Source organism: Rhodococcus sp. 06-221-2 (assembly GCF_002258365.1).
In the GTDB taxonomy this organism is placed as follows: Bacteria; Actinomycetota; Actinomycetes; order Mycobacteriales; family Mycobacteriaceae; genus Rhodococcoides; species Rhodococcoides fascians.
Genome location: NZ_NOYJ01000035.1, coordinates 341,387 through 399,057 on the forward strand (window position 1 = coordinate 341,387; position 57,671 = coordinate 399,057).

42 protein-coding genes (2 of these 42 running past the window's edge) are annotated in these 57,671 nt (G+C 61.8%); 20 read left to right on the top strand and 22 right to left on the bottom strand.

Annotated features, from left to right (window positions below; all coding sequences use genetic code 11):
• Positions 1 to 4,266, bottom strand: the start of a protein-coding gene (locus tag CH281_RS23355) for a non-ribosomal peptide synthetase (protein ID WP_094695623.1). The gene continues 5,595 nt to the left of window position 1, outside the view; 4,266 of the gene's 9,861 nt are visible here — the first part of the coding sequence; it begins with the start codon at positions 4,264 to 4,266; its stop codon lies beyond the left edge, outside the window.
• 186 nt (positions 4,267 to 4,452) lie between these two features.
• Here CH281_RS23355 and CH281_RS23360 point away from each other — a divergent pair, with 186 nt between their 5' ends.
• On the top strand, positions 4,453 to 6,249 hold the full coding sequence (locus CH281_RS23360; RefSeq protein ID WP_256984007.1) for a DUF4012 domain-containing protein: 1,797 nt from the start codon (positions 4,453 to 4,455) through the stop codon (positions 6,247 to 6,249).
• Positions 6,250 to 6,604: 355 nt separating this feature from the next.
• On the opposite strand, the gene CH281_RS23365 is transcribed toward CH281_RS23360, so the two are convergent.
• Positions 6,605 to 8,218, bottom strand: coding sequence for a polysaccharide biosynthesis tyrosine autokinase (locus CH281_RS23365; protein ID WP_094695625.1), 1,614 nt, complete (start codon positions 8,216 to 8,218; stop codon positions 6,605 to 6,607).
• A gap of 777 nt (positions 8,219 to 8,995) precedes the next feature.
• Here CH281_RS23365 and CH281_RS23370 point away from each other — a divergent pair.
• Positions 8,996 to 10,132, top strand: a complete 1,137-nt coding sequence (locus CH281_RS23370; RefSeq protein WP_094695788.1) for a glycosyltransferase — start codon at positions 8,996 to 8,998, stop codon at positions 10,130 to 10,132.
• On the opposite strand, the gene CH281_RS23375 is transcribed toward CH281_RS23370, so the two are convergent.
• Together CH281_RS23375 and CH281_RS23380 are read right to left on the bottom strand one after the other, a co-directional pair.
• Positions 10,060 to 11,040 (bottom strand): glycosyltransferase family 2 protein, encoded by a 981-nt coding sequence (locus tag CH281_RS23375; RefSeq protein WP_094695626.1) that lies wholly within the window; start codon positions 11,038 to 11,040, stop codon positions 10,060 to 10,062. The genes CH281_RS23370 and CH281_RS23375 overlap by 73 nt on opposite strands.
• Positions 11,037 to 11,741, bottom strand: coding sequence for an acyltransferase (locus CH281_RS23380; RefSeq protein WP_032372011.1), 705 nt, complete (start codon positions 11,739 to 11,741; stop codon positions 11,037 to 11,039). Before CH281_RS23380 ends, CH281_RS23375 begins: the two co-directional genes overlap by 4 nt.
• 324 nt (positions 11,742 to 12,065) lie before the next feature.
• On the opposite strand from CH281_RS23380, the gene CH281_RS23385 reads away from it, so the two are divergent.
• The 8 genes from CH281_RS23385 to CH281_RS23420 all read left to right on the top strand — a co-directional run bounded on the left by CH281_RS23385 (position 12,066) and on the right by CH281_RS23420 (position 22,275).
• A complete protein-coding gene (locus CH281_RS23385; protein WP_179274272.1) occupies positions 12,066 to 14,207 on the top strand; it encodes an acyltransferase family protein in 2,142 nt (713 codons plus the stop codon).
• Between the two features lie 66 nt (positions 14,208 to 14,273).
• Positions 14,274 to 15,137, top strand: a complete 864-nt coding sequence (locus CH281_RS23390) for a TylF/MycF/NovP-related O-methyltransferase (RefSeq protein WP_094695628.1) — start codon at positions 14,274 to 14,276, stop codon at positions 15,135 to 15,137.
• A 56-nt stretch (positions 15,138 to 15,193) separates the two neighbouring features.
• The gene (locus CH281_RS23395) at positions 15,194 to 16,594 is read left to right on the top strand and encodes a polysaccharide biosynthesis tyrosine autokinase (RefSeq protein WP_179274273.1); all 1,401 of its coding nucleotides are present in this window, start codon (positions 15,194 to 15,196) and stop codon (positions 16,592 to 16,594) included.
• Positions 16,595 to 16,649: 55 nt separating this feature from the next.
• On the top strand, positions 16,650 to 17,981 hold the full coding sequence (locus CH281_RS23400) for an O-antigen ligase family protein (RefSeq protein WP_179274274.1): 1,332 nt from the start codon (positions 16,650 to 16,652) through the stop codon (positions 17,979 to 17,981).
• A 65-nt stretch (positions 17,982 to 18,046) separates the two neighbouring features.
• Complete coding sequence (locus tag CH281_RS23405) at positions 18,047 to 19,243, top strand: glycosyltransferase family 4 protein (RefSeq protein ID WP_179274275.1); 1,197 nt, start codon at positions 18,047 to 18,049, stop codon at positions 19,241 to 19,243.
• Entirely contained in the window at positions 19,240 to 20,472 is a 1,233-nt protein-coding gene (locus CH281_RS23410; RefSeq protein ID WP_143544854.1) for a hypothetical protein, read from the top strand. Before CH281_RS23405 ends, CH281_RS23410 begins: the two co-directional genes overlap by 4 nt.
• Entirely contained in the window at positions 20,469 to 21,563 is a 1,095-nt protein-coding gene (locus CH281_RS23415) for a glycosyltransferase family 4 protein (RefSeq protein ID WP_094695633.1), read from the top strand. The genes CH281_RS23410 and CH281_RS23415 overlap by 4 nt, the downstream gene beginning before the upstream one ends.
• Positions 21,564 to 21,567: 4 nt before the next feature.
• On the top strand, positions 21,568 to 22,275 hold the full coding sequence (locus CH281_RS23420; protein ID WP_143544855.1) for an SGNH/GDSL hydrolase family protein: 708 nt from the start codon (positions 21,568 to 21,570) through the stop codon (positions 22,273 to 22,275).
• A gap of 525 nt (positions 22,276 to 22,800) precedes the next feature.
• On the opposite strand, the gene CH281_RS23430 is transcribed toward CH281_RS23420, so the two are convergent.
• A complete protein-coding gene (locus CH281_RS23430) occupies positions 22,801 to 23,619 on the bottom strand; it encodes an SGNH/GDSL hydrolase family protein (RefSeq protein ID WP_094695636.1) in 819 nt (272 codons plus the stop codon).
• A 1,019-nt stretch (positions 23,620 to 24,638) separates the two neighbouring features.
• Here CH281_RS23430 and CH281_RS23435 point away from each other — a divergent pair.
• Positions 24,639 to 25,898, top strand: coding sequence for a glycosyltransferase family 4 protein (locus tag CH281_RS23435; protein WP_094695637.1), 1,260 nt, complete (start codon positions 24,639 to 24,641; stop codon positions 25,896 to 25,898).
• 604 nt (positions 25,899 to 26,502) lie between these two features.
• Here CH281_RS23435 and CH281_RS26655 read toward each other — a convergent pair.
• The 17 genes from CH281_RS26655 to CH281_RS23520 all read right to left on the bottom strand — a co-directional run bounded on the left by CH281_RS26655 (position 26,503) and on the right by CH281_RS23520 (position 47,434).
• The gene (locus tag CH281_RS26655; RefSeq protein WP_143544856.1) at positions 26,503 to 27,624 is read right to left on the bottom strand and encodes an oligosaccharide repeat unit polymerase; all 1,122 of its coding nucleotides are present in this window, start codon (positions 27,622 to 27,624) and stop codon (positions 26,503 to 26,505) included.
• Between the two features lie 320 nt (positions 27,625 to 27,944).
• On the bottom strand, positions 27,945 to 28,904 hold the full coding sequence (locus CH281_RS23445; RefSeq protein ID WP_094695639.1) for an NAD-dependent epimerase/dehydratase family protein: 960 nt from the start codon (positions 28,902 to 28,904) through the stop codon (positions 27,945 to 27,947).
• Positions 28,901 to 30,022, bottom strand: coding sequence for a glycosyltransferase (locus CH281_RS23450; RefSeq protein WP_094695640.1), 1,122 nt, complete (start codon positions 30,020 to 30,022; stop codon positions 28,901 to 28,903). The genes CH281_RS23445 and CH281_RS23450 overlap by 4 nt, the downstream gene beginning before the upstream one ends.
• Positions 30,019 to 31,140 (bottom strand): hypothetical protein, encoded by a 1,122-nt coding sequence (locus tag CH281_RS23455; RefSeq protein WP_143544857.1) that lies wholly within the window; start codon positions 31,138 to 31,140, stop codon positions 30,019 to 30,021. Before CH281_RS23455 ends, CH281_RS23450 begins: the two co-directional genes overlap by 4 nt.
• Before the next feature lie 605 nt (positions 31,141 to 31,745).
• Complete coding sequence (locus CH281_RS23460) at positions 31,746 to 32,741, bottom strand: GDP-L-fucose synthase family protein (RefSeq protein WP_094695642.1); 996 nt, start codon at positions 32,739 to 32,741, stop codon at positions 31,746 to 31,748.
• The gene (gmd, locus tag CH281_RS23465) at positions 32,738 to 33,760 is read right to left on the bottom strand and encodes a GDP-mannose 4,6-dehydratase (RefSeq protein WP_094695643.1); all 1,023 of its coding nucleotides are present in this window, start codon (positions 33,758 to 33,760) and stop codon (positions 32,738 to 32,740) included. Before gmd ends, CH281_RS23460 begins: the two co-directional genes overlap by 4 nt.
• A 53-nt stretch (positions 33,761 to 33,813) precedes the next feature.
• Entirely contained in the window at positions 33,814 to 35,559 is a 1,746-nt protein-coding gene (locus CH281_RS23470) for a sugar transferase (protein ID WP_256984010.1), read from the bottom strand.
• Positions 35,560 to 35,815: 256 nt separating this feature from the next.
• Positions 35,816 to 37,135, bottom strand: coding sequence for a UDP-glucose dehydrogenase family protein (locus CH281_RS23475; protein WP_094695644.1), 1,320 nt, complete (start codon positions 37,133 to 37,135; stop codon positions 35,816 to 35,818).
• A 186-nt stretch (positions 37,136 to 37,321) separates the two neighbouring features.
• Positions 37,322 to 37,621 carry a hypothetical protein gene (locus tag CH281_RS23480; protein WP_032366987.1) on the bottom strand — a complete coding sequence of 100 codons (300 nt, stop codon included), beginning with the start codon at positions 37,619 to 37,621 and terminating at the stop codon, positions 37,322 to 37,324.
• A 55-nt stretch (positions 37,622 to 37,676) separates the two neighbouring features.
• A complete protein-coding gene (locus CH281_RS23485) occupies positions 37,677 to 39,161 on the bottom strand; it encodes a sugar transferase (RefSeq protein WP_094695790.1) in 1,485 nt (494 codons plus the stop codon).
• Between the two features lie 288 nt (positions 39,162 to 39,449).
• On the bottom strand, positions 39,450 to 40,301 hold the full coding sequence (locus CH281_RS23490; RefSeq protein WP_094695645.1) for a sialate O-acetylesterase: 852 nt from the start codon (positions 40,299 to 40,301) through the stop codon (positions 39,450 to 39,452).
• 9 nt (positions 40,302 to 40,310) lie between these two features.
• Positions 40,311 to 41,528: a lipase family protein gene (locus CH281_RS23495; RefSeq protein ID WP_256984011.1), complete on the bottom strand. Its 1,218-nt coding sequence runs from the start codon at positions 41,526 to 41,528 to the stop codon at positions 40,311 to 40,313.
• Positions 41,529 to 41,532: 4 nt separating this feature from the next.
• Complete coding sequence (locus CH281_RS23500; protein ID WP_094695647.1) at positions 41,533 to 42,819, bottom strand: acyltransferase family protein; 1,287 nt, start codon at positions 42,817 to 42,819, stop codon at positions 41,533 to 41,535.
• Positions 42,820 to 42,836: 17 nt separating this feature from the next.
• Complete coding sequence (locus tag CH281_RS23505; RefSeq protein WP_256984012.1) at positions 42,837 to 44,075, bottom strand: lipase family protein; 1,239 nt, start codon at positions 44,073 to 44,075, stop codon at positions 42,837 to 42,839.
• Positions 44,072 to 44,749, bottom strand: a complete 678-nt coding sequence (locus tag CH281_RS23510; protein WP_094695648.1) for a YveK family protein — start codon at positions 44,747 to 44,749, stop codon at positions 44,072 to 44,074. The genes CH281_RS23505 and CH281_RS23510 overlap by 4 nt, the downstream gene beginning before the upstream one ends.
• Positions 44,746 to 45,990: a lipase family protein gene (locus CH281_RS23515; protein ID WP_094695649.1), complete on the bottom strand. Its 1,245-nt coding sequence runs from the start codon at positions 45,988 to 45,990 to the stop codon at positions 44,746 to 44,748. The genes CH281_RS23510 and CH281_RS23515 overlap by 4 nt, the downstream gene beginning before the upstream one ends.
• A 4-nt stretch (positions 45,991 to 45,994) precedes the next feature.
• Entirely contained in the window at positions 45,995 to 47,434 is a 1,440-nt protein-coding gene (locus CH281_RS23520) for a polysaccharide biosynthesis tyrosine autokinase (protein WP_094695650.1), read from the bottom strand.
• A gap of 109 nt (positions 47,435 to 47,543) precedes the next feature.
• Between CH281_RS23520 and CH281_RS23525 the strand changes: the two genes are divergently transcribed.
• The 9 genes from CH281_RS23525 to CH281_RS23565 form a co-directional block, all read left to right on the top strand.
• Positions 47,544 to 48,965 carry an O-antigen ligase family protein gene (locus CH281_RS23525; protein ID WP_256984013.1) on the top strand — a complete coding sequence of 474 codons (1,422 nt, stop codon included), beginning with the start codon at positions 47,544 to 47,546 and terminating at the stop codon, positions 48,963 to 48,965.
• Between the two features lie 109 nt (positions 48,966 to 49,074).
• On the top strand, positions 49,075 to 50,601 hold the full coding sequence (locus tag CH281_RS23530) for a cellulase family glycosylhydrolase (protein ID WP_094695651.1): 1,527 nt from the start codon (positions 49,075 to 49,077) through the stop codon (positions 50,599 to 50,601).
• Between the two features lie 428 nt (positions 50,602 to 51,029).
• The gene (locus CH281_RS23535) at positions 51,030 to 52,166 is read left to right on the top strand and encodes a glycosyltransferase (RefSeq protein ID WP_094695652.1); all 1,137 of its coding nucleotides are present in this window, start codon (positions 51,030 to 51,032) and stop codon (positions 52,164 to 52,166) included.
• Positions 52,163 to 53,158, top strand: a complete 996-nt coding sequence (locus CH281_RS23540) for a GDP-mannose 4,6-dehydratase (RefSeq protein WP_032392185.1) — start codon at positions 52,163 to 52,165, stop codon at positions 53,156 to 53,158. The genes CH281_RS23535 and CH281_RS23540 overlap by 4 nt, the downstream gene beginning before the upstream one ends.
• Entirely contained in the window at positions 53,155 to 54,129 is a 975-nt protein-coding gene (locus tag CH281_RS23545; RefSeq protein WP_256984014.1) for a GDP-mannose 4,6-dehydratase, read from the top strand. The genes CH281_RS23540 and CH281_RS23545 overlap by 4 nt, the downstream gene beginning before the upstream one ends.
• Entirely contained in the window at positions 54,126 to 54,740 is a 615-nt protein-coding gene (locus tag CH281_RS23550; protein ID WP_032366996.1) for an acyltransferase, read from the top strand. Before CH281_RS23545 ends, CH281_RS23550 begins: the two co-directional genes overlap by 4 nt.
• Complete coding sequence (locus CH281_RS23555; RefSeq protein ID WP_256984015.1) at positions 54,740 to 55,807, top strand: glycosyltransferase; 1,068 nt, start codon at positions 54,740 to 54,742, stop codon at positions 55,805 to 55,807. Before CH281_RS23550 ends, CH281_RS23555 begins: the two co-directional genes overlap by 1 nt.
• Positions 55,795 to 56,949 carry a lipopolysaccharide biosynthesis protein gene (locus CH281_RS23560; RefSeq protein WP_256984017.1) on the top strand — a complete coding sequence of 385 codons (1,155 nt, stop codon included), beginning with the start codon at positions 55,795 to 55,797 and terminating at the stop codon, positions 56,947 to 56,949. Before CH281_RS23555 ends, CH281_RS23560 begins: the two co-directional genes overlap by 13 nt.
• Positions 56,946 to 57,671: the 5' portion of a glycosyltransferase gene (locus CH281_RS23565; protein WP_094621402.1), read on the top strand. It continues 390 nt past the right edge of the window; 726 of the gene's 1,116 nt are visible here — the first part of the coding sequence; its start codon is at positions 56,946 to 56,948; its stop codon lies beyond the right edge, outside the window. The genes CH281_RS23560 and CH281_RS23565 overlap by 4 nt, the downstream gene beginning before the upstream one ends.

A 57,671-nucleotide genomic window follows, 5' to 3' on the forward strand; every position in this document is an offset into this window, starting at 1 on the left:
ACCTGCCGACTCGGCATGTCCGGCAGACGATTCCTCCAGCACGAGATTGAGGTCGAACTCGGAGGTGCGAGTGGGTATCTCCAACACCGAGAACGGGAGATCCTCGACCGATCGGTGCGGTGCGTTGTCGAATGCCAGCATCACCTGGAACAGCGGGTGCCGGTCCAGAGATCGGTCGGTAGTCACGGCGTCGACGATGCGCTCGAACGGCACGTCCGAGTGAGAGAAGGCGTCGAGGTCAGCGGAACGGACGGCACCCAGCAGGTCGGCGAAACTACCGGCCGGGTCCACTGTGACTGCGAGAGGGAGTGTTCCGACGAACATTCCGACCATCTCGTCGAGGGCTTCGTGGCCTCGCCCGGCCGTCGGCGATCCGACCACCACGCGGTTCGATGTGCCGAATCGACTCAGGGCCGCAGCCAGGGCGGCGTGGACCACCATGAACGTGGTGGCATTGTTCGACCGCGCCAGCTCACGGATGCCCGCATGCAGGTCCGGCCCGATCTCGAACGGAACCGCATCGGTGGTCATCGATTGCACCGCAGGCCGGGGGAAGTCGGACGGCATCTCCGCCAACGCGGTGTCGCGCTCCCCCAGCACCGACGTCCAGAACGAGAGTTGTTCGTCCGCAACCGCATCCACCGTCGCGCGGTTCCACACCGAGTACTGGCCGTACTGCGCGCGTAGGCGCGGCCACGTCGGTGCATGACCGGCCGTGCGTGATGCGTGGGCGAACGCGAAGTCGCGCACGAGTGGGTCGAGGGACCATCCGTCCATCGAGATGTGGTGCACCACCACGGCGACCACCGTGTCGCCGGACTCCTCCACGCTCAGCAACGCTGCCCGGATGGGGACGTCGGCCGCGACGTCGAACCCCTGCCCGGCAATTGCCGTGACGGCGTCGTCGAGGTAATGCTCGGGCACAGTGCGCGCCGGTACGTCGACCAGGACGGTGTCGGTGGGCCGCACCACCTGCCGCGGACCGTCGCCGTCGTCCGGGTAGTAGGTGCGCAGCGCTTCGTGTCGTTCGGCGACGTCGCGCAGTGCCGTCAGAACCAGTGACGCATCGCTACCCGCTGCGACCCGGATGGCGATGGGCATGTTGTAGGCGGGCGATGTGGGGTCGAACTGATTGAGGAACCACAGGCGCTGCTGCGCGTACGACAGCGGGACATGTTCCGGCAGAACGGTATCGAGTAGGTCGAGCGAGACCTCATGCTCGGCGGACGCGTCGATGGCGGCCGCGACGGCTCGGACGGTGGGGTCGGCGAACAATGCGGTGAGCGAGACTCCCGAGCCGAGGCGAGCGAGAACTCGGGTGGCGCTCAGCGAATCACCGCCGAGCTCGAAGAAGGAGTGCTCGCGTCCCACCTCCTCGACGCCGAGGACATCGGCGAACGCTGCGGCGACAGCGCGTTCGGTCTCGGTCTGCGGCGGCACGTACTCGGTGTCCGTCGGCTCGGTGGGGGCCGGTAGTGCCCGGCGGTCGACCTTGCCGCCTGCCGTCATCGGCAGTGCATCCAGAACGACGATGTGGCGGGGAACCATCCACGCCGGCAGCCGGTTCCGCAGGTGACCGTCGAGCCCGTCGGAGGCACCGGTGACGTACAGGGCCAGTCGGTCGTCGCGAACGACGGCCACGGCCGCGGTCACTCCAGCGAATGAGGTTGCTGCGGCTTCGATCTCACCGAGTTCGAGCCGACGCCCGTGCAGTTGTATTTGCTGGTCGGAACGGCCCAGGTATTCGAGCGAGGACCCGTCGAACGCCCACCGGACGATGTCACCCGTCCGGTACAGCCGCGCTCCGGCCACGCCCGGGTCTGCAACGAACCGCGTCGCCGTCGAACCAGGTTGGCCGTCGTATCCCCGGGCGAGTCCGTCGCCGCCGAGATACAGCTCGCCGACGCCGCCATGGGGTGTGGGCCGCAGGTGCGAATCCAGTACCAGCGCACGAATACCCGGCAGTGGCGCACCGATCGTGACGCGCTCACCCACGACCATCGGGGCAGACAGCGTCGCCAATACCGTTGTCTCGGTGGGGCCGTAGGCGTCGAGCATCGTTCGTTCAGCAGTGGCGAACCGGTCGCGCAATGTGGGTGGGCATTCTTCGCCGCCGACGTCGAAGACTTCGATGGAGTGCAGATCTTCCGGGTCGAGTGTCGCCAGCACCGTCGGTGAGGTGATCAGGTGGGTGATCTTCTCGCTGGCCAAGAACGCGGCGAGGGCAAGCCCGGCGTAGACGTCGGGCGGGGCGATCACCAGGGTGGCACCCGCCGCGAAGGCAGCGAGAATTTCCTGGATGGAGGCGTCGAACACCGGCGAGGCCAGGTGCAGCACTCGTGAGTCGGCGGTGACGGCATACCGATCGACAACGTTGTCGGCCAATTGCGCCAGCCCACGATGAGTGACGCTGACGGCCTTGGGTTTTCCGGTCGAGCCCGAGGTGTGGATGACGTAGGCCTCGTTGTCGACGTGCAGCGCCGGCGGCGCGAGGTCACGCTCGTTCGCGTCGAGCAGATCCTCGATGTCGAACCATTCGATGGTGCTCGGAAGTTGTTCCAGCACATCCTTGGTGGTGATACCGAATTCGATGTCTGCGCCGGCCAGGACCGTGGCCAGCCGCTCGGTGGGCTCGGTGGGGTCGATCGGAACGAACGAGGCCCCGGCCGTGGAGATCGACCACGAGGCGAGCAGAGATTCGTAGGAACGTTCCATCGCCACAGCGACGCGCTTCTCAATGCCCGCACCGAGCGAGACCAGTTGGGCAGCAATGTGTTCTGCCACCCTGGTGAAGTCCTCACTGGACTGATCGACACCCGCGGCACGCACCACCGCACCGCGTCGCAGCAGCGACGACAGCGCTGCCGGCGTCACTGTGCCCGCTGGACGTGCAGTCAGCAACGCTGATTCGGCCGCGGCGTCGAGCACATCGAGTTCCGATACCGCAAGGCCCTCAGGGGCATTGACCACCGCACGCAGCAGAGCCAGGAACCGAAGGTGATGGGCTGCGAGCTCATCGGTGGAGTAGAGGGCCGGATTGCCGAGGAAGTCGACGCGGGTGCTCGTGCCTGCGACTCCGGGGTAGACGTTGACCATCATGTCGTCGATGGGGCCGCTGGAGAGCACGCGGTATTCGCCGATGACATCGCCGAGCCGAATTGTGCTGTTGTACATCATGATGTTGACCGTGGGGCCGAACACTCCGCGTCCCGCGGCGGCGCTGCCGGTGCCGTCGCCGGTCTCGCGCTGCATGTCCTCGACGCGGAATCGCTGGTGGCGCAGCGCGCCGGTGAGTTCCACCTGAATGCGTCGCAGGAGTTCTTCGACCGTCACGCCCTGTTCGACGCCGATGCGCAGGGGCACGACGTTGGACATCATCCCGGAGGATTCACGGAGTTTGGTGGTGGCTCGGCCCGATACCGGCAGGCTGAGCATCACGTCGTCGGTGTCGGTCATGCGCGCGAGGTACAGCGCGAACGTGGCGAGTACGACGGGAACGTCGGAGCTGTTGTACCGATGTGCCACGGCTGCCACGGCTTCGGTGAGGTCTGCGTCCAGGACGGCACCCACACTCACCGTCACGCCGCTCGGTGTCGCGCGCGTGTACGTGTTGCCGGCCAGTCGGGGTGCGTCGAGGTGACCGTCGAGTCGGCCGAGCCAGTACTGGCGGTCGGTGTCGTAGCGAGAGGAGTTGGGGTACGCGGCCTCGTAGTCGTAGATCTCACGGACGCCGATGGCGCGCGTCTTGGGTATCTCGGTGCCCTCGGTCAACGCGGTGTACACCGCGGCGGTGCGTTCCTGGACGGAGATCGCGCCGAGCCCGTCCATGACGATGTGGTGGGCGCGGCTGTACCAGTAGTAGTGCGCCTCACCCACCTGAATGATCTCGGAGGCGATCAACTGGTCGCGAACCAGATCGACGGGGCGACGGTACTGCTCGTCCATGTAGCGCTGAGCATCCTCGACGGGATTCCCGCGGTCTCGGAAATCGCGATAGATCATTGCGTACGGAACCCGGAGGTCTCGCCACTGGTACGGATGACCGTCGTGCAGCCCGATTCGGACTGCCGGGGATTCGAGTTGCCTGCACGCGATGTCCGTGGCTCGGATCAGTACGGCCGGATCGATATCGCCGCGAATTTCGACGTATTGGGCGATGGTGAACGGTACTTCCGGTGCCAGCTGCTGGGCGAGATAGATATTCATCTGCGCAGCGGACAAAGGGAAGCGGCCATCCTCGAACAGCTCACCGACCTCTGGCGACACTCGATGACCTCCTCAACGCATATGCTTCGACGGCGTGAATTTTCGGCTGACGTGCCGCCCAGCAACGTCCATCTACATCGCCCGTGACAAACCTAGTCGACCCATTGTGAATGCTCTACCCGGATCGAACGACAGGTACGCCGGAACCGCCGCTCCCCTTTAGGCTATGCACTCGACCGACTTCCTATGACCGAGAGGCCACCGACAATGGCGACCAGTTCCACCGATATTCGTGGTTCTCGATCCGGCAAGAAGCGGCCGATTCTCCTCACGGTGGGGGTGCTGCTCGTCGTCCTCGTCGCATTTCTGGTGTGGCTGGGCTACGAGGCCTACACCGCGCAGTCCAGCCTGAACGCGACGCGCGACTCCGCCACGCAGGCGAAAGATGCTCTGCTCGACGGTGATGCGGCCGGTGCCGAGGCCGCGGCCGCTCGGGCCTCGGAATCGGCGGACGACGCGGTGTCGGCAACGACGTCCATCCCGTTTTCGATAGCGAAAGCCGTTCCTTACCTTGGTAGTCCGCTGAAATCGGTAGCTCAGATCACCGATGTGGTGCACGGCTTGGCCGTGGACGTCCTCACTCCCGCATCGTCGGTGGGCGAAAGCCTGAATCCGAGCAGCCTCGTCGAAGGCGGCGGCAAGGTCGATACCGCCGCTCTCCGGGACGCACAACCCGTGCTGGAGCAGACCGCCGCCGCAGCCGAGGAATTGAGCCTCCAAGCCCAGCAGGTGGACGAGCCCGCATTCCTCGGCGTCGTCAGCGATGCACGTACGTCGTTGATCGATCAAACACACGACCTCGCAGGCCTACTCACCAACACGCGCATCGCCAGTCAGCTGTTGCCGTCCATGCTCGGCGACAACGGCCCGCGCAGTTATTTTCTCGCGTTCCAGACCAACGCGGAAGCCCGCGGTACCGGCGGCCTGCTCGGTGGCTACGGCATCATTCGCGCCGAGAACGGCACCGCCCGTGTCGACACTCTCGGTGCCAACAACGAACTCGAATTCGCGAAGCAGCCCATCGACCTGGGGCCGGAGTACAACGCGCTGTGGGCTCCACGGAATACGACGATCGACTTCCGAAACTCGAATGCGAGCCCGCACTTTCCGTATGCCGGCCAGATCTGGTCGTCGATGTGGACCGAGCAGACCGGTGAGGTGCTCAACGGTGCCATCGCCACCGATCCGATTGCGTTGAGCTACATCCTCGGTGCCACCGGCCCGGTCACACTGGCCGACGGAGAGCAGATCACCGCAGACAACGTCGTCGAAATCACCCTCAGCACAGCCTATTCGAGGTTCGGCGACGACCAGCTGGCACGCAAGGCGTACCTGCAGCAGATCGCGTCTGCGGTGGTGCAGAAGATGACGACGGGCGCTGCCCCCACCAGATCTTTGCTCGACGCGGTGGGCCGCGCCGGCAGTGAAGGGCGCATTTCGGTGTGGAGCGCAGATCCGACCGAGGAGGCAATTCTGGCCGGAACCAAGGTGGGTCACGTGTTGCCGGACAGCCCGGCTCCCTACGCCAATGTGGTGGTCAACAATGCCGGTGGCAACAAGCTCGATTACTACCTGGCGCGCGATATCAAATATTCGGCCGAATCCTGCACCGCCGGGACGCGTAAGTCGACGGTGACGGCAACGCTGACCAACAACGTCGATCCGGACGGCCTGACGTCGTACGTGGCGAGCACATTTCAGCCCAACGTCCCCTACGGCACCAACGAGTCGATCGTTTACCTGTACGGCACTCAGGGCGCGAAAATCACGTCCATGAAGGTGAACGGCGTTTCCGGATTCTCCATCCAGGCCGGCACCGAATTGGGTCGCCCCGTGCAGGCCGCGTATCTGACGATCCCGCCGGGAAAGTCACAGACGGTCGCCTGGGAGCTCGAGGAGCCCTCGGCTCCGGGTGAGGCGACGGTGCCAGTGCAGCCTCTGGTCGATCAACCGACGGTCAGCATCGACGTTCCGCAGTGCTGATTGCCCGGTGATGATGTCCTGAAGTTGAAAGCATGACCACAGCCCCGCGCGTCTTCGTCACAGTAGACGCGACGGAGCTGCGGTTGTTCTTCGACTGCCTTACAGTTCGGTCCGTGTTCGGAAAACGACGTAGGGACCGAGTCAGGCCACCAGAAGATGCGCATCCATTGGTTTGGATCGCGTTAATAGTTTTGACGCTTGCACTGATCGTGCTTTTCGTGGTCGCGGAATTCGAGGGTCGCGTCTAGCCTTCAACAATCGACAAATGGCCCCGCCACTGTGAATGTGGCGGGGCATTGTCGGTTGCGGCCGTGATAAATCACTACGCGAACTGCCTACGTTTCGGTGGAACCGGCTATTTACGGAAACGGGGGTTGTCGGTGCCGTTCGTCGACGGGTCGGTGTGCACCTCGGGACGGCGTGCCCGTGCGTACGGAGCCGCGCTGGCGGCCGTGCGTGCGGTCTCGGTAGGTGCAGAAGGCACCGACTGCGCCGATCCGGTGTGCGTCGACGCGGGCTGCGGCGGAGTCGTTGCAGCGGCCGGCGTCGGATGCTGGACCGGGCCATGGGGTGCCGGAGCGGGAACCGGCGGCACAACCTGACGGGGCAGGTTGGTATCGGCCGTGTAGTTGTACGAGTAGCTGTACATGTCCCCCTTCTTCGACGGGGTCAACGCCAGCACCACACCGAGAACATGTGCACCGATGGTCTCGAGGTTACTGATGGCTCGCGCCAGTTCGTTGGACTTCGTATGTCCGTAACGCGTGACGAGCAGGGCACCGTCAGCATGGGTGGTGAGGACGGCCGAGTCGGTCACGGGGAGCAGCGGCGCACCGTCGACGATCACGTAGTCGAACCTCGAACGCAGTTCGACCAACAGCGCGCGCGAGGCCTCCGAACCCAATAGCTCGGACGGATTGGGCGGGATGGGACCAGACGCCATGGCCTGAAGGCCCTCGTACTTGGTTGGCTGCAGCACCTCCTCGACCGTTGCTTGGCCCGCGAGAACGGTACTCAGTCCGACCGAGCCGATGAGGCCCATGTATTTCGAGACCCGCGGACGACGCAGATCGCCCTCCACGAGAGCCACGTGGTGGCCTGCTTCGGCAAGGGCCACAGCCAGATTCACTGCGGTGGTCGTCTTACCTTCACTGGGAATAGCACTGGTGACGACGATGACCCGTGGCGGATGGTCGACTTCGAGGAACTGCAGGTTGGTGCGCAGCTCGCGGAACGCCTCGGCACTAGCCGACTGAGTGAGGTCTTGGAAGTCGACAGCCGGATGTGCCTTCCGTTCTTTGTCGAAGGGAATCGTACCGACAAGTGCCTTGCCGGAGATTGACTCGATCTCACGACGATTCTTGATCGTGTTGTCTAAGCGGTCTCGTAAAACCGCCAGCGCGATACCGAGCAGCAGACCCACCGCAGCACCGAGGGCGAGGTTGCGCTTTGTTTTGGGACTCACAGGGGCCGCGGATGCGTCGGCTTGCTGGAAGATCTTGACGCCAGCAGACGGCGTTCCGCCGTCCTCGGGGGTCTCGAGCTCGCGCACCTGGTTGGTCAGCTCTGTCGCCATGGCATTGGCAATGTCCCGGGCTGTCGCGGGCGACGGATCGGTGACGGTGATGTCGAACAGAACGGTATCGGGAGTCGACGACGCCTTCACCTTCGCGGCCAACTGCGACGGCGTCAGACCGAGCGGGAGTACATCCAGTACACGAGCGGCCAGCGCCTCACTACTGACCAGCTCCGAATAGGAGGCCACCCGTTGCTGAGAGAACAGGTTGCCCTGGTAGGTCTCGCTGACTGATGTTCCACCAGAGGTAGAGACGAACATCCTGGCGCTCGACTCGTACAGCGGCGTTGTCAACAGGGACGCGCCCAGCGCACCAAGGATCGCTACGACCACGGTTACGGCGATGATGATCCATCTCGCCTTCAGGATTTTCAGATAATCCTGTATCTCCATGCTTCGAGCTCCTCGTCCGTTCGTACAACCCCGCAACGGGCTACTGTGTGGCTCAATCGTTACATAAGTATTCGATCGCCGTGCACCGGATCAGTATCGCCCCTGGAGCCAGTCACTCATTCGTTTGATTCACGAGACCTACTCGGCGAATTCCCTGTTGTGACGTGTCACGACAATCCGTGTCCCCAATTTCGATTTCAAAATTCACGAACGGGCCAGGAGTGCCGGTAGCGTTCGACCAGCTAGAGCAGGAACCATAAAGAGCTTCGCTGACCCGGCCCAAGTCAGGGTGATTCTCGACACTGGAGTCCTCGCGACCTCTCGTTCGAGCTGCGAGGCAGCCCGGACCTGGCGAGCCGCACCTTACTGCTCCCTGAAGCCTCTGGATCTGCCATCGCCGCGGCGGCCGCCTCCGCAACCGCCAGAGCGATGACGCCAGGCCCCGTAGACCACGCGCTACTGCGCGAACAGCTAGGGCGGACGTCCTTCACCTTCGAGGAACCCCGGCACGCTGGAACAAACCGCGGGTCCCTCGAAAGAACCGCAATGAAACTTCCGGGCTCGCAAAACTGCCCACTAGACAGAATTGATTCTGTTAAGAGTACCTTTAAAAACCGACACCGAGTTCACGAAATCGGTTTGTGCACGCAATGTTTCGTTTTCACAGGTTGTACGGACAAAAGCGTTGCTGCGTGTATAACATCGCTTTCAAATTGCTATGTCGAATGTCAGCGATTCGACGAGCGCACTGGTATGTCGACGCTCAGTGGGAGCACCATGACTCGTACGGTCGCCATCATCGGCACACGGGGATACCCGAGTTTTTACGGCGGTTTCGAGACTTTGGTCCGACATCTGGCCCCCTACCTGGCCGATCACGGCTGGAACGTGGTTGTGTACGGCCGTGAAAAGGCGTTGAGCACCAACCCGATCGACATGGATTCTCGTGTGCGTTCCGTGGTGACCCCTGGCATCGACAGCAAGTCGGCCAGCACCATCACGTACGGGGCCACGTCGTCGATCCATGCGGTGGCGACGAAACCCGATGCGGCACTGGTAATGAACGTGGCAAACGGCTTCTGGTTGCCGTTGCTTCGGCTTCGCAAAATCCCCACGTTGGTCAATGTCGACGGAATCGAGTGGGAACGGGAGAAGTGGGGACGCATAGCCAAGGCGATCTTCGCCATCGGCGGCCGTGCGACAGCGCGGTACGCGACCACTCTCATCTACGACTCCCGGGCGCTGGGTGTTCGATGGGAGGAACTCTCCGGCCGGGTTGGTGTATTCATTCCGTACGGCGGCGATCCTCGAACCGGAGACGATCCGCCCGACGGTCTCGCGCGCCGGAAGTACATTCTGATGGTGGCTCGCTTTGTTCCCGAGAACACCATCGGACCGTTCTTGGACGCGATCGAAACACTCTGCGAGCGTTGGCAAGTGGTGATCGTCGGTTCGTCAGGGTACGGCGGTGCCCTGGAGGAGCGGGTGGCCGACATAGCCGCCCGAGAGACCAACGTGCGGTGGTACGGGCACCTCAGTGACGACGACATGCTGTTCTCATTATGGGAGAACGCCGGTGCGTACTTCCACGGGCACAGCGTGGGAGGAACGAACCCTGCGTTGGTTCAAGCCATGGCCTGCGGTGCGCCGGTGGTCGCACGCGACACCGTCTACAACCGTGAGGTTCTCGGCGACGGAGCGGTGTTCGTCGACCCGGATCCGCGGTGCATCAGCGCCGGACTCGAAACCGTGCTGGACGACAGCGAACTACAACAGGAGTTGAGCACAGAATCGATCCGCCGTGCTCACGACCACTACACCTGGGAACGAGTCTGTGCCGATTACGATCGAGCGCTGCGCGACCACCTGTCGTCGGCGGACGCCGTCAGTGCCCGGAACACCGCGTTGGAGTGACGAGTGAAATCTCCGGCTGCGCCATGTAATTCGGCCGATCGATGCAACAGAGACTGCAACAGGAAGACGACGGCCCGGAACCGTAGACCACATCCCACCACGAGCGCCCACACGATTCGCTGCAGGCGCGACTCGGCAAGGTCTGCGCGGTAGAACTCGTAAAGATTGAGCACCCAGGCGGAGTTGGTGCCTGCCTCCGGCGCACCGTTGCTGCTGCCCACCAGATGTTGCGCATGTGCGAGCGGCTGGATCAACACCACGCCCCCTGCGCGGCCTACGCGCCAGCAGAATTCGATGTCCTCGGCGTACATGAACCACCGCTCGGTCAATCCGCCTACTCGCCACCACGTTTCGGAATCGACCATCAGGCAGGCACCGGTCACCCAGTCGGTGGAGACCACGACCTCCCCGACGTCCGAGGGCAGCAAATAGTGCCCCTGCAACCGCGTCCGGCCCCGCGAGAGCCGGGAGATCCCGAAATAGTGACTGGCCATCGCCCAGATCGTGGGCATTCGGCCGGCTGCCATCACGCGCACGCCGCCGGTATGGATGACGGGCGCGACGATCCCGCCGTGGGTCGACGGCACCGTCCTGGCCAGAACCACTACGTCCTCGACGGCGATGACGGCATCGGGATTGAGCAGCATGATGTTCAGGCCGGTGGCTGCTTCCGCAGCTCTGTTGACACCCTTGGCGAATCCGAGGTTGCGCTCGCCCGCGATCACGCGCACGGCGGGCCAATTCCGCTCGATCAGCGGCACCGTCTCATCCGTCGAGGCGTTGTCGTACACGATGATTTCCATCTCGCCGTCCCGTCCGTGCCCCGCTTCGAGCGCGTCGAGGCATGCGGAGATTACGTGCGCACTGTTGTAGGTGACGATCAGAACCGAGACCTCGGGTCGAGTCATGTGGCGGTGTGTTCGCGGGCCTTGATCAACCGGGCCGGCACGCCTCCCACGATTGTGTAGGGCGCAACGTCTTTGGTGACCACCGAACCGGAGCCGACGATAGCGCCTTCACCGATAGTGACCCCGCGGGTGATCACGCAGCCCGCCCCGATCCACGTGTCCGCTCCGATGACCGTCGGGCTCCGGAGGTAACCCTGCCTGTTCATGGGCACCGACATGTCGGCGAAACCGTGATCCTCACTGAAAATCGACACATGGGGCCCGATCATGGCGTTGTCCCCGATGGTGATCCCGCCCTGACCCCAGATCACGTTGTACATCCCCACCGCGACCCCCTCGCCGATCACGACGCCGACACCGGGTTCCGAGATAACACCCGATCCGTTGATCGACGACCCACGACCCACAGTGGTCCTGTCGCCGAACGTGATTCCATGTGCCGAGTGCGCGTCGATGGCCACGCCGTCGCCGAATACCACGGCGGTGCCCACGCGCAGTTTGGCTGCGTTGCGCACCTTCACGCCGCGGCCCCGAAAGTGCAGTGCCGGTCCCCTCAAATAGGGCAGACCCAGCAGTTGCCCCCGTAGCGCCTGACCGACTCGATCGACCACGAAGGTCAACAAGGCCGTAGAAGGAATGTCGTCGGGCATTCGCCTCCGACGCAGCTTCCAGTAGATGGTGTCGATCAACGCGTGCAGCATCTTGCACTCCTTAGAACGCAATTCGGTGCGCTCACGGTAACCGTCCACGCCAGGATCGGCACCCTGTTCGTACGCTATGAGCTTGGCGAACCATTCTGTCGCACAACATGAACCAGATATGCATCATCAGACGACGGTAAGAAACAACCAACATGAAGGTTAGCGGGCCATTCGCTGGACCACCCTGAAGGCATACTGCCTTCTAACCGCCGTTCGGATCGTTGACGGTTTCCGTGTTCGCTTACCAAAGCTCCGAATCCGGCTAGTATTCGCTTCACCGACCGGGGTTTTCCGGAAGTCACGCACATGCCTCGAGGACTGCAGATGTCACTGCACGAAAGGAAAGCCGGCCGACCTCCGGCGGTTTCGACGCCACCCAGTATTCCCGGCAAGTCCAACGACTTCGGATTCCTGCTCGACATTCAGGGTTTGCGGATGATCGCTGTGACGTTCGCGATTTTGCATCACGTCGTTCGTTGGCCCGAAGGCGGATACGTCGGCGTGGACATGTTCTTCGTCATTTCCGGGTTCCTCATCACGAGCCTGCTACTGCGAGAGGGAATGCGTTACGGCCGGGTGTCCATAGCGAACTTCTATCGCAGACGTGCCCGCCGGATCCTGCCCCTTGCACTACTGGTCCTGGGCGCAACTCTGACCGCGTCGTACGTACTGGTTGTCACCAGCAGGTTCGAGGCGATCGTGGTCGATACGTGGTGGTCGGCTGCGTTCATGATGAATTGGCATTTGATCTCGGTCGAGACGGACTACTTTCAGACGGCGTTGCCGCACTCTCCGTTGCAGCACTACTGGTCTCTCGCCGTCGAGGAACAGTTCTACGTGGTGTGGCCTCTACTCATGGTCGGCCTGCTCTTCATCGCTACGAGATGGCGAAAGAACCTGCCGCTGCGGCCGTTCGTCGGCGGATTCGCTGTGGTCGCGATTGCGGTGTCGTTCCTCTGGGCCATGGACGAGAGCGTCGCCAGCCCCACCGCGGCCTACTTCTCCACCTTCAGCCGGGTGTGGCAACTGGCAGCCGGGGCATTGCTGGCATCCATTGCGCCGATCTTCCACCGGATGCCCGTGTGGCTCCGGTCCGCCATGGCGGTCACCGGCCTAGTCGGAATCTTCTATTCCGAGTTCACCTTCGAGGTCACGTACACCATCCCTGCGCCCTACGGCGTCGTCCCCGTCGTGGCCACGTGTCTGGTAATCGCAGCGGGTATCGGATCCACCGGCCTGGCCGTGACGAAACCGCTTCGGCTAAAACCCGTGGTGTACATCGGTGCCATCTCGTACTCGTTGTATCTGTGGCACTGGCCCCTCGTCGTGCTTCTCCTCACCGTCATGAATGTGGGCATCACGTACTACGTCACCGTCATCGTGTGCACCGTTCTGCTATCCGTGGCGTCCTACCACCTGGTGGAGAAAGCCGTCCTCGACTCGGACTTCCTGGCTCCCCGATCGAGACGCCCCGGGCACCGCTCCGTTGCGAGCGACAGTCACGACGGTCAACGCGTGTTCGTAGCCGCGCTGGGGGCAGTCATGGTCTTTCTCCTGGTCGCCCTGTTCAATCAGCCGTCCGTCGTGCTACCCGCGAGCGGGCCCGCCCCGGTTCTCGCCGCAGCATACGTCGAAGAGGACCGCGACCCGCTCGAGGCCGCCATCGTGGAGTCGCTCGATGCCACGTCCTTTCCGGTCACAACTCCCCCGCTCGACGACGTCGAGAGCGGTAAACCGGTCGAGATGAGCCCGGAGGCCGGGTGCTTGGATCCCCCGGAACTGAGCCTCGATGTGTGCAATTACGGACCTCCCGACGCGCCTCGTTCTGCGATCGTCGTTGGCGACTCCTTCTCGGCTTCCTGGCTGCCCGCCATCGTCGGAGCGTTGGTTCCCAACGGCTTTCGGGTGCACGGCATGGGACTCAACAACTGCCCGTTCGTCGCCTCCGATGTGACCATCGGCGTGGACGAGCAATCCACCGACCGATGCAACTCCAGCCGCGACGAGATGGTCGATCAGATCAACACCGCCCGGCCCAGCATGGTGGTGATGGTGGATATGGAATACGGAATCCAGGCCATGGTGGAGAACAAGGGCTCGGCGCAGGCGTGGACAGCCGCGCGCACCGCGATCATCGAGCGGATCGCGCCCAGCGATGCCGCCGTCGTGATCCTCACCCCGAACCCACTCGGCAAGGCCGCCACGGAATGCGCGGGCAGGCTGGCCGTTCCATCCAATTGCGTCAGCACCATTTCCGAGAACTGGCTGACCAAACGCAGCGCCGACAAGGCAGCCGCACAACAAACGGGAGCCACGTTGATCGACACTCGTTCCTGGTTCTGCTATCGCAACACGTGCCCATTGGTCGTATCCGGCATAGTAATCAGCTGGGATACCGGTCACATCACCCGACAATACGGCGAATACCTGATTCCCAGAATGCAAGAAGCGTTGCTACCGACCTGAATTGTCCCGCCACGAATATCGTTCTTGCACCCGACGAGTCACGTAATGCGTTGCTATGGTTTGCCAATGACGACGGAAGTCACCGATATCGACTCGGTCAGAGGTCTTTATCTGAACACGGTCAAACGCGCTTTGACGGGCGCTCTGGCGGAAGACAACGATTCGGTGCTGGGCGGCGTTCGGTGGCAGGGAAATCCATCGCTACCCAAACGATTGGCGAGCTCCTTCGCCCATGCGGCCGGCCGATTCGGTGTCGAGATTGCGATCAAGAAACCGTACGACGAGCGCGAGCGAGAATCCGGCCTCGACTGGCCGTCCCGGGCAGAGTCCATGATCGGTCTGCGCCGGATGACCAACATCGAGGAGTGCGTCGCAACGATCGTCTCGGACGGGGTCCCCGGTGATCTGATCGAGACCGGCGTATGGCGCGGCGGCGCATCGATTTTCATGAAGGCGAACTTGGTCGCCTGGGGTGACCGGAGTCGGACCGTATGGGTTGCGGATTCGTTCGAGGGACTCCCGCCCCCGGACGCCACCCGGTATCCCGCCGACGCGGGCGATCGCAACCATCAACTCGGCGGCCTCGCGGTGGGCCCCCGCACAGTGCAGCACAACTTCGAGCGATACGGCCTTCTGGACGAGCGAGTGCAATTTCTCGTGGGGTGGTTCAAGGACACGCTTCCGACCGCACCGATCGATGCGCTGGCGCTGATGCGACTCGACGGCGACATGTACGAGTCGACGATTCAAGCTCTGGAGTCGTTGTACCCCAAGCTCTCACCGGGCGGGTTCTGCATCGTGGACGACTATGGAAGTCATTCCTCTCAGGCCGGACAAGCTGTCCGGGACTACCGCCGGACTCACTCGATTCAGGACGAGATCATCGACATCGACGGTTCCGGCGCATTCTGGCGACGCACCGTTCCCTGATCGCTCTGCACACAACACCGAAGTTCGAGGGTCTGCAGTTCGAGGGAGAGATGCGAATGACAGTTCGCCGGTACGCTGCGGCGCTGCGCGCGCGGTGGCTCGTCATCGTTGCCACGACCATCGTCGGCACCCTGATCGCTGTCGTGTTCTCGCTCGTGTCCACACCGATGTATCAATCGACCACGCAATTCTTCGTCACGACGACGGCGGTGTCACCCAGCGACGTTTACCAGAACAACTTGGCATCTCAGCAGCGAGTCGTCTCCTACACCGAGTTGCTCACCGGCCGGGAGTTGGCTCGTCGTGTCGTCGACCAGCTCGGGCTGCCCATGAGCCCGGACGAACTGACCGACCGCATCACCGCCACCGCAAAGCCCAACTCGGTTCTGCTCGACGCGTCCGTGGTCGATTCGTCTCCAGCTCAGGCCCGCGACATCGCCAACGCCATCGGCGAGCTGTTTCCCACCCTGGTGGGCGAACTGGAGAAGCCTGTCGACGGGGGCACGGCCAGCGCTGCGGTGACCGTGGCCGAGACCGCGGAGGCATCGACCACACCGGTCTCGCCCAAAAAGGTCCGCAACGTTGCCCTCGGATTCGTCCTCGGACTTCTGGTCGGCATCGCGGGCGCACTGGTTCGCGACAGGATGGACAACACCGTCAAGGAACCCGACGAACTCCAGGCGCTGACCGACAGCGTGCTCATCGGGTCAATCCCGTTGGACAAGAAGATCCGTGACACCCCTCCCATCGACTTCGGTTCGTCCACCGCGCCCATCGCCGAGGCGTTCCGTCAACTGCGGATGAACCTCAAATTCCTTTCGGTCGACAATCCGCCCCGCATACTGCTGGTCACCAGTTGCATTGCGGGCGAGGGTAAATCGACCACTGCCGTCAACCTTGCCCTCTCGCTCGCGGAATCCGGTAACCGGGTCGTCCTTGTCGATGCCGACCTGCGACGGCCACACATTGCTGACTACCTCGGCATTGTCGGCTCGGTAGGTGTCAGTTCCGTGCTCGCACACGACGCCGGTCTCGACGAGGTGGTGCAGACAACCGGCCACACCGATCTGTGGGCACTGGGTTCGGGCCCGGCCCCGCCCAATCCGAGCGAATTGCTGGGAAGCTCGACCGCCCAATCACTTCTGCGCGATCTGGGGCGGGCCTTCGACTACGTGGTGGTGGATTCGCCTCCCCTGTTGCCGGTCACCGACGCCGCCACTCTCGCCACGCAATGCGACGGCACCATCCTGGTCACGCGGTACGGAGACACCCGCCGCGAGGAGTTGACCCGTGCTGCGGCCAACCTCGAGAACGTGGGTGCCTCGTTGCTCGGTGTGGTCATGTCGATGGTCCCGGCAACGGGACGTGGGCGAGATCAGTACGGCTACGACTTCGAGCCCGGTCGAGTGCCGACACCGCCGACGCAATCGGCACCCGTGCGCACCAACCGGCACTGACTCGATGTTCCTCACCGGGCGAGTAGGCCGCAAAGCAGGCCCATCTTCTGCAGAATTGACAGGACTCGTCTGCGCTGCCTCCGTCGTCGTATACCTGGCGCTGGCCGTTCCCACGATCGCCTCGATCACGCTGGCTGCGGCGATTGCTGCTGTCCTCGCTGTCGGATCCTTGAGAAGCATGGAATGGGCATGGTGCGTCTTCTTCTTCGCGTTGTGCTCCAACGGTGTTCAGGTGACGGTCGCAGGGCTGAGCATTCGTCCCGAGTACTTCGCAACACCGTTGTTCCTGCTCGCCCTGCACGCCCATGTACGGCGGAACCCGTCCGCGAGCGTCGGCAACTCACTCGGTCCGAGTCTCGTCCTCGGCGGGGTCGGGCTCATCGCAGTCGGACTCGCGTCTAGCATGGTCTTCGCTCTCGACCCCGGAGCGAGCCTGCGCATGGCCATCCAGCTGCTCGTCGCGCTCGTCGCGGTGGTTCCACTGGTCACGTCGGCTCTCGACCTGAGGTTCTTGGTCCGTTCCGGCACAACCATTCTCGGGTTCATCTGCGTCGTGAGCATCGCTGCCTTCGTACTCGATCCAAGTACCCGCATCGACGGCCTGGCCTTCGAGTACAACATCATGGGCTGCTTGTGCTTCGGATGGCTGGGCATCGTCTACTACTTCGCCGGTACACCGGCCGTGACGAAAAGCATTCTGGTGATGACTATTCCGATCACCATCGCACTGATACTGACGTCCACCAGATCGGCCTGGATTGCCCTTGCGCTCCTCGCCGTCTGCGTCTTGTTCCGTTGCGTCAAGCGTTATCCCACAGCCGTAGTCTCGGCGGTGGCCGCGTTCACCCTCGTCGCCTTCTACCTGCAGGACGTGTATTACCGCGTGGGTGACGAGGACACGTTTCTGTGGCGCGTGGTCCACGTGATCGACACACAGAGCGGGACCGGTGCCTACCGCGTCCAACTGTGGAACAACGCGATCGATCAAATTGCCGCACGCGGCTGGGGCGCGTCGTCGTTCGGAACCGGACTGAACACGTTCTCGCAGTTCAACCCCGTCGACCCGACCAATACCGGCCCCGCTTATCTCAGCTCGATGTGGCTGTCACTTCTGTACGACGTGGGCTTCGTGGGCTCGGCCTTCTTCGCCGTCTTCGCCGTCTCACTGTTCCTGGCCGCCCGAGACAAAGCGCACGCCCTTCCCCTGTTTCTGGGATTGGCGATCTGCACATCCGTGACCAGCGTGATTTGGTTTGCATTCCCCTGGGTCTTCCTCGCACTGACGGCGACCACACCGATTCGGAACGCAGAGACGCATGCCCGGACGCCGGCGTCCCACGGATCGCCGCGACGGCGCAGACGGCACCGCCTCGCGGGGACGCGATGACCTTCACGGCGTCCGATGGTCGACCGCGTGCAATCGTGTTGTCCTCGTTCACGGTTCACCCGGACATGCCCAGCGAACCGGGGATCGGCTGGCAGTTCTTGATCGCCACCCTCGAGCACGCTCGAACCGTTGATGCAACGGTGGTTCTGGTGACGATGCGCCGTTCTGCCCAAGCCTGCGCCGGGCGGGTTCCGGCCGAGCTCGAGCAGCACCTCGAGATCGTCACCGTCGAGATTCCGCTGGCACCGCCGTTCTTTCGATGGCACTATCCTCGGTTCACCCGGCTCGAGCACGAACTATGGGTTCGACTGGCTGTCAGACACATTCGCGAGATCGAGCGGAGACACTCGGTGGTCTACGCGCATCACGTGACGTTCGCATCGGAGATTCTCTCGACACCGATCACCAGAATGTCACCGAACACCTACAAGGTCTGGGGGCCGGTCGGGGCGGGCGGCGTCGCCGCGGTATTCGCCATTTCGCCCACCTCGCCCGCATCACGTCGACAGAGGATTCTGCAGACGGTTCGGGACCGTGTGGCATCGATTCCGGCGACGCGCATCGCGCGGCAATGCGATCTGGTACTCGCGCAGAACGGAGCGATGGAAGCGACTGTGGGACACATTGATACCCAGTTCCGGCGGTTTCCCAATGTCGTCGTTGATCTTCCCACCGCACGGCCCTCTCGGGCCGACCACGACGGAATCGAGATCCTCGTGGTCGGGCACCTCATCACGCGCAAGCGGCAAGAACTGGCGATCGAGGCGTTGGCGTCGACCATGCTGCAGAACGCCCACCTGCACATCGTGGGCTTCGACAGTACGAGCCACGGCGCGTACCTGCGCAGAAGGGCACAGATTCTGGGCGTGCACGATCGAGTGACCTTCCACGGATCCCTTGACCGCGCAGCGGTATTGGACATGATGGTCCAATCGGATGTGTTGATGCATCCCTCAGGTCGGGAAGGTGCAAGCGGCGTCGTGGGCGAGGCGGCCTCGTGCGGACTACCGGTAGTGTGCTTCGAGCGAACCGGTGCCAGCTCGGTGCTCGAGGATTCGGGAACGTCCGGGGTCGTGCTCGCTGCCGACCCGACGACCACCCGGGACATGTTGGCGGCGGCCATCGTCCGGGCATCCACCATGCCGCGCATCAGCACGACGCAGTGGGCCAAGCAGCGGTTCGTCGACCTCGCCGCGCAGCTCTACGCCGAGGGGCTGGCATTCAGCACAGTGATGTCCGGCCGGGTAGGTCGGCCACGATGACCGGGAGCCCCTCGGTGGAGAACTCGGCCGTCACCCGAGCCAGCATACTGGTCCGCACTCTCGATCAAGGTTTGTGGTCACTCGGCTTCTTCGTCTTCAACGTCACGGCCGGTGTGTCGTTGACTGTCGGCGAATTCGCTTCGCTGTCGGTCGGTGCCGCACTGGGTTTCATCGCCGTCGGGACCTCACGAGCGTGGGGGATCTACGCCCCCATCGTCGACGCAGCACGAATAGGTATCAGCCCCGAGGATTCCATCGACCGGTGGTCGAGTTGGCGCGGAACCCTTTTCTTCGCGACTGTGGTCGGTGTTGCTTCGTTCGCGTGGACAAGCCACGGCGGCGATTGGGGCTATGCCGCCGCGGTGGGAGCTCTGGCAGCGACGATGGTGATCTCCGATCTCCCGCGTCAGGTGCTCATCATCCGTGGCAGCTACTCGCATGCGGCACTGTTGGCGGGGCTCTACGCCGTCGGCGCACTCCTCGCTGCGGGAACGATCGCGCTCGGTGTCGACAACAGTGCGCTGCTGCCGATCTGGTTCTGTACGTTGCTGATCGTGCTCGCGGCCGGGCTCGTCTTCTGCGGCACAGCCACATCCACCAGTAAGTCCGATTCGCACTTCGCCATCGCGTGGCGGATCACCGCAGAGGCCGTCTACCTGGGATTCGGAAGCCAGATCGCCACACTGCTGCTGTATCTGATTCAGGACGACACTGCCACTGCCGGGATCCGGTTCGCCTATTCACTGGTGTTCGCGCCGGCGTTCGTGATCATCCAGAGCATCCAGCCGTTGATCTTCAAACAGTTCGCCACACTCAGCGCGCAGGGAACCCGTGCAGTACTCGCGGTCTCGGTGCGCTGGAACATCGCGGTGGCCCTCGGCCTCGGCGCGTGTGGGGTGGTGGGTTACACGGCGCTTTCGACGCTGTTCTCCGACATCGGTCCCGCCGCTGCGCTGCCGTACGTGGTTCCGGTGGGAATGGCGATCCTGTCTGCGCAGACCTTCGAGGTGGCACTGATGGCCACCCGATTCTTCGTCGGCCCTGTGTTCACACATCGAGCCCGACTGGCCTCGGTGCTCGTCGACGTAGGTAGCCAAACGACCGGCGTATTCGTCGGCGGTGCAGCAGGTTTGGTGTGGACGTTGATAGTCCTGAGCGGACTACGCATCGCGGTGGCGGTGGCGGTGCTCGTCGTACTGCCCCGACGCGACAGAACGGAGACGACATGAGGGTCCTGTTCGATGGGTATTACTGGTTCGACGGTCCCCCCGCCGGCATCGTCATCACACACGAGAAGATCGCGGCGTGGCGACGCGAGTTTCCGGGCGACGTACTGACCGTGGCGCTGCGGCGCAGTCCCACAGCGGCGGAGGCGGCAGACTTGGAACGGCAAGGGGTGCGATGGGTCCGCACATACCTGCCTACGCAGCCACTGAAGAACATGGTGGAGCTGTCGCTTCGGGTACGCCTCGGCCCGTACGACATGGCGTGGGGATCCAATTATTCTCCACTGCTGGGTAAATCGGCCGTCTTCGTACACGATGCGCTGTTCCAATCCAACCCGGAGTGGTTCACTCGCATCGAGCGCATTTACCTGTCGCCGATCATGATTGCCGCCCGTTTCGCGACCGTGCTGTTCGTCAGTAGCAACAACGAGGCTGCCCGCATCGTTCAGCACAACCCTCGCCTGACGCCTACCGCAGTTACCGGCTTCGGCATCTCTCGTGCTTTGCTCGACGCCCATCCGCAACCACCTCCCGCACTCGACCTCCGCCCCGGCTCCTTCATGTTGTCCGTCGGTCGGTTGAATACCCGGAAGAATCTGGCAACAACACTTTCCGCAGCCGTGCGTTCGGGAGCGATCTCACCCAACCGCCCGTTCGTGGTCGTGGGTCCGGCCAACGGAAAGGCCGACCAGCTCGAGCAGGAGGTACTCGCTGCGATCGACGACGGCTCCATTCGTTACACCGGTTTCGTCGAGACCGAGCAGCTGGCGTGGCTGTATCGCAATACCGCACTGTTCGTATACCTCTCACTGAACGAGGGCTACGGTCTGCCTCCACTCGAGGCGCTACGCCTCGGGGCACCGGTGTTGGTGAGCGACCGCCCCATCTTTCGAGAATTGCTCGGTGAGTCGGTGCGGTATTGCGATCCCACCGACACGGAATCGGTAGCGCAGGCCATGGCAGTGAGCCTGTCCAGCGGTCCGCGCCCGCTGCCGTCCGGTTTCGAGTTTCCGTCGTGGGAGCACATGGTCCACACGATGCGGGTCGCGATGACCCATCCGAAAGGCGTGTCCCGACGGCGGTCGATCTCGTGACGCGGTGGCAAGCGGGGGCATCATGACGGCGCGCAGGACAGTGCTCATCTCGATCGCTGTCTCGGTGTTGGTCGTGGCGTTCAGCGGAATCGTTGGATGGCAGATCGGGTCGCGGTCCGAGGCTCCCCAGGCCGCAAAAACCCCACCCGTGTCCATTCCGGATTCCGTACCCGTGGTCGCATTCCTGGGTGACTCCTACAGCAAGGGCATCGGTGCGTCCTCGAATGGACGGCGCTGGACGACGCTCGTGTCGGCGGCGATGGGGTGGTCGGAGCTCAACCTCGCTGAGGGCGGCTCCGGATACACCACGAGCTATCTCGGGCAGAAGACCGACTACGGAATCAAACTGGATGTACTTGCCGCGGCCCAGCCGGACGTCGTCGTCGTGTCCGGTGGCCGCAACGATTACGAGGCCGGCACCGCGAGCGTCACCGGTGCCGTTGCATCATCGCTGTTCGCGGCCATCAAGGCTGCGGCACCGAACACGGAACTTATAGTCACCAGCCCGATCTGGGATTCGACCGAACCTCCGGCGGACTTCCCGACCCTGATCGACGGGGTGAAGGCCGCAACAACAAGCGCAGAGGGCAGATATCTCGATATCGGTGAGCCGCTGGCCGATCATCCCGACATGATCGACCCCGACGGCCTACATCCGAACAACGAGGGTCACCAAATAATCGCCAGCGCGGTCGTCAGTGCATTGGTGTGAGACTTGCCCGAATCAGTTGTTCGGGTTGGACCCACGACATGCGATATCTGGAACCACCATCGACTCGATGGCCATTCGTCAGTCCAACCATGGCGTGCCTGCTGGTAACAACGGCTCCTGTCAGAGCCAGTAACTCCCACAACGCAATCAGTTCGATGTTCGCGATGTGCCAAGATTTCAGATGTGCCAAGATTCCAGCTGCTCGAACGGCCGCGGGCACCCAGGGCGGAACCACGGCAAGAAGAGGCGCAATCCAACGTCCTTGACCTGCAGTTCACTCTCTGCGAGAACGACTTTCAGATCACAGACTTTGCAATCATTTTTTCCGCGGCTGAGGTGTGTGCAGCTGCGCGAGTCGATCCCACTCCCGGGTGTGTGTCCCCGGCAAGCGGGGCCATCTCATTATCAAGGCTCCCTGTCCACGAGCTGGGCGGGTAGTGCCATGGAGAAGGTGGCTGGACGAAGCCACAACCCTGCCGAGGACGTCGTGCGCAAACTGCGCCGTGATGACGAGCGCACTAACCGCTAGCTGACAGGACGGGGCGCTGACGGGCTGGATGCGGTTGGAGGAGTGGGCACCGAGCACCACTGATCGGGCCGTTCGCGATCAGGGAGACTGGCCAGTCCGAGTGTGCGAAGGCTGTCTTCGATTTTCCCGGACAGGTAGACCATTCCTTGATCGGTGGGGTGGAAGCGATCTGTACCGATGAGTGCTCGGTCGGGCCCCGAAAACCATCCCTCGGCAATGGGGTCGACGAACAGGCCGCCATGCTTGACAGTTGCCACCTTGATTCCATCGGCCATAGTGCGGGCCTTGGACATCGAGGAATCGCTGACGACGACCGGGCCGATGACCACCACGGGCACGTCAGGATTTTGTGACCGCAGGTATCCGAGATCTCTGTCCGCAGCAATACCTGCGGCCTGTGCGTCGGACTTCAGGTCGTTGAGTCCGTTGAAAAAGATTATGACGTCGGGTTTGCGGCCAAGCGCCCAGTCGATCCGCTCGCCGAATGTTGCTCGCCCGAGTGTCCATCCGCTGCCTCCGATCGGGTACCCACACTGTTCGTATCCCAGGCTCTCAGCCATCAGGGGCAGCCAGTTCGATCGGCCTCGGCCGCCCATGTCCGACCCGCCGGTGTAACTGTCACCGACAACGGCGACTAGTGGGCGAGCCATATGCTCGGCTGGTTCAGTGTCTATCGCATACGCCGGAAGCTCCTGGGCGGGCGGGGTCCGGCCTTCACGATGTATTGCATACGCACTAATTGCTGCCGTTACAGCAACCAGCGCGACCAGTACGAGGATCTGGTGCGTCCTGGATATTTTCTTCGGCAGGCCCATTCAGAGCATCATGCCGTACCAGATGGTGCGATGTGTCGTTGGTCCGTTGACTTGCCACTCCGCGGTCTATGTCAGACGGACGAAGTGAAATTCAACGTGCTGTTCAAGTCGGAGGTGATCGATGTTGCCGTCGCCTCGGATGATCGTCGACCATTAAGACGTCCGTCGTATGCAGTGATCATCGAACTACACGGGACACCGCAGGACCGTGTCGCATAGCGGGACTTTCCCGCTTGGGTCGGATCTAGCCACACCGAGGGCGTAGGCCTCTCTGGTAGATCACGATCACGAGCGCGGTCAGGTTGCCCGTCCTTCGAAGGTGCAGGTGTAAGGTCGCCAGGGACCGCGCAGGGCTTCGCGCGCAAACTCAAGCAAGATCACTTAGCATGCAAAGGTTAGCGCTGTGCGCGCTGGTCATTCTCGACGACGACGTCACCTACGACGGGCCGGACAACGCAGGGCCATCACGGAGATCTGTGTCGCAACGGAGTTTTACCTCCTATGCTGACCGGTTCGCTGCCACCGATGAGCGAACCGATCCGACCTACGTATGCATCCCCTACATCAATCTCCCGAAAACATCGACGGGCTCGCTGATGTCGTTTCATTACTGTTGTCGTTGGATTGCTGTTGGCGATCGGTGGCGTTTCCGAACGCCGCGACGCAGGTGATACCTGCCACTACGACCACCGCGCGAAACTTAGTCGGGAAAAGCGGCCGGCCGAAACCTCTGACGGTTGAGGTGAATCTGACCAAGTTCTAACGATTCTCTGCAATCGCGGGCTTTCGAAGCCGTCCCTACACGGTTTCGGCCCAAAAACAAGGGTCTACGACCGAGACGAACGCCTTCACTCCACTCTCAGGATTGGCAGACGCCAGTCAAAACCGAAATCGAGCGCTGAGTCCGAAGCTCCTTCGCACGCTAAGCAAGACGACTACTTCTGCCTTTACATTCAGGCCACTCGATGTCAGAAGGCCATGACCAAGCGTAAGACGGCTGAGCAGTTTAGAATCAGAAGGTGAACGAATACAAACTGCGCATACGCTTGGTGTCGCTGAACTACACCCCAGAGCAAACAGGCATAGGCCCATATGTGGCCGACCTGGCTTCGGGGCTCGTCGATCGTGGCCACTGCGTGGAAGTCGTTACAGGCTACCCACACTATCCATCGTGGACTGTCGATCCAAAATTCACAGGGTTCCGTTCTTCGTCCACCCTCCACGGCGTGAAGATACGTCGCGTCAGGCAGTACACACCTAAATCGCCGAGTTACATCCGTAGAGTCGTTATGGAAACCAGCTTTGGCATACAAGCTGTATTCCGATCGTCTGACCGGTGCGATGTAATTCTGTGCACATCGCCAGCCCTGTTCGCAACCGCTGTTGTCATCTTAACTGCGAAGTTAAGCAAGAATCGCCCACGACTAGGTGTATGGGTCCAAGATATATATAGCAGCGGTCTAGCAGAGACTTCTCAGACATCAAAAAGGCTATCCAGTCTGGTCGAAAAACTCGAGGGTTTAACTTTCCGCAGCGCAGACGGCGTAGTGGTCATACACGAACGATTTCGTGAAATCTTGAATAAGCGCCTCAACATACCAAACCAGAACATAACAACAATTAGAAATTGGACACACATCAAGCCGCAGAAAACGAAATCACGTGAAGACACAAGAATGTCGTTGGGGTGGGGACTCAATGAACACGTCGTACTACATGCAGGCAACATGGGTGTAAAACAGGGTTTGGAAAATGTCGTCGAGGCCGCGAGGATGGCCGAGGACCAGGCGCTCAATATTCGGTTTGTCTTACTGGGCGACGGTAATCAGCGTGAAAAACTCGAGAATATTGGTCGCCATATAAAGAAATTGCAGTTTATACGACCACTAGACGACGTCCAATTTCAGTCCGCACTCAACGCTGCTGATATCCTGCTCGTCAATGAATCGATCGGAGTAGTCGAGATGGCAGTGCCAAGCAAGTTGACTACATATTTCTCGATCGCAAAGCCCATTCTGGCCGCAACAGACCAGCGCAGCGCTACGGCCAGTGAAATCAGCCAGTCAGGTGCAGGACTGCGAGTGGACCCCGGTAATCCAGCAGACCTCATCTCAGGGGTCACGCAAATTATGAACGAAAACGATACTGTGAAAAGTTACGGAAAAAATGGAATGAAATATCTCCATTCAAAACTCGACCGATCGCATGCCATAGATCAATTTGAGTCATGGGCGCTAAATATAGGCAAGCAAAACAAAACCAAAAAGGGCAACAGATGACGACAAGCGGTCTTAATAGCGGACAAACTCTGAGAAGTCTAGCAGGATTCACCGGCGCAGGGTACGACAAAGGTCGCCGAGTGCATACGCAGATCATGTGGATGATCCTCAGCAGCACGGTATTCACACGATGGTGGCTACCAAATCGCGCCAGGATAGCTATCCTGCGCCTCATGGGCGCTCAGATTGGGTCAAACGTCCTCATTCGCCAGAACGTCAAGATCCATTGGCCCTGGAAGTTGCAGATCGGCGACAACTCATGGATTGGCGATGGAGCATGGCTTCTGAATCTTGAAAAGATAACCATCGGCCACGATGTATGCATATCGCAGCAGGTGCTCCTCTGCACAGGAAGCCACGATAGAAAGTCACCCACATTTGAGTTCGACAACGGCCCAATTGTAATTTGCGATGGTGTCTGGGTTGCTACGAGAGCGACAATTCTACGTGGAGTAACCCTTCAACAGGGATGTACAGTCGCCGCCGGAACTGTGGTAACCAAAGATGTTCAAGCATGGACAATCGCAACTACTGCGCGCAATCGCGATCTGTAATCAGACCGGAACACCTTACTGCATAAAAAAGCGGATGGTCTGATCACGCATCATGCATCTACCTTCTTGGTGCATAAGAACAAAACTAATCCCAATACAACCAGCCGTGCCATCGCCTGTAGAAGCGACCCACGCAAAATCAGCACTTCATATACAGCCAACGGCGGCAAACAAAATCCAAATCCACTCATTAGCCGAGTGGTTGATGAATCAAATTTAATCAACGATCTTGCGTACAGCCTCCGTAAAAGATATCCGGCAACGACGAATAGACCGACTACGCCCAGTAGTCCAAATGCTAAGTAGGCCTCGCCCCAAAGTGGCGCCGATAGATTCTCGTTCGGATACCGAATATATTGAGCCAGTACCGACCCCGTATCGATTGGCTTGCCTGGCCAGATAGATCGAGGCACAGCAAAAAACAACGCGCCCAAAATATTAAGTCCGAACATATAGCCGTTATCGTTAACGTATGAAACACCATTGGCAATTTGCGCCATGGAGTCGTAGTCGGTCTTATTTAGAATTAGATCGACGATCGTCCTGTTGTCCATTTGTTGACCTGCAACGCGATATGCATCCAGATACGGAAAGAGCACTATGCTCCCGCCCACAAAGCTCAAAATTACAACCCTCACGCCTGTAACTGAATTGCACCAAGGAACAAGAAACAACAAACTGAGAACTACAACCAAGAACCAGAACCGCGACGAGGAAATCGGATTGTTAAGCAGAACATTTGAGCCAACAGTCAATAGCATCAAAATCGTCCAATTGATCGATCGCAAAGAGATCTTTCGTGCGACCACCAAAGCGACCAATGCGTAGAGAGAAACAAAGGGAAGAACCGACGCGACGCTAGTTACAACTGCACCAGACGACTTCGACGCATCCGAATAAAATCCACTATTGACGAGAACTTCCATCCTGGCCTGTCGACTCGTAAACAGTGCGGAAAATCCACCCAACAGGGTCACAAAAACTGGAGTCAGTGCAAGGTTCGTAATACACAAAGCCGCAACCCTTGCCGGACTTACTGACCGAAAAACCCTGATACTGCCAGAAATATTTGTGCCTCTATTTTTATAAAGCGACCAGCCAAAATCATACGCCGCAAGACCGAGAAGGACGATAAGCGATGCAGTTTTTGAATTATCGTAATCCACAAGCATCTTTAGAGGATTACGTCCTACTATCAGGTGCAGTAGCGGGGCAATTCCAAGCCAGGTGTACGCGTATCCAAAGAGAATAATGGAGAACCAATTAGGTCGAGCAAGTTGACACAGCTGCGAGAGCCTGAATGCAGCGTATACCACTACCAGGTACTGCATTGCGACAGCAAACGGCTCCGGAGCGTAACGACTTTCGACAATCCAGAGGAATATCGATGGCAGAGCGACAGCGAGGGATATGAACACAATTCCTGCGAAGTCTCCCCAAGGACGATCGGTCTGGACTAGCCGACCCTGGTCGTAACCACGTGTCGCCACCCTTATCCACCCGTGGAGGTGACGCTCGACTGGTGCTGAAACTGCCTCTGTAAGCCCTCTCTTAGGCTCACGTCAGCTCTCCAACCGAGATCCTCGGCCGCACTGCTACTATCTCCACCAGTTCTCCGCACGTCGCCTGCCTGTTCAGGAACTCGTATCACCTTGAGCGGTTCGGCCACCATTTCTGACAGTAACCCCAGAACCTCGTTAACCGAGGCGTTGGATCCACCCGACAGATTATAGATCCCGCCAGGTTTAGCCTTCTTGGCCGCTAAGCGATTTGCGTTGACGATATCTTCGATAAACGTGAAATCACGAATTTGATTGCCGTCGCCATATACTGTTATTTCACGATTCGAAAGGGCCGCATCAATGAACCGATTGAAGGCCATGTCGGGTCTTTGCCTCGGCCCATACACAGTGAAGTAGCGCAGCGAAACCCCATCAAGACCGAAATTCTCACTGTACAGACTTACGAGATGCTCTGCCGATAGCTTGGTGACGCCGTATGGAGAAAACGGTTGAGGAATGGACCTCTCTGAGCACGGCCATGTTTCGGCGTTGCCATAGATGCTTGAACTTGAAGCGTAGACAAATTTCGTAGCCGGCTTGTTCTCGATTGCCTCGAGGATACGTTGCGTAACAACGATATTCTGCTTTACGTAATCGTCAAAGCCAGACTTCCACGACCCGCGCACCCCCGGTTGTCCGGCTTGATGGAAGATCGTGTCACTACTGTTAAGTGCATCTCTAACATTAGTCGACAAGTCCGCAAGATCTTCCGCAAAGAACTTAAATGATTTATAGTCCAGCAGACGCTCTAGATTTCTTTTCTTCAAATCCGGCGAGTAGTAGTCAGTTAGCGCATCGACGCCAATGACCTCGCCTCCGTCTTTTAGAATCGACTCTGCGAGCGACGATCCGATAAAGCCGGCAACACCAGTCACAAGAGACGGGCTCATTTGACGCTCCTATCATAAGTAGTGATCAGTTTACTCGCGACGCCACTCATCGTGAACAGTTCGGATGCCAGCAGTTGACCCCTTCTGGCCATTTCAATCCGCATGTAAGGGTCGTCGTGTAAAGAACACAACCCACCGGCCAATGATTCTGCTCCAGGTTCCACTACCCACCCTGCTTCCGCCTCTTTAAGATATGGAGCTAAACCGCAACTGCTGGTGATCAAGGTTGGAACCCCGCTTGCCAAACTCTCGAGAACTATGTTCGGGAATGGCTCCTCGACGGATGGAAGAGCCATCACATCGTAAGATGTGAGTGTTCTTCTCACCGCAGAATATTCGAGCGCACCCATGTATCTAACGGAGTCTTCGATTTTCAGCGCCCGTATTTGCTTAATAACATCTCCCAGAGACCCTTCGTCAGGACCGTATATATCGAGGGTTACGTTATGGCCTTTACTTCGCACGGCGGCAACGGCATTGACCAGGTCAACCACTCTCTTACGAGGGTGAACCCTCGATATAAAGACTACTCTGAGTGACTGGTTATCAACCGCGTGCTTCGGAATGGACGCGCCAATATCGTCGACGCCGTTTACCAGGTGCACTGTATTTATCGGGACGTGTACAGCCTCCAGGTCTCGCTGCTCGTATGAAGTAAGGTACATTACTGCTTTCGCGCCCGACAGCGCAGGTCTGGTTAGCAGTGCATCGTAAATTTTATAAAATACGCCGCGCCTCGGTGCCAGCATACCGTGGGTTTGCAAGACATAGGGCTTGCGCGTTAGTCGCAATACGATCATCGCCACCAGGATCCACAGGTCTCGACCGGCGTGCGCATGCACGATGTCATATCGGCTGCGGTTCGCCACCAGCCATCGAATGGCGCTAGGGCTAACAGCAGTCGCGAAGCGGTGCCCGGGCAACCGCCGGAATTTGAACAGTGCTGCGGGCACGTCCATCACCGTCTCTGGTTTGCTCTCCAAGCCCCGCCACAATGCAAGGATCTCGCTTTGGTGACCCATATTCTGCAACGCCAGTGATTGTCGAACTGTTCCACGCACCGGCCCGCCGAAGGCTGCGTCGTCACTAACGAGGGGCACTATGTGTAGAATTCTCATTTTGTTTTCTCCAATAGAACGTTCGGTTCGTCACGGGCATAGGCGCGACTTCTTTGGTGCCATAGCATGCTTACTCCTAGTATCACGCCCGAAACCGTTAGTTCAACTGCCATACCAACTGCCGGTCCCAACCCATATACGGCTGCAGCCACAAGCGCTGCCATTCCAGCCAGGCCGGCTGAGTAGACAGTCTTGCTCCGTGAAAGTATGTGGGCGAGCGCAGCCTGGATCGAAACCAGAACACCAAGCGGAAACAGCGCGATTGCCGTTGTTACATTGAAAGGTGCGCTGCGATCAAAGTCGGGAACATTTATTGCGAACGCGACAGAAGCAAAGACCACAATCGAGGCGGCAACTGCATGTACATGTTTCGGCCTGAGACCAACTACAAGTTCCTCCCGCCGGCTAAACAGTTCATTGATAATCAGAAAACCTGTCAGTGCCTGCACTGTAGCGTAGGCAATAAATGTGTAATGCCACGCCTGGAAGGATTCAATTGGCGCCATCGACCGAGCAACATTTATGTCGTTCCGATAGACCAGGGCTGCGACGGCACCCATCACTGCTGCAAGTTGCGATTTTCCGCTGCAGGTTGTCACCGACCTCAAACTGAGAAGCGTGACAATCCAAGCAAGAGTGGTGCCATAAATTACCCAGTTAGCGTTAAGAGCAGCGAAAACAAGGACCGTGACAACCCAAAATACGTTTCTCTGTAGGATATAGCCCTGATACTTAACGGGTGACCCATCTTGAAGAATCCTGGACGCGTGTTGCCCGCTCTTCAACCCGACTAGTAGTCCTGAAATTCCAAGCAGGATGGACGAGGCACCAGCAATACCGCTGATAGGGCCGCTATCGGAAAGCAACACCGCTGCCGACATCAGCGCAAACAGAACGACGAGCAGTACCCATTTCCGTAGCTTTAGGCTTCCCATTGTTTGAACAGCTGCGGCCTGGCCAGCCTGAACGCTTGCTAGACTCACGGCCAATCCTAGTATCTGCTCCGCGCTGGAACCTATAACAGCCGGCAGGGCAAGCAATGAGATCGCACAGAGCATGTTTCCAGCTGCGAGCAAGACCGCTTGCAATCGTTCTGAACGAATAATGTTGCTAAGCATCTGGCTCCCTGACGGATGTGCCCTTGGGCAAGGCTCCTGGATGCACAACAGAATTTGCTCGTATCTGGGTTCCGATTGCAACTTTTACGCGACCCACGACTACTGCACCGGGAAATACGGTGGCTCCGCGTTCAAGGGTTGGGTAGTAGTGATCCGAATCTCGTCCGAGTGTAACGTTCTGGTATAACGTCACCTCAGGACCCAGCCTTACCCCGCTCCCAACTACGATACCAAGGGGGTGCGGAAGGTATAAGGGAAATCCTACTACTGCTCCCGAAGAGACCTCTGATGAGGCTAAAATCAGAAGGAGGTGCTGCCAAATCAGATGCCGCCAGCCGGTACTGTCTGCGGACTTCCGAAACATCCATGCCGCTCTCAGAGAGGGCGAGAATAACCATCGCAGGAACCACAGTGGCCCGAGCTTCCGCTCACTTTGAGTGAGAAGATAACTGGTGTCACTCCGCGCTTGGTCAATGAATTTCACAACTACCCTTTTTCTCTACTTACATTTGGGTTGGCCAGTTCGGGAAAGATGATCGACTGCATATATCGCCGAAAGATACCGGCACTCCACATTTCGCTAGATCCTACAATCCCCCTCGGGGCTAGGCTCGCAGTTTGCCGGCGTGGTTGCGGTACCACCGAACGGTCGATTCTATTCCTTCCTGAAGACCGATTTGAGGCTTCCACCCGGCCTTTCGAAGCTTGTTCACGTCCAGAAGCTTCTGCGGCGTCCCGTCGGGCTTGGTGGTGTCCCACTCGGTCCTACCCTCGAATCCAACTGCTGAGGCCACCATCTCGGCGATCTCTTGGATCGTCGAGTCCACGCCGGTACCGACGTTCACCTGATCTGGTCCGTCATAGTTCTCAAGCAGGTGAATGCACGCGGCAGCCATGTCATCGACATGCAAGAACTCGCGTCGCGGAGAACCACTACCCCAGTTGGTCACCTTGTCGACACCATCGCGGCGAGCCTCGTCGTAACGACGAATGAGCGCGGGCAGGACGTGCGAGCCCTTAGGAGAGAAGTTGTCACCCGGGCCATACAGATTGGTCGGCATGGCCGAGATCCACGGCAAGCCGTACTGCTTACGTACTGACTGGATCTGCAGGATGCCAGCGATCTTCGCGATGGCATATGCGTCGTTGGTCGGCTCGAGATGCCCTGTAAGGAGGTACTCCTCCTTGATCGGCTGCGGAGCCATCTTCGGATAGATGCACGACGAGCCGAGGAACAGCACCCGCTGCACGTTCTGCGCCAATGCTGCGTCCAGCACGTTCACCTGGATCCGCAGGTTGTCCGAGAGGAAATCGACCGGGTACGTGCTGTTGGCCAAGATGCCGCCTACCTTGGCGGCCGCCAGCACCACCGTTGCCGGCTTGGTTTCCTCGAAGAACGCGAAGACCGCGTCACGGTTCTTGAGATCCAGCTGCTTCGACGATCGTCCGATCAGGTTCGTAAAGCCGCGGCCCTCAAGCTGCCGCCAGATCGCCGAGCCTACGAGCCCGCGATGACCGGCAACGTAGAACGGCGCATCACGATCGAGCGGGCCAGGTGTGTAGTCGGATGCACTCGATACATCCGACCCAGCGGCGCTCATGCCCAATCCGGCAGTGCGGGGCGGTCGATCCACGGGCGACCCTCATGCTCTAGAGCTGCGATATCGGCATCGACCATGATCTTTGCGAGCTCCGGTGTGTGGACGGTTGCCTTCCAACCGAGCTTTGCTTCGGCCTTGCTGGCGTCACCGATGAGAGCGTCCACCTCGGTGGGACGCAGATAGCGCTCGTCGAATTTGACGTGTTTCTCCCAGTCCAAGCCTGCTCGTTCAAAGGCTACGACGAGGAAATCTTTCACCGAGAAGTTGCCGCCGGTGGCGAGAACGAAGTCGTCCGGTTCATCGACCTGCAGCATCCGCCACATTCCCTCGACGTACTCCGGCGCGTAACCCCAGTCGCGGATAGCGTCCAGGTTGCCCATGTACACGTTCTCTTCGATGCCGGCCTTGATGCGGGCGACTGCACGGGTGATCTTTCGGGTAACGAAAGTTTCGCCACGACGGGGAGATTCGTGGTTGAAGAGAATACCGTTGACTGCGAAGATCCCGTACGCCTCGCGGTAGTTCTTGGTAACCCAGTAGGCGTAGACCTTGGCTGCGCCGTACGGCGAGCGAGGGTAGAACGGAGTGTCCTCATTCTGGGGAGGCGGGGTTGCACCGAACATTTCGGAGCTCGACGCCTGATAGAAACGGCATTGCAGACCAGCAAGGCGGACGGCCTCGAGCAGTCGGATCGATCCGACGCCGGTGGTGTTGCCGGTGTGCTCGGGCTCATCGAAGCTCACGCGGACGTGTGACTGCGCACCGAGGTTGTAGACCTCGTCCGGTTGGATTTCGGTAAGCAAGGTGACGAGGCGGGCACCGTCACTGAGGTCGCCGTAGTGCAGGAACAGCTTTGCGTCCTTCTCGTGGGGATCCTGATACAGGTGATCGATACGCGAGGTGTTGAAGGTCGATGACCTACGAATCAGGCCATGAACCTCGTACCCCTTGCTGAGCAACAGTTCGGCGAGGTATGACCCATCCTGGCCGGTTATCCCTGTAATTAGCGCGCGCTTCATTAGTTCATTCCCCTCGAGCCCTGCATTCGGTCCAGTTGCATTGCGCCGTAGTACTAGTAAGCCCCATCGCTACCAGCCACGGCCTTCATAGTTTTGGCAATAATCAGTAGGTCGCCCACCATCGACCAATTTTCAACGTACGAAAGATCAAGGCGCACAGTTTCTTCCCACGACAAGTCTGACCTTCCGCTGACCTGCCACAGACCAGTAACCCCCGGCTTGACCAGCAGCCGCCGACGAACTTCACCGTTGTAGGTCTCGACCTCACGGCGTAGCGGAGGCCTCGGTCCCACGACACTCATCTCACGCTTGAGAACGTTGATGAACTGCGGGAGCTCATCGAGACTGAAGCGACGCAGGATCTTGCCGACAGGTGTTACCCGCGGATCGTCACGCATCTTGAACAACACCCCGCCCGCACCCTCGTTGCGGTCGAGGAGGTGTGCAACCTGCTGATCCGCATCGACGGTCATGCTGCGGAATTTGATCATCGAGAACGGTTTCCCGTCGATACCCATCCGCTCCGACTTGTAAAAGACCGGTCCGCGACTGGTCGCTTTCACTGCGATCGCCACCGCAAGCAGTACCGGCGAGATCATCAAGAGAACAAGCGCCGCGAACGTCAGATCGAACGCAGTCTTGCTGAATCGCGTTGCGCCGTTGTACTGGGGCTTCTCGACGTGAATCAGCGGGAATCCTGCAACAGGCCGCATCACCAAACGAGGGCCGGCAACGTCGACGACGCCGGGCGCGACCACGAGGTCGACGTCTTTCTTCTCCAGGTCCCAGATCATCTTGCGAATGCCCTTGTGGCCGAGGTGTTCGGTGGCCGTCACCGCTACCGTGTCGGCACCACACTCGTCGATCGCCGCGAGGACGTCTCTCTCACTCCCGAGTACCGGGATTTGGGTTCCTTCCACGTCAACGGTCCCGTCACTCGGCACCTCGTAGCCGGGCATGCACATTCCCACCACCGCGTAGCCAGCGGACGGCGAGCGTTCGAACGACTCTGCCATCGAGACCGCAGCTGCGCGGCTTCCGACGATCAGAACCGATGTCTTGTATTTGTCCTGGCTACGTAGTCGAGTGACTGCCTGGCGCCACAGCCATCGACTGACGAGCAAAGCCATCAACCCGACAGGGAAGGCGATGGCGAGATAGAGGCGCGCAAAGTCGATACGGAACAACAGCGAAAAGATAGCAATGACACCGAAAAGCCGGAAGGTGGCCGACACGATGCGGCGGTACTCCTCAGCGCCGTTGCCGATGACTCGCGTCGACCGGGTGCGGAAGATTGCAAGAAACGCGATCCACAAGCCGGCAAGTGCGACTGATACGCCGGTGTAGATCGCGGCGTTTGTGAAGCCCGACATCTCGACGTCACCGAATCGTACGAATTGGGCGAGGCCAACAGATAAGACCACTGCCAGGACGTCGGTCACCCGAAGGCGGGCGATGTACTGGCGTTCCCACACATGCCGCGACGTGAGCTTGCGAGTCGTCAACTCCCCGGACCGCGAGGATCCCCAGAGTGAGCGTGGTGCAGCCCCGACAGATGCCACCTGCTCCCCTCCTTCCGCGCTTCTGCGACCACCTCCGGTGGCCGCTGGTCTGACATGCGAACCAATCCAGAATGCGACTGGTATCGAATTGGAATAGTCCCACGCTGCTATGAGAAGCACCACGCGAGCGGCGCAGATCACAGATAAATAACAGCGTCCGTTCGGTTTACCACACATGCGCTGACTAGGCGAAACGGGTGACTGGGACTTCCAAGGTGTAACCGCCGCGAGGTCCAAAAACGTTACACACGAGCACGATCAACGCATTTTGGTGATCACTCACAGTGTTCAGCGCTGTTTATCGGGTGATTTACCCGTCGATCGCGGCGTCTACCGCTTTCAACCAAACATCAGCACATGTCGACGAGCGTAAAGCAAGACGTTTGCATTTTAAGGCAGTGTGCGTTAATGCGAATTACAGATATCAGCAAGCACAACGGGCCGACAATTCATTCCATCGAATGAATTGCGCGATCGATGTGCCTGGTCGCGCTCAGGGTCGACCCAGGCCTCGATAGTTCCACCCTGCCGCCCGCCACTGCTCCGGGTCCAGGCAGTTACGGCCATCGATCAGCTTCTTGCTGCGCACCACGCCGTCCAGGTCGCTGGGAACGAGAGCCTTGAACTCTTTCCACTCCGTCAGCACCAGCACCACGTCTGCTCCCTCGCAGGCTTCGAGAGCGGTGTTGTTGTAGGTCAGCGTGGGGAACAGCGCCTTGGAGTTCTCCATGGCCTTCGGGTCGTACACGTTGACCGTTGCACCCTGCAGCTGGATCTGACCGGCCACGTTCAGGGCCGGTGAATCACGAACGTCGTCGGAGTCGGGCTTGAAGGCCGCGCCCAGCACGGCCACCCGCGCCCCGAGTAGCGAGCCGCACGCCTCCCGCGCCAACTCGACCATGCGGGTGCGTCGCCGCATGTTGATGTTGTCGACCTCGCGGAGGAACGTCAGCGCTTGATCGGCACCGAGCTCGCCGGCCCTGGCCATGAACGCGCGGATGTCCTTGGGCAGGCACCCACCGCCGAAACCGATGCCGGCGTTGAGGAACTTGCGCCCGATGCGCTCGTCGTGGCCGATCGCGTCGGCGAGGACGGTGACGTCGGCCCCGGCCGCCTCGCATACCTCTGCGATGGCGTTGATGAACGAAATCTTGGTGGCCAGGAACGCATTGGCCGAGGCTTTGACCAGCTCGGCCGTGGCCAAGTCGGTCACCAGGAACGGAATCTGCTCGTCGAGCAGCTGGGCGTAGACCTCGCGGGCCAGTTCCTCCGCACGACCCGGCCGATCTCGATCGACACCCAGCACGAGACGATCCGGGTGCAGCGTGTCTTTGACGGCGTAGCCCTCGCGAAGGAACTCGGGGTTCCACGCGACCTCGACGCCGTCACCAGCCGGGGCAAGTTCGCGGGCCATGCGGCCGAGCCGCTCGGCGGTACCGACGGGAACTGTGGACTTACCGAAGATCACGGCCGGCTTGGTGAGCAACGGCGCGAGCGTCTCGATGACCGAGTCGACGAACTTCATGTCGGCTGCGAACTCCCCCTTCTTCTGGGGAGTGCCGACACCGAGAAAGTGAACCTCCGCGAAGTCCGCGGCTTCCTGGTACGACGCGGTGAAGCGCAAGCGACCGGCCGCGATGTTGCGCTGCAACACCTCTTCGAGACCAGGCTCCCAGAACGGAACCTCTCCGGCCTCGAGCTTCGCGAGCTTGGCCGGGTCCACGTCGACGCCCAGTACCTCGTGGCCGAGTTCGGCCATACAGGCGGCGTGCGTGGCACCGAGGTAGCCGGTACCAAAGACTGTGATTCGCATTCTGCTCGTTCCCCGTCGATGTGCTGCTGAGCGATGTGTTCGGTCGAGACACGGTCCCGAGAATCGTGGGCGCACCGATCAGGTCACGCCTACACCTGCGAATAGTAAACACACATGACCGCCCGCCGATACCCGAGGGACAGCCCTCACCTCACGGTGAACAGTTGGTGTATCGGCCCGAAATTCTTACCGTCGAACGGGAAACTGCGGGTTCTCCGGCTCCTCGACGGCCTCGGCGCAGCGGTGGATGAAATCGCTGAGCTCGGCGCGAACCTCCGGGTCCAGTAGATCCAACGGAGACTCGGTGCCGTGATATTCGGCGAACGCCGCGGTGTAGGCATCGACACTGTCCGAGATGACTGCGTGCAATGACGTCGACCTGTTCAGATGAACCCGCGCTATTCGGTCGATGCGATCGGCCAGAAAATCGTGAAATGAATTCTGCGCCATGGCTGCATCACGTCCGTTCTCCGAAACAGTGGTCATTGCCGAATGATACGAACAAAACCGACCCACTGCAGGGTGAATACTGCCGGGGCGGTCAGTACGCCCCTTCGCTGCCCAGCACCGCCACGGCCGTCTTTGCGATGATGAGCAAATCGCCTGTCATGGACCAATTCTCGACGTACGAGAGGTCCAGACGCACGCTCTCTTCCCACGAGAGATCCGATCGGCCGCTCACCTGCCACAGTCCTGTGATGCCCGGCTTGACCAGCAACCGTCGCCGTACTTCGCCGTCGTACGTTTCGACCTCGCTGCGCAACGGTGGCCGCGGACCCACCACACTCATCTCGCGTCTGAGAACGTTGACGAACTGCGGGAGCTCGTCGAGGCTGAACTTGCGCATCACCTTGCCCACGCGAGTGACGCGGGGGTCGTCGCGCATCTTGAACAGCACCCCGCCCGCGCCCTCGTTGAGGGCAGCGAGTTCCTGCACCCTTTGGTCTGCGTCCTGGACCATGCTGCGGAACTTGATCATCTGGAACGGCCTGCCGTCCATGCCCATTCGCTCGGACTTGTAGAAGATCGAGCCCTTGCTGGTGAACTTGATGATCACGGCGAGCGTGATCAGGATCGGCGAGATGAGCAGCAGGACCGAGGTGGCGAACAGGAAGTCGAACGCCGTCTTGCTGAACCGCTTGGCTCCGTTGTACTGCGGCTTCTCGACGTGGATCAGCGGGAAATTCGCCACCGGACGCATCACCAGACGGGGGCCGGCCACATCGACCACACCGGGCGAGACGACGAGGTCCACCTTCTTTTTCTCGAGGTCCCACACCATCTTTCGCAGCCCGTGATGGCCGATGTGCTCGGTGGCCGTCACGGCCACGGTGTCTGCTCCGGAAACCTCGATGGCCTCGACCACGCTGTGCTCGTCGCCCAGTACCGGGATCTCGACACCGTCGATGGTGAACGAGGTGTCGTTGCCGGGTTCGAAGTTGGGTAAGCAGATGCCCACCACGCTGTAGCCGGACTCGGGTGAACGCTCGAACGACTGCGCCATGGACAGCGCAGAACTGCGACTACCCACGATGAGCACCGACGTCTGATAGCCGCCATGAGCACGCCTGCGCGACACCACCTTCCGCCACGCCCACCGACTCAGCAGCAATCCGATCAATCCGACGGGGAACGCGATGGCGAGATAGAGGCGTGCGATGTCGAAGCGGAACAACAGGGACAGGATCGCGACAGTGCCGAACAGTCGGAACGCGGCCGAGACGATACGACGGTATTCCTCGGAACCGTTGCCGATCACTCGCGGCGAGCGAGTACGAAAGATGGCGAGAAACGCGAGCCACAGAATTGCCAGCGCACCCGAGACACCGATGTAGCCGGCGATCGACCACGGGTCACGAAAGTCGATCTCACCGAACCGAATGATCTGTGCGACCGTCACGGCACCGAGCACAACCAGTGTGTCGGTGACCCGAAGGCCCTCGGTGTACTGCGTTTCCCACTCGCGACGCGACGTCACCTTGCGCAGCCGTCTGGCATCACGGCGCGACACGACGGAATTCTGCATTCCCAGATCGCTGATCGACACGTTTCTTCCCCTTGGTACTTCTGCGTTGTCGAACCCCTGCGTGATCGACACTGCACCGTGCCACCCCGTTGTGAAGCCTATCGTCGGATACTTACTGTGTCACTTGGTAACAACCATGTTGGTCCTGTGTGTTGATCGAACGGAATCCGCAGGTCGTTACATGTTTCCCTCGCATTAAGTGCGCGCGTCCACGGCATTGCGCACGCCGCCCGATGTGGTGTGAGAGCCCGCCCCTCGGACCATTAGTGCTGGCGTTCGTTGCCGGTGTCAAGCCGTGTCGGTCGAACGGCGGACGTTCGATCGCATGCTCGCAAAGGCGTCCCACATCCGCCGGCCTAACTCCCGCTGACCGTCCGCGTTGTAGTGAATTTTCTCGGTCTCGCTGTTGTAGAGACTCCTCGGCCCGGGGACGTAGGCCACCGAGGCCCGACGCCGCGGGGTATCGGCGTGCACCGCGTCGATCACGGGGTAGTTCGCGTGCCCGCTCTCTATCTCCTCGGGCACCATCTGACCCAGGACGAACGGCACCTCCCCGAAGTGCGCCCGTACCGTGTCGATCAGCAGATCGAGCTTCTCCGCATACGCCGGCCCCGTCAGCAGCGGCACGTCGCTCTCACCCTGATGCCACAGCACCGCGGCCAGCTCGTTGCCGGGCGCAATATTCAGACCCGAGCGAATGCGCGTCATCGCATTGTGGAACAGATTGTTCCGGGCTCCGGTGTCCGAGGGATCCCACGAGATACCGTGAATGCGAGCGAACCCGGAATCACCACGCGCGTACGGCACCAACAACACCGGCCTGCCGGTTGCATCGGCGAGATGTCCTGCGAAGGTTGGCCCGAATCCGACTGCTTTGGAGGGCACTTCGTGGAACAGCGGGTTACTTCCCGCGACAACGGTGTTCTTCGACCTACCCGAGGCCGCCCACTGATGCACCCGCGGATGCGGAGCGTCGAGCCCGTCGCGATCCAGCCCCACCCCAGCCCCGTGGGCATTGGACTGCCCCAGTACCGCGACCACCACGTACGGCTCGTCGAACACCTCCACCGGGATACCGCGACCGAGACGTCTCTTGACGACATCCTTCGCGCGAACCACCACGTCCTGTCGTAACCCCATGAGTCCCCCTCACCCGCAATCGTTGTGTGCCGGCGTTCCGGCGAATCGATCCGCAAGCCACTGAGTGACGGCGTCGCCGTTCACATCTGCATGTCCCCGCCCCGCCTGCCGGTCGATGGTGATCACGTCCCCCAGCGCACAGGCTCGCGCCAGTGCGTCGTCCGTCCATGCCGCATCGATGTAGGTGTCGGAATCTCCGTAGGCCACCAACATCGGTGCCGACGCCGGCCCCTGGGGCACAGCCATCGACGCCAGCTCGTCCCGCAGCGTGGCGGCGGCCGCCGGAGACGTCGGCGCAAAGTCGTTGTTGCTCAGTTGTTTCACTGCATCGTCTCGGGCACCGGCCCGGTCCGGCGTGCATCCCGAGAGCGCGGTCCAGTCCTGAGCCGCAGTGCCGCTGCGATAGTCGTCGAGATTCACGCGCGGGTCACGTCGAGCCCACGATTCGAGAACCCACTGCAGCAACGGCCCCTGGTCCGTCGTCAACGTACCCGCGGCGGCTTTGTCCACCAGACCCACCATGTTCGCTGCCGGGGCCAGAGCCGCAGCCCCCACCAGGTCCAGTTCGGGCGCATACGTCGCGGCGAGTTCGTTCGCCGCCCATGCTGCGCCGCCGCCCTGCGATCCACCGAATGCGGCCCATCGCGTTCCGACGCTCGGGAACACAGTGCGCAGGGCACGCACCGCGTCGATGACGTCGTATCCGGCGGTGATGTTGTCCAGGTACGCATGATGTCCGGCGTGGCCCAGTCCCTCGTAGTCGGTGATAGCCACTGCGAATCCTGCTGCGGTGAAACCCTGTACGAGGGCCGAGGCACCGAGCAGAGAGCCCGACCTCGACGGAGCGCACTCCTGCTCGATGCCCGTCGTGCCGTGGGCGTAGGAGATCGTCGGCCACCCGCCGTCGGGGGCATCGCCGTCGGGGGTGAAGACCGTGCCCGATACTTCCCGCTCCCCTGCATCGGTCTGCGACGACCGGTACACCACGCGTGCTGCGTGTACACCCGAAAGGCGCACCTGCACCGGCAGATTGGGCATGGTCTCGGCACTGACGACGGAGCCGCTACCCGTACCGGGATCGGCGATCACCAGCGGTTCCGGGTCCGATCCCCGTACTGCAGCGGCCACTGCTCCCTGGACCTGAGCGCCGATCGGCACCGCGGCGGCGCATCCGCCGAGCAGCGGCAGCACCAGCAGCGCTGCTACCGCGCGACGTGGGATGCGCATGGATCTACTTGCTGGCCTTGAATCTACGTGCATACGTCAACGCCGGCTTCTCGATGAACCGGTACGTCAACGAACCGAACGCGATGCTCACTACGGCTATGACGAGGAAGTTCCAGGCCATGCCCGGCACGCTGTCGCCGGCCAACCACCCGAAGCGCCCGATCATGATCAGCACCGGGAAGTGCCACAGGTACACGCTCAGCGAGATCATGCCGACATAGCTCAGCGGTGCCCAGTCCGCCCGCTCGGCCAGTGCGGACTTCTCCCCACGCGCGAGCGGCACGATGATGAACAGGATGAGGAGCGCGGACCCGAAGGCGACGGTGGAACTCTGCCAGCGTGAGTTGTCGTCGATCAGCTTCAACGAGATCACCGCCGTCGGGATCATCGCAATACCGGTCCACCACCGCATTCTGGTGGCGAGCGCGCCCTTCAGCATGCCGTTGTCGATCGCGACGAAGACGACGGCCGCGAGCATTCCGTACGTGAAGTTGTCTGCCAGCGACCAGAAGCTCCGGCTCAGTACCGCAATCTCGTTGGGGCCCCAGTCGAGAAGCTTCGGATCGGTGATGCCCGACGGCCCGACGCGTGAGGCGGTGTAGAGCTTGCCGGTGATGCCGACGACGAACATCACCACCACCGGAATCATCGCGAGTATCGGTGCCGGTATCGACGTGCGCTTGCGGAGGAAGAATGCGATACCGGTCAGCAGCGGCAGTGCGATGTAGAACGCGAACTCGAGCGACAGTGACCACGACGGATTGATGCCGGTCTGCAGCATGCTCGGAATGTACGAGTGCACCAACGTCAGGTTGGCCAACAGCGTCAGCGGATCGGTGAGCACACCCAGGCCGTTGTCGGTGAAATGACGCTCGGCCACGGCCGCGTTCTCCACGAACACCGCCCGCATCACGAAGTTCGCGAACAGGAAGATGAACAGATATGCCGGAAACACACGGAGCAGGCGGTGCAGCGCGTAGCTGACGTTGTTCGGCATCGGCTTGTTGTCGAACAACTTTCGCACCATCGGCAGGAAGATCAGGAAACCCGACAGGGCGAAGAAGAAGATGAGCCCCTGCCCCAACAGCCCGAGCTTGTACGTCAGCACGGTCTGCGGCGAGTAATGGCCGCCGACGTGCACGGCGAGCACGCACAGGCACGCGAAACCGCGAGGTCCGTCGAGACCGAGAATGCGTGCCGGACGCTTCGGCGCATCGACCTGTGGGGTGGCCGGCGTTGTCGCTACTGGATCGACGGCTGCGGCTGCGGTGCTGTCTGGCGTGGCGGTCATGGGTACCTACTTCGAGGTCACGGTGCCGGAGGTGAAGCCGGGCAGAAGTTGACGGCCGGAGTACCGGCGAACCGGTCGTTCAGCCATCCGAACGCAGCAGCACCGTCGATGTCTGCGTGACCGGAATTGGGTTGTAGTACAGATTGAATGGTGTCGCCGCTGCCACACCCGGCCGCAATGGCGGCATCGGTCCACGGCTGCGAGATCAACGTGTCCTGGCCACCGTAGATCACCAGCATCGGAGCGGCAGCAGGAGACTTCGGCAGGCTCATCGCACGGAGGTAGCCCTCGAGCACCGCGGTGGCTTCCGGAGATGCCGGGCGCAGATCGTCGTCGTCGATCTGCGCGGCGAGCGAGGTCCGATCTGCAGCGAGCGCTCCGCCGCACGCGGAGAACTCCTCCCACTTCTCGGCGACGATGCCCCTGCGGTAGTCGTCCAGATCGAGCTCCGGATAGGACTTCGACAGGCCCACCAACACCCACTGCAGCAGGGGCTTCTGGTCTGCAGTGAGTGTGCCGTTCGCTGCAGCCGACGCCAGCCCGGTGATGTCTGCTGCCGGTACCAGGCTGACCGAGCCGACCATGTCCAGGCCGGCTCCGTAGGTGGTCGCGAGTTCGTTTGCCGCCCAGGCTGCTTGGCCACCCTGCGATCCGCCGAACGACGCCCACCGCGTCGAGGTGTTCGGTACCAGCTTGCGAGCGGCACGTACCGAGTCGATCAGGTTGTTTCCGACGGTCCGTGCGTCCAGGTAAGGATGGTACGAACCGTCCAGACCGAGACCCTGATAGTCCGATACCGCCACCACGTGTCCGGAACGCACGAGCGCGGCGACGATCTGGGAACTCCCGAGCAGTTCAGGATCCGTCGACGGGCCGCAATCGGGCAACACGCCCGTGGTGCCGTGACCGTAGGCGATGATCGGCCAACCACCCTCGGGTGCAGTGCCTTCCGGGGCGAAGATGGTGCCCGATACCCGCTGCGTCGAACCGTCGACGCCCGAGGTGGACTCGTAGACCACCCGCGCGGCGACGGAGGAGATACCGCTCAACCGTCGGTCGATGGTGAGCAGCTCCTCCGCGCTGTCGAGAGATCCTGGGCCGTCGTCGCTGAAATCGGCCGTCAGGGACGCACCGAATGCCGCCGATTCCGGGTCTACCGCGGGTGCGTCCGACGAGCAGCCCGACGCCGCCAGCATCAGTGCCAGCGCACCCGCCCCGGTAGCTCTGCGCAACAGCGGTATTCGATCCTTCGTCACAGTCTCTCCCCCATGCTCTGCTTCACGATGTCCTCCACCTGATCGCGGTGGACAATCGAATCCCCTGTGATGCCCCGCGCCAGCACGAGCACGCCGGACACCATGATCCCCGCGACGGCCCCCAGCATCACGTTGTTGCCCACGATCGGGGACGACGCCGAGCTCGGTGTGGTGGCCGCGTCGACCAAAGTCACCGCCGACACCGGCCCGTTGTTCCCCAGATCGATCTCCCCGACGAGCTTGATGAGCTGCACTGCAACCGAATTGGCAACGTCACGCGCACGCTCTGCATCGGCGTTCACCACCGAGATGTCGATGAGCGCCGAACCGGGACTCGGCACCACGGTGATGTCGTTCTTCAGGTCCGCCGGTTCCACCGGTAAGCCCTGCGAGGCGATGACCCGGCGCAACACCTGCTCACCGGTGGCCAGCTGCACATACGATTCCACCCGAACCAACGAACTTCGGTTGCCGTCGAGCGAGTTCTTCGGTGACACCGGGCCCGGCGCAGTGACGAACACGCGCGAGGTGGCGGTGTACGACGGCTCCACCAGATACGTCAAAAGCCACGCGGCACCGGCCGACAACACGGCGGCCGCGAGGATCAGTGCCCAGCCGGACAACAGCATTCGGCCGTAGTCCTTGAGTCTCGGCACGCCGGCAGGAGCGATCATCGATTCAACTCGCACGTATCGACGGGTCGCTGTCCAGCGAACATGCTCTTGACCCACGGCAGCGACCTACTGCTGTCCAGATCACCATGGCCCTCGCCCTGATGCAGCTCGTACTCGACGACGTCGCCCGACGCGCACGCTCGCTGCAGCGCCTTCTCCGTCCACGGCTGAAGAATCAGATCGTCCTCACTGCCGTACATGACCAACAGCGGCGTGCGCGAACCCCGCTGCGGCAGTGCCATATCCGAGAGGTATCCGCGCAGACGATCGGTCGCCTCGACGCTCACCGGCTTCAGATCCGCAGCCTGCACCCGCGTCTGCAAGTCGGGAACGTCCAACGACCCGGGCGGGACGCACTCCATCAGGTCGTCCCATCGCTCCCGGGCGAAGCCGGATCGATAGTCGTCCAGGTTCATCTCGGGATGCGAGATCGCCAACGAATGCAGGGCGTACATCAGCAGTGGGTACTGAGCCCGGGTGAGGGTTTCGTTTGCGGCGGCGTCGGCCAGGCCCGTCATGTCCGAGACCGGCACCATCGCCGCGGTGCCGACCAGCTCGAGCCCGCCGCCGTACTCGGCATTGCGATCACTCGCCGCCCATGCGGCCATCCCGCCGAGCGAGACGCCGTACGCCGACCACCGTGAACTCAGCGTGGGCAGGAAGTTCCTGGCGGCCCGCACCGCGTCGATCATGTTGTAGCCGAACGTCTTCGCGTCCAGGTAGGGGTGGTACGAGCCCTCGAGCCCCAGACCCTGATAGTCGCTCATCGTCACGGCGAAGCCGTTGAGGACGAGGGCGGCCACGATGGGTGCGTTGCCGAGCAGGTTCGCATACAGGGAAGGGCCGCACGCGCTGAGCACTCCCGTGGTGCCGTGCCCGAACGACACCACCGGCCACCCGCCCTCGGGAGAAGTGCCGGCCGGAACGACGACGGTCCCCGAGACCTCCGTCGGCAGGCCGGTGACGCCCGACGTCGACCGATAGACCACCCGGGTTGCCGTCGCACCCAGTTCGCTGATGTCGACGGCGATGTCCCGAATCGACTCGGCCGAGATCAACGACCCTGGCTCCGTACCACCGAAATTCGACGGTGGCGGTGATTCCGAAGCCCGCGCCTGCGCGGTGACGGGAGCCGTGGGGGCATCGGGAGGGAGCACCACCGACGGCTGCTGGGAGCAGGAGATCGATACTGCCGCGGCGGTCAGGACGACACCGACCCGCACCGCGAACCTCGGTGACATCGAGCTAGCCTCTGCTCGCCGACGGGCTCGCAGAATCGCTCGTTGCCGCGGCATGCCGACGTGCGGTGGAGTAGGGCTTCGCGGATGACGCTGCAGTCGAACTACTGTCGTCGGTGGCCGCGGGGGGTGCGGTCTTCGACGACCGTCGCGTCGAGGGCTCGAACGTGGTCACCACACCCAGCACGGTGCCGCCGACGCCGTCGAGCACCTTGATTGCACGTCGGAGCTTGTCTCGGGTGGTGCGGCCCGTCCGCGCCAGAACTAGTGCGCCGTCGGCCAATGCGGTGAGAATCGCGCCGTCGGTGGCGTCGAGCAGGGGTGGGGTGTCGACAATGACGTAGCGGTAGTCGCCGCGCAACGACTCCAGCAGCAGCTGCGCTCGATCCGATCCGAGGAGTTCGCTGGGGTTCGGCGGCACCGGGCCCGTCGGCAATACCGACACGCCACCGAACGCGCTGGGAACGATGGCGTCCTCCACGTGGTGCTCGCCGGAGAGCACTGTCGACAGGCCCCTGTCCTGGTTCAGACCCAACCGGGAGCCCAGGGCAGCGTCGCGCAGATCGCCACCGACGAGCAACACGGTGTGTCCCGCCTCGGCGAGAATCGCCGAGAGATCGATGGCCGTACTGGTGCGGCCCTCCCCGGAGGAGGCACTGGTGACGGCGATGACCCGGGGCGGGGACCCACCGCCCAGGAATCGAATGTTGGTGCGCAGAGCGCGAAGCGGCTCCCCCAGCTCGGTCATCGAGGCCACTGCAGAACCGGGTCGCGTCGTGTCGACCGGAAGTCCGCCCAGCACGGCCTTGCCCGAGATCTCCTCTGCCCGAGTCCGATCGCGAATCGAGCGATCGAGCAGCCCGCGCAGCAGCGCGAGCGCCACCCCGAGGACGAACCCGATGGCACCGCCGAGTCCGAGTGCGGTGGGTAGCCCCATGCCGATGGGCGTGGACGGCACGTCGCCCTGGTCGACGATGGTCGCGCCGGCCGCGGCGCTGCCCCCTCGTTGCGACGTTTCGAGTTCTTGAATCACCTGGGTGAGCTGCCCGGCGACTGCGTTGGTCAACACCTGGGTGACCGCGGGGTCGGGGTCGGTGGCGCACAGATCGAGCAGCACGGTCTTCTCGATGGGTGTTGCGGTGACGCGCGAGCGGAGGTCGTCGGCGGACATCTGCAACTGCAATTGATCCACCGCTCGCTGGGCAACCTGTGCGCTGGTGGCCAATCCGGCGTAGGACGTCACCCGTTCCTGCGAGAACAGGTTGTTCTGGTAGGCCTCACCGACCGAGCTGCCGCCTTCGGTGGTGACGAACAATCGGGCGCAAGCTTGATACTGCGGCGTCGTGAAGAGTGTGTAGGCCCATCCCGCGGCGATGCCGAGGACCGTCGCCAGTGCCACGATCCACCAACCCGCGCGAAGAATGCGGCCGTATTCTCGAATCTCCACGCGATCTCCCATCGAAAACCTTCGGTAGTGGCAAAGAATAAAGCGCAGCGAAGGATTCGGCACGGCGTACGTGTTGCGAGCGAATGAAACCGTGACAACATCAGAGCCCATGAGCATCACGCCACGACTTCACGCGGCAGCCATCGTGGCCGTTCCCGTGATCGTCACTGCCGCCATGATCGTGGGCGGAACCGCGGCCACCGTGGGTGTGTTCGCCCTCGTCGTACTGGCCGTCGGCGTGTACATAGGCCTACGTCATCCGCTGTATTTGTCTCGTGCGCTTGCCTTCTCGCTCGGGGCCCTGCCGTTCGGCTACGTGCCCGGCGTTCACGTACCGTTGGTGTTCGCGTTGGGTATCGCCGTCGTTCTCGCGACAGTGATTCACCGCACAGCGGTGAGCCGCATCACATGGCCCGAAATACCGATGATCGCGCTGATAATTCTCTCGGCCTTGTCGTTGTTCGCGACGAGTGGTGCGCTGGTCGATTACGTCGAATTCGGCCAATGGCTCGTCTCGACCCTCGTCGTGATCTGCCTCTTGCGCTTGCCGCGTGAGGAATTGGCGCTGTTCGGCAGAATTTACGTCTACGCGGCCTCGGCCGCTGCCGCATTCGCTCTGATCGTCTTCGTCGCCGATCCCGCCGGAAAACTCATTCGCTATCTGTCGATATTCGGCTACGGAGTCGAGGAGGAAAGCACTCGGTTCGTCTACAGCAGCTCGGGTGCCGCCACCGTTCGCCTGGCCGGGACGTACATCGACCCCAACGCAGCCGGCATCGGTTTCGTGCTCGCGTTGATGCTGTGCATCCTGCTCCTGCGGGGACAGCTGCGGACTGTGCTTGCGGCACTGCTGTTTCTGTCGATCGTGCTGACGCTCTCGAGGGCCGCACTGTTCTCGGTGGTGTTCGGGGTGGTGCTGATGCTGCTGTTCCAGCAGCTGCGCACCCGTGAGCGGCTGGCCATCGTCGGAGCCTTCGCCGCGGCCTTCGTCGGGGCTCTCGCGGTTCCCAGTGTGCGGAGCCGCGTCTTCTCCTCGTTCGGCAACGAAGACGCCGGATCGAGCGCACGCGGTGACGCGTTGGTCGAGTTCCCCGGGCACATGCAGGGTCACTGGATGTTCGGACTCGGCTGGGGCCGTGCAGAATTCAAAGACCCCACGGTCGCTTTCGAGGTGAACTACGTCGCCAACACCCCGCTGCTGACCATCTACCGCGGCGGCCTCGTAGCCGGAATTGCCTTCGTCGCCATCCTCGTCGTCATCGCGATCGCGGGCTACCGGTTACTGCGCTCACGGCGCTGGGAAGACGGGTTCTACGGCGGCGGAATGATCGGCTTCGCGGTCGTCGCGTTGCAGCTCGACTTCCCCGTCGTCACCATCCCGGCCACCACGATGGCGTTTTCCGTGATGTACGCGTTCCTCGTCTACGCATGGGAAAAGTCGTCGGAAACCAAGGACGACGCCGAAGCCGACCCGCAGCTGAATTCGAAAAGCTTGGTTTCACGGCACGACACTCGACCAGCGGTTTCATAAGAATTCCGGATCTCGTTTCGATTTGCACGAAAGCGTGTTTGTAGTGCAATGATTCAGCACACCGGCCCGTCGAATTGTTGGTACGGACCCCTGGTGGAAAGAATTCGAGATGGTTCATATTCGTGGCCGCATTCGCACAGCGATCACGGCAGCAGCCGTTCTGATCGTCGCTGCCGGCCTCGCGTCCGGAACGACCTCAGTACTGACGCCACCGGACCACCTCGTCGGCGGCCAATCGCGCGCGGAGGCTGCCCCGAATCCGCCCGGCGTCGGCATCTCCGACGGCGGCGGACTGCTGTGGGCCACGGACGCAGAACTCGACACCACCGTGCAATTCGTCACCGCCGCAGGCATCAAATCGATGCGCGTGGCCATCCCGTGGTCGACCGTCGAATACACCAAGAATCAGCTCGACTGGACAGCTGTGGATCGCGTCGTGAACAAGCTGCGCGCTGCCAACATCTCGATGCTGGGCATCATCGCCTACACCCCGCCGTGGGCGACCTCCCCGGTGAACCAGACCATCAGCACCCGTCCCGCGTCACCGGCCGCCTTCGGCGATTTCGCCGGTAAAGCCGCTGCTCGATACAAGGGCAAGGTGGCCGACTACGAGATCTGGAACGAACCCAACGGCTCGATGTTCTACGCACCGCAGCCCGACGCCGCCGGCTACACCGCGCTGCTGAAAGCGGCGTATCCCAAGATCAAAGCGGCAGACTCCGCAGCCACCGTCGTCGGCGGCGTGCTCGGTGCCACCGAGGACGGCTACGGCAACGTCAACCCCGTCACGTTCACCAACCAGATGTATTCCGCCGGTGCCGCAGGCTCGTTCGACGCCCTCTCCTACCACCCGTATCAATATTCGTTGAAGTTCTCCGAGGGCCCGTACGTCGACCACGCCCCGGCCCGCCAGGTGCTCGACATGCGCGCGGCCATGGTCGCCAACGGCGACGGCAACAAGAAGATCTGGGCCACCGAATACGGGGTGCCCACCTCGGTGGCGACCGAGGACCAACAGAACGCGATGATCACGGACTTCGTCACCAAATGGCGGGAGCTGCCCTATGCCGGGCCGATCTTCCTGTACCAGCTGCGCGACAAGCAGACCGGCAGCAACGACCCGGAGATGACCTTCGGCCTGCTGCACACCGACTGGTCAGCCAAGCCCGCACTGTGGGGGCTGATGAACCTGCTGCAGAACAACATTCCCCGTACAGCCGAATACACCCGCTTCGCGGCCGCGCCGAACAACTCCGGTGCCGTACTCGGCCCGGTGTTCCCCGTCCGCGACACCTGGGCGCAGTACCGCCAGGACGCGGTGCTGTACGAGCGACCCAACGGATTCGTCGCCGTACCGCGCGCTGTCGCAGAAGCGGTGCGCCCGACCGGGTTCCTGCCCACCACTCCGTTCAACGGCACGTACCAGGACTTCGACAGCCCCTACGGCCTGCGGGTGTTCTCCACCGCCGTCGGCGGTACCCACAACATCGGCGGCGGCATCTTCGCGGCCTGGGACCCCACGCTGGGCCCGGCCACGAGCGACGAGATTCCGCAGTACGGCGGAGGAGTGCGGGTCACGTTCCAGTACGGAGCCATCACATGGACACCATGGGTCGGCACCACCGTCACTCGGTGAATTTTTCGCCCGTTCGATCAACAATTCATCTATCCAATGAATGGTGAAATACGTTCTCACCGATCATTTCTCGACGCCTCTATTGCGTCCGCGTTAACTCTGGGCGAAGGTGCGGTTTCCGCTACGCCGCCGAGTTATTTTGCGTTGTGAACCACCTCACTTAACGCTTTCTATTTGTCCGTAAACCGGATATTCATAGACAACGAACGAATGACCCTTCGTGGCAGGATCGTGTCCATTCGTTCGCAGTCTCGTCGGGGGACACTCTGAATTCGACGCCCACCGTGCATCGGCGCACGACGGGTGTCCATTCGGCGTCTGACGCGCCCTAGCTCCATTCGAGATCGGTTTGCAACGATGGGTTTGTAGATGAAGACCAATAATGCTGATTCGCAACCTTTTCGGCCACGTGAACACGCGGACTCGGCATGACCGACACCGATGGCGTCCGTGTCGCGATCGCGCACGATTACCTGACACAACGCGGCGGGGCGGAAAAGGTCGTTCTGGCCATGGCTCGTGCGTTTCCCGAGGCCCCCATCTACACAACGTTGTTCGAGCCGACGACCACCTTCCCGGAGTTCTCCGGGCTGGACGTTCGGCCCTCGACGTTGAACCGGGTCGGGTTTCTCCGCAAGAACCACCGCGCTGCGCTTCCCCTGCTCCCCTTCGCGTCGAGCTCCATCGAGATCGACGCCGACGTGGTGCTCACCAGCACCAGCGGCTGGGCGCACGGATTCCACACCTCCGGCCGCAAGTTGATCTACTGCTACTCCCCCGCGCGGTGGCTCTACGAGTCCGAGATGTATCTGGGCGAATCCCGTAGCCCGACGAAACGTGTTGCGCTCAAGACTCTCTCGTGGCCGCTGCGCAGATGGGACCGCAAGGCCGCGTTCACGGCCGACCGCTATCTCGCGATCTCCACCGTGGTGCAGCAGCGAATCGCCGATGCCTACGGCATCACGTCCACCGTGGTGCCCGCCCCGTTCACCGTCGAGACAGCACCTGCAGAGCCCATACCCGACGCCGCCGCCTGGCTCGACGGTTCCAGCTACTACCTGTGCATCTCGCGCCTGCTGCCGTACAAGAACGTCGACAAAGTGATGGCCGCGTTCGACGGCACCGACCGCAGACTGATCGTCGTCGGCCGCGGCCCCGAGGCGGACAGACTGCGAAAACTCAAGTCCGACAACGTCCTCATGCTCAGCGATCTGACGTCCGGTCAGATGACGTGGCTCTACCAGGGCTGTAACGGATTGATCGCCGCCAGCTATGAAGATTACGGACTGACCCCCATCGAAGCGGGTTACCACGGCAAGCCCAGTGCAGTGCTGCGCTGGGGCGGCTTTCTCGACACCGTCGAAGAAGGCGTGTCCGGTGTGTACTTCGATGAGCCGCAGCCCGATTCGATCCGACGGGCCGTCACCGAACTCGAAGCGACCACCTGGGAGCCGTCGAAAATCAAGGAACACGTCGAACAGTTCGGCGAGGACACCTTCGCTGCCGAACTGAACGCTGCAGTAACCGAGCTCCACACGGGAACCATCGAGAGGGCAGCGTCGTGACCAAGCGCGCATTGATCACCGGAATCACTGGACAAGACGGCCTCTACCTTGCCGAGCTGCTACTGAGCAAGGGCTACAAAGTGTTCGGTCTGCTACGCGGACAGAACAATCCGAAAGCAACGATGCTCGAGCAGGTGCTGCCGCAGGTCGAGATCCTGCACGGCGACCTGCTCGATCTCTCGGCGCTGATGCGGGCCTTCGCCGTGGCCGACCCCGACGAGGTCTACAACCTGGGAGCGGTGTCGTTCGTGGCGTACTCCTGGGAGAACGCCCGTCTGACCACCGATGTCACCGGCGGCGGAGTGCTCAACATGCTCGAGTCGACGCGGCTGTACGAGCAGGTCGCCGGCAAGCAGGTGCGGTTCTACCAGGCGTCGAGCAGTGAAATGTTCGGCAAGGTGCAGCAGGTACCGCAGCGCGAGGAGACGTTGCTGTGGCCGCGCTCTCCGTACGGCGTCGCCAAGGTCTACGGCCACTACATGACCATCAACTACCGCGAGTCCTACGGCATGCACGCCAGCTCGGGCATCCTGTTCAATCACGAATCACCCCGCCGTGGGCCGGAATTCGTCACCCGCAAGATCTCGCAGGCCGTCGCCCGCATCGCCCTGGGGTTGCAGAGCGAGATCTCACTGGGCAACCTCGACGCCAAGCGCGACTGGGGCTTCGCCGGCGATTACGTCGAAGCCATGTATCTGATGCTGCAGCAGGACGAGGCCGACGACTACGTCATCTCCACCGGCGAGACCCACTCGATTCGGGAACTGCTCGATCACGCCTTCGCCGCCGTGGGCATCGTCGACTGGGAGCCCTACGTCAAGATCGACCCGCGCTACTTCCGGCCGGCCGAGGTCGACCTATTGGTCGGCGACTCCGCCAAGGCGCACGCGGTACTGGGCTGGAAGCCGAAAGTTGCCTTCCCCGAACTGGTTGCGATGATGGTGCAGAACGACCTCGCCGAGCAATCGCCCGACACGGCTGCAATCGCGTGAAACCCGGGCAGTGCCCCACCGCACTGATCACCGGGGTGGGCGGCCAGGACGGCAGCTACCTGTCGGAGTTGCTCCTCGAACGCGGGTGGTCGGTACACGGCGTCGCCAAGCCCGGCGCGACACCCGACACGGTCGGTGCAGGCGTGACGCGACACGACGTCGAACTGAGCGATCACGGGGTCACCCGCGCACTGATCCGCGACGTCGCACCCGACTACGTCTTCCACCTCGCGGGCATCTCGTCGGTGTGGCGATCCTGGAACGACCCGGTGCTCACCACCCGAGTCAACGGAGTCTCCGCGGCCGCCCTGCTGGATGCGTGCTTCACCCAGCAGGAGGCGTCGGGCAGACGCGTGGTGATGATCAACGCCTCCAGCGCCGAGATCCTCGCCGGATCAGGCGTCAGCCTGCAGAACGAGTCCACGCGGGTGGCACCGACGTCACCGTACGGTGCGTCGAAAGCGCTGAGCCACAACATGGTCGAGGTGTATCGCTCGCGGGGACTGGAGGCGACGAACGCCATTCTGTTCAATCACGAATCACCCCGTCGACCCGACAGTTTCGTGACCCGCAAGATCACCAAGGCCGCCGCGTCCATCGCCCGCGGCAGTCTCGACTTTCTCGAGCTCGGCAATCTCACCTCGGTCCGCGACTGGGGTTGGGCACCGGACTACGTGGACGCGATGGCGGCGATGGCCGAGTACGGCAAGGGCGACGACTTCGTCGTGGCGACAGGCCGGGCGCACAGCGTCGCCGACTTCGTGGCCGCGGCCTTCGCGGCCGTGAACATCGACAACTGGCGCGACTACGTCCGGAGCGATTCCGAGATGCTCAGACCCGCCGATTCGGCCAGGATGGTGGGCGACGCCACCAAGGCCCGAACTCTGCTGGGCTGGGCACCGACCAAGGACTTCGACCAAATAGTCCGTGCGATGGTCGAATTCGACATGACCGAGGAGATGGCAGCATGACAGCGGTGGAACGTCCGACGGACACCGAGCCCGAGATCTTCGAGGTGTCGAACTACAAGATGCAGGACATCACGTTCAAGCGGAAGCTACGCAATCGCGTCGGCACCCTCGGCTTCAACATGATCGTCACCTACATTCCGTCGCACTGGATTCGACAGAACTTCCTGCGCGCGTTCGGTGCGACCATCGGCAAGGACGTGTCGATCTTCCGCGGTACCACCATCCTCGATCCCGAGGGCCTCACCATCGGCGACGCCTGCTCCATCGGATTTCGGTGCATGCTCGACGCCCGAGGCGGCATCACGATCGGCAGCAACGTCGTCATCGCCAGTGACACGCACATCATCGGCGGTTACCACGACCACAACTCCCCGGAGTTCACCCCGATCCTCGAACCGTGCGTCATCGGCGACTACGTGTGGATCGCCAGTCGCAGCACACTGCTGAGCGGAGTCACGCTGGGTCGCGGTGCCGTCGTCGGCGGCTGCTCGATGGTCCGCGGCGACGTCGGCGAACTCGAAGTCGTCGCCGGCGTGCCGGCCAAGGTGCGGGCCATGCGAGACCCGAAGGCCCTCGCGTACCGCCCGAAGTATCGGCCCCTGTTCTACTGATGATCCTGCGCGACTGCCGACTCGTCTACATCGCTCCCCGCTCCGGGGTCGGCGGTGTGGGCGACTATGCCGACGACTTCGCCGCGGCCGTACGACCGCACTTCGGCGAAGTGGTCGAGTACCGCCACGACGGACCGGGATCGCACTCGGTGCGCGATATTCTGGGGCACCGCAGAGCAATTCGAGAGCTCGTCGACGCCGACCCCGAGCGGACGATCGTGCACTGCGAGTTCAGCGGCGGCTCGGTGATGCCGTTCTGGGCCACGGCACGGCTCACGGGAAATCCCATGGTAACGGCCACCGTGCACGATCCGCCCGGCATCGTCTGGTGGCCTGCCCGCACCAAGTTCCTGGCGAGCAAGAAGGTGCTCAACCACGGCCTGCACTATCCACTCCGGAAGGCGTGGCGTCGCCTCGAACGCAGCGTGGTGGGCAGCCGAACCCTGTTCGCACTCACCCGCTCCGGGGCCGATTCGCTCGAGCGCGCCTACCCGGACGTCACGGCCGAGGCCGTCATGCATTTCGTCCCCGAACGCCCCGACCTGACTCCCGCCGAGGATCGACCGTTGGCCGTCGGGCTGTTCGGGTTCGTCTACCGGGGTAAGGGATTCGATCAGCTGCAACAGCTTCGGGATCGCCTGCCGAAGGAGATCGTCATCCGCATCGCCGGTCGTGGGACCGAACTACTCGACCCGGTCGACGGGGTCGAGATCCTCGGCGAGGTGAACGGACCGGACGAGGATGCGTTCTTCGGCTCCATCCGTGCCCTGGTGGTCCCCTACGGCAAGCGGTCCGTCTACGGCGATGCCTTCCCCGCGTCGGGATCGGTGAGCCGCGCCGTGGCCTACGGAACTCCGGTGGTGTGTCTCGAAGAAGGCGCACTGTCCGAAACCGACGGTGGCGCATTGGTTGTGGCCGGTGGAACCGACGAGATCGCCGACGCCACCGCCCGCCTCGTCACCGACCGCGAGGCCCTGACCCGGCTGCGCCGCGAAGTGGAGACCCTACGGAGCGCCAATGCTCCTCACCTGGTGGCCGAGAACTTCGTAGCGGTGTGGTCGAAGTGAACGGCAATCTGCTCAAGGCCGGAGTCGCGGCGCTGTGGACGTACGGGGGCCGCGGCATCGGTCTGCTGTGGACCATCGCACTGATCGCCAAGCTTGGCATCTCCGATTACGGCCAGTACGCGATGGCGTTCGCGCTCGCCGCGATACTCGCAGCGCCGCTGGATCATCCGTTCACCGTGCGGTCCATACGCGTCGCAGAGCGAGAGTTTCTGGGCGAGCGCACCACTCGCGTTCTCACCGGTACCGCTCTGATCGTGGCCGGGTTGTGCCTGATTCCGGTGAGCTACATCGCCTGGTTCGCGCTCGTCATCGGCGGCGGCGAACTGGTCTTCAACGCCTACAAGAGCCAAGCCCTACGCGACGGCCGCCCCGATCTCACCCAGCGCATGGACACCACGCGTCAGGCCACGTCCATCGCGCTCGCCACGGCATACCTGTTCGTGATCCCCGAGCCGACATTGGTCGTGGCCAGTCTCCTGTACGCGGCACCGTATTTCGTCATCGCCGTACTCTCCGCACTGCGGTCCCGTGGGGCGGCACCGCGGCTGCCCGGCTCGTGGCGCGAGATGTCGATGTTGTTCTCGGAGAACCTCGCCAATGCCGTCTACATCCAGGGTGACGTGTTACTGCTCGGCTTCCTCACCGACTCCACCGTCGCGGGTTACTACTCCGTCGCCTCGGTGACGGCCTGGGCAGTGGCGTTCGTCGGTCAGGCCTTCGGCCACACCTTCCACGAGAAGCTGCGTGCAGCAGACGGATCGGTCACTGCCGGTCCGGCGTTGAAGCACACGACGATGCTCGGCTGCGCCGCGGGATCGCTGCTGCTGGCGGCGGGCACCGTACTGCTCTTCACCCCGGCCTCCCCTCAGGTGGCAGGTGCACTGATGGTCATGTCGTTGTTCGTCGTGATGCGCGTGCTCAACCACGTCTTCACCACCGTGCTCTACCTCCAGCATCGAGACCGCACCCGAGTGTTGGCTGCCGCGACATTGGCACCGCTGAAGATGCTGCTCGTGGTGTGTCTGTTCCCCCTCGGTGCCATCGGTGCGGCCATCGCGTCGGTGATCACCGACGCCGTTCTGCTCGTCTGGTTCATGCGCGCCCTGTATCTCGATCCGGTGAAAGAAGAGGTGCGGCAATGAGACGCGCAACATTCTTGCTGTCCAAGGACCCCGTTACGGAGCACGGCGGCGACATCGCACTGTCGCGGTTGATGATGCAACTCGCGCGGGAGGCGTTCGAGGTTCGCTCGATCTGCCTGTCGAAGGAAACCGATGTCGTCGCCGACGTGGTCCGCGTACCCAAGCCGAAGGTCGACGCCCGGTTGCTGCTGAAGTCCCTGCGGCCGACCCGATCGGTTGTCCACGGACGCTACGACATCGACGCCCTCCGCGACGCCATCGACGCTTCCGAGTCGGATGTGTATGTGGCCGAACACAGTTACATGGCCGAGTCGTTTCTGCGGTCGGCCAAGTTCGGATCACCGTTCGCGATCAACACCGTCAACACCGAATCCCAGGTGTGGAAGGTGACCCGCGGGTCGATCGGCCGAGTCGAGGCACCCCGCATCCTGCGTGACGAGATTCGCGTCGCCCGTGCCGCGGATGCCGTCGGAACCTACGATGCCGACGAAGCACAGATGTACCGTGACCACGGGGTACGGGATGCTCGGTGGATCGATCTCACCCTCGAACCCGCGCCGCAGCTCGACTTGTCCGAGACCGCGAAACGTCTGGTGTTCATGGGGACTCGTGACTGGCCACCGAACCAGGAGGCCTTCAAGATCGCGCTCGACTACTGGCCGGCGATCTCCGCAGGCATCGAGGGTGCCGAACTGTGCATCATCGGTGCGAAGGCCCCGGGT

Excerpts from the sequence above, each read along its gene's own strand:
- CH281_RS23515 (WP_094695649.1), bottom strand. The coding sequence starts at position 45,990 with ATGTCACCGAGGTTCGCGGTGCGGGTCGGTGTCGTCCTGACCGCCGCG.
- CH281_RS23360 (WP_256984007.1), top strand. The coding sequence starts at position 4,453 with ATGACCGAGAGGCCACCGACAATGGCGACCAGTTCCACCGATATTCGT.
- CH281_RS23460 (WP_094695642.1), bottom strand. The coding sequence starts at position 32,741 with ATGAGCGCCGCTGGGTCGGATGTATCGAGTGCATCCGACTACACACCT.
- CH281_RS23485 (WP_094695790.1), bottom strand. The coding sequence starts at position 39,161 with ATGCAGAATTCCGTCGTGTCGCGCCGTGATGCCAGACGGCTGCGCAAG.
- CH281_RS23500 (WP_094695647.1), bottom strand. The coding sequence starts at position 42,819 with ATGACCGCCACGCCAGACAGCACCGCAGCCGCAGCCGTCGATCCAGTA.
- CH281_RS23555 (WP_256984015.1), top strand. The coding sequence starts at position 54,740 with ATGATCCTGCGCGACTGCCGACTCGTCTACATCGCTCCCCGCTCCGGG.
- CH281_RS26655 (WP_143544856.1), bottom strand. The coding sequence starts at position 27,624 with ATGCTTGTGGATTACGATAATTCAAAAACTGCATCGCTTATCGTCCTT.
- CH281_RS23550 (WP_032366996.1), top strand. The coding sequence starts at position 54,126 with ATGACAGCGGTGGAACGTCCGACGGACACCGAGCCCGAGATCTTCGAG.
- CH281_RS23475 (WP_094695644.1), bottom strand. The coding sequence starts at position 37,135 with ATGCGAATCACAGTCTTTGGTACCGGCTACCTCGGTGCCACGCACGCC.
- CH281_RS23395 (WP_179274273.1), top strand. The coding sequence starts at position 15,194 with ATGACAGTTCGCCGGTACGCTGCGGCGCTGCGCGCGCGGTGGCTCGTC.
- gmd (WP_094695643.1), bottom strand. The coding sequence starts at position 33,760 with ATGAAGCGCGCGCTAATTACAGGGATAACCGGCCAGGATGGGTCATAC.
- CH281_RS23410 (WP_143544854.1), top strand. The coding sequence starts at position 19,240 with ATGACCGGGAGCCCCTCGGTGGAGAACTCGGCCGTCACCCGAGCCAGC.
- CH281_RS23490 (WP_094695645.1), bottom strand. The coding sequence starts at position 40,301 with ATGGGGTTACGACAGGACGTGGTGGTTCGCGCGAAGGATGTCGTCAAG.
- CH281_RS23390 (WP_094695628.1), top strand. The coding sequence starts at position 14,274 with ATGACGACGGAAGTCACCGATATCGACTCGGTCAGAGGTCTTTATCTG.
- CH281_RS23375 (WP_094695626.1), bottom strand. The coding sequence starts at position 11,040 with ATGACTCGACCCGAGGTCTCGGTTCTGATCGTCACCTACAACAGTGCG.
- CH281_RS23370 (WP_094695788.1), top strand. The coding sequence starts at position 8,996 with ATGACTCGTACGGTCGCCATCATCGGCACACGGGGATACCCGAGTTTT.
- CH281_RS23445 (WP_094695639.1), bottom strand. The coding sequence starts at position 28,904 with ATGAGCCCGTCTCTTGTGACTGGTGTTGCCGGCTTTATCGGATCGTCG.
- CH281_RS23405 (WP_179274275.1), top strand. The coding sequence starts at position 18,047 with ATGCCCAGCGAACCGGGGATCGGCTGGCAGTTCTTGATCGCCACCCTC.
- CH281_RS23510 (WP_094695648.1), bottom strand. The coding sequence starts at position 44,749 with ATGATCGCTCCTGCCGGCGTGCCGAGACTCAAGGACTACGGCCGAATG.
- CH281_RS23385 (WP_179274272.1), top strand. The coding sequence starts at position 12,066 with ATGTCACTGCACGAAAGGAAAGCCGGCCGACCTCCGGCGGTTTCGACG.
- CH281_RS23535 (WP_094695652.1), top strand. The coding sequence starts at position 51,030 with ATGACCGACACCGATGGCGTCCGTGTCGCGATCGCGCACGATTACCTG.
- CH281_RS23495 (WP_256984011.1), bottom strand. The coding sequence starts at position 41,528 with ATGCGCATCCCACGTCGCGCGGTAGCAGCGCTGCTGGTGCTGCCGCTG.
- CH281_RS23525 (WP_256984013.1), top strand. The coding sequence starts at position 47,544 with ATGAGCATCACGCCACGACTTCACGCGGCAGCCATCGTGGCCGTTCCC.
- CH281_RS23380 (WP_032372011.1), bottom strand. The coding sequence starts at position 11,741 with ATGCTGCACGCGTTGATCGACACCATCTACTGGAAGCTGCGTCGGAGG.
- CH281_RS23415 (WP_094695633.1), top strand. The coding sequence starts at position 20,469 with ATGAGGGTCCTGTTCGATGGGTATTACTGGTTCGACGGTCCCCCCGCC.
- CH281_RS23455 (WP_143544857.1), bottom strand. The coding sequence starts at position 31,140 with ATGCTTAGCAACATTATTCGTTCAGAACGATTGCAAGCGGTCTTGCTC.
- CH281_RS23430 (WP_094695636.1), bottom strand. The coding sequence starts at position 23,619 with ATGGGCCTGCCGAAGAAAATATCCAGGACGCACCAGATCCTCGTACTG.
- CH281_RS23365 (WP_094695625.1), bottom strand. The coding sequence starts at position 8,218 with ATGGAGATACAGGATTATCTGAAAATCCTGAAGGCGAGATGGATCATC.
- CH281_RS23480 (WP_032366987.1), bottom strand. The coding sequence starts at position 37,621 with ATGACCACTGTTTCGGAGAACGGACGTGATGCAGCCATGGCGCAGAAT.
- CH281_RS23450 (WP_094695640.1), bottom strand. The coding sequence starts at position 30,022 with ATGAGAATTCTACACATAGTGCCCCTCGTTAGTGACGACGCAGCCTTC.
- CH281_RS23530 (WP_094695651.1), top strand. The coding sequence starts at position 49,075 with ATGGTTCATATTCGTGGCCGCATTCGCACAGCGATCACGGCAGCAGCC.